Origin of the sequence: Microvirga sp. KLBC 81 (genome assembly GCF_003075415.1) — a bacterium.
Classification (GTDB): Bacteria; Pseudomonadota; Alphaproteobacteria; order Rhizobiales; family Beijerinckiaceae; genus Microvirga.
Window position 1 is genome coordinate 1 of the sequence record NZ_QDAH01000020.1, and the last position, 55,607, is coordinate 55,607.

Annotated in this window: 55 protein-coding genes and 3 pseudogenes (1 of these 58 running past the window's edge); 27 read left to right on the forward strand and 31 right to left on the reverse strand. The window is 61.7% G+C overall.

Features of this window, described 5'->3' with window-relative positions:
* Positions 1-171: 171 nt before the first annotated feature.
* Together DC522_RS14395 and DC522_RS14400 are read right to left on the reverse strand one after the other, a co-directional pair.
* Positions 172-684 carry a hypothetical protein gene (locus tag DC522_RS14395; RefSeq protein ID WP_116529378.1) on the reverse strand — a complete coding sequence of 171 codons (513 nt, stop codon included), beginning with the start codon at positions 682-684 and terminating at the stop codon, positions 172-174.
* A 46-nt stretch (positions 685-730) separates the two neighbouring features.
* Positions 731-1,717, reverse strand: a complete 987-nt coding sequence (locus tag DC522_RS14400; RefSeq protein WP_116529379.1) for a YwqG family protein — start codon at positions 1,715-1,717, stop codon at positions 731-733.
* 90 nt (positions 1,718-1,807) lie between these two features.
* On the opposite strand from DC522_RS14400, the pseudogene DC522_RS14405 reads away from it, so the two are divergent.
* A pseudogene (locus tag DC522_RS14405) lies at positions 1,808-1,979 on the forward strand (NADP-dependent isocitrate dehydrogenase); the annotation flags it as partial.
* A 63-nt stretch (positions 1,980-2,042) separates the two neighbouring features.
* Here the strand turns inward: DC522_RS14405 and DC522_RS14410 are convergent.
* On the reverse strand, positions 2,043-2,597 hold the full coding sequence (locus DC522_RS14410; RefSeq protein ID WP_116529380.1) for a hypothetical protein: 555 nt from the start codon (positions 2,595-2,597) through the stop codon (positions 2,043-2,045).
* Entirely contained in the window at positions 2,566-2,919 is a 354-nt protein-coding gene (locus tag DC522_RS14415; protein ID WP_116529381.1) for a hypothetical protein, read from the reverse strand. The genes DC522_RS14410 and DC522_RS14415 overlap by 32 nt, the downstream gene beginning before the upstream one ends.
* A gap of 166 nt (positions 2,920-3,085) precedes the next feature.
* On the opposite strand from DC522_RS14415, the gene DC522_RS14420 reads away from it, so the two are divergent.
* The 10 genes and pseudogenes from DC522_RS14420 (at position 3,086) to DC522_RS14455 (ending at position 11,236) form a co-directional block, all read left to right on the forward strand.
* Positions 3,086-3,946, forward strand: a complete 861-nt coding sequence (locus tag DC522_RS14420; protein ID WP_133239287.1) for a hypothetical protein — start codon at positions 3,086-3,088, stop codon at positions 3,944-3,946.
* 76 nt (positions 3,947-4,022) lie between these two features.
* Complete coding sequence (locus DC522_RS34290) at positions 4,023-4,208, forward strand: hypothetical protein (RefSeq protein WP_133239288.1); 186 nt, start codon at positions 4,023-4,025, stop codon at positions 4,206-4,208.
* A 25-nt stretch (positions 4,209-4,233) separates the two neighbouring features.
* Positions 4,234-4,347 (forward strand): annotated as a pseudogene (locus DC522_RS14425) (GFA family protein); the annotation flags it as partial.
* Between the two features lie 142 nt (positions 4,348-4,489).
* Entirely contained in the window at positions 4,490-5,689 is a 1,200-nt protein-coding gene (locus DC522_RS14430; RefSeq protein ID WP_116529383.1) for a site-specific integrase, read from the forward strand.
* Positions 5,686-6,609: a hypothetical protein gene (locus DC522_RS14435; protein ID WP_116529384.1), complete on the forward strand. Its 924-nt coding sequence runs from the start codon at positions 5,686-5,688 to the stop codon at positions 6,607-6,609. The genes DC522_RS14430 and DC522_RS14435 overlap by 4 nt, the downstream gene beginning before the upstream one ends.
* Before the next feature lie 148 nt (positions 6,610-6,757).
* Positions 6,758-6,985 (forward strand): AlpA family transcriptional regulator, encoded by a 228-nt coding sequence (locus DC522_RS14440; protein ID WP_116529385.1) that lies wholly within the window; start codon positions 6,758-6,760, stop codon positions 6,983-6,985.
* A gap of 63 nt (positions 6,986-7,048) precedes the next feature.
* A complete protein-coding gene (locus tag DC522_RS34295) occupies positions 7,049-7,231 on the forward strand; it encodes a hypothetical protein (protein WP_133239289.1) in 183 nt (60 codons plus the stop codon).
* A complete protein-coding gene (locus DC522_RS14445; protein ID WP_116529386.1) occupies positions 7,228-7,995 on the forward strand; it encodes a hypothetical protein in 768 nt (255 codons plus the stop codon). Before DC522_RS34295 ends, DC522_RS14445 begins: the two co-directional genes overlap by 4 nt.
* Positions 7,996-8,167: 172 nt before the next feature.
* A complete protein-coding gene (locus DC522_RS14450) occupies positions 8,168-9,073 on the forward strand; it encodes an AAA family ATPase (RefSeq protein WP_256369860.1) in 906 nt (301 codons plus the stop codon).
* A 375-nt stretch (positions 9,074-9,448) separates the two neighbouring features.
* The gene (locus DC522_RS14455) at positions 9,449-11,236 is read left to right on the forward strand and encodes a hypothetical protein (RefSeq protein WP_116529388.1); all 1,788 of its coding nucleotides are present in this window, start codon (positions 9,449-9,451) and stop codon (positions 11,234-11,236) included.
* A 390-nt stretch (positions 11,237-11,626) separates the two neighbouring features.
* On the opposite strand, the gene DC522_RS14460 is transcribed toward DC522_RS14455, so the two are convergent.
* The 3 genes from DC522_RS14460 to DC522_RS14470 all read right to left on the reverse strand — a co-directional run bounded on the left by DC522_RS14460 (position 11,627) and on the right by DC522_RS14470 (position 15,765).
* Entirely contained in the window at positions 11,627-13,021 is a 1,395-nt protein-coding gene (locus DC522_RS14460; protein ID WP_133239290.1) for a hypothetical protein, read from the reverse strand.
* A 1,710-nt stretch (positions 13,022-14,731) separates the two neighbouring features.
* A complete protein-coding gene (locus DC522_RS14465; protein WP_116529390.1) occupies positions 14,732-14,965 on the reverse strand; it encodes a hypothetical protein in 234 nt (77 codons plus the stop codon).
* A gap of 29 nt (positions 14,966-14,994) precedes the next feature.
* Positions 14,995-15,765 carry a Crp/Fnr family transcriptional regulator gene (locus DC522_RS14470; protein ID WP_116529391.1) on the reverse strand — a complete coding sequence of 257 codons (771 nt, stop codon included), beginning with the start codon at positions 15,763-15,765 and terminating at the stop codon, positions 14,995-14,997.
* Between the two features lie 117 nt (positions 15,766-15,882).
* On the opposite strand from DC522_RS14470, the pseudogene DC522_RS14475 reads away from it, so the two are divergent.
* Positions 15,883-16,002 (forward strand): annotated as a pseudogene (locus DC522_RS14475) (DNA-binding response regulator); the annotation flags it as partial.
* 179 nt (positions 16,003-16,181) lie between these two features.
* The gene (locus DC522_RS14480; protein ID WP_116529393.1) at positions 16,182-16,409 is read left to right on the forward strand and encodes a hypothetical protein; all 228 of its coding nucleotides are present in this window, start codon (positions 16,182-16,184) and stop codon (positions 16,407-16,409) included.
* On the opposite strand, the gene DC522_RS14485 is transcribed toward DC522_RS14480, so the two are convergent.
* Genes DC522_RS14485 through DC522_RS14495 form a run of 5 tightly spaced genes read right to left on the reverse strand, consistent with a single transcriptional unit; the run spans position 16,390 to position 17,813 of the window.
* Entirely contained in the window at positions 16,390-16,851 is a 462-nt protein-coding gene (locus DC522_RS14485; RefSeq protein WP_133239291.1) for a hypothetical protein, read from the reverse strand. The genes DC522_RS14480 and DC522_RS14485 overlap by 20 nt on opposite strands.
* 32 nt (positions 16,852-16,883) lie before the next feature.
* Positions 16,884-17,183 (reverse strand): hypothetical protein, encoded by a 300-nt coding sequence (locus DC522_RS14490; RefSeq protein WP_116529395.1) that lies wholly within the window; start codon positions 17,181-17,183, stop codon positions 16,884-16,886.
* 36 nt (positions 17,184-17,219) lie between these two features.
* Complete coding sequence (locus DC522_RS34800) at positions 17,220-17,381, reverse strand: hypothetical protein (RefSeq protein ID WP_165820159.1); 162 nt, start codon at positions 17,379-17,381, stop codon at positions 17,220-17,222.
* 17 nt (positions 17,382-17,398) lie between these two features.
* A complete protein-coding gene (locus DC522_RS34805; RefSeq protein WP_165820160.1) occupies positions 17,399-17,551 on the reverse strand; it encodes a hypothetical protein in 153 nt (50 codons plus the stop codon).
* Positions 17,538-17,813, reverse strand: a complete 276-nt coding sequence (locus DC522_RS14495; protein ID WP_116529396.1) for a hypothetical protein — start codon at positions 17,811-17,813, stop codon at positions 17,538-17,540. Before DC522_RS14495 ends, DC522_RS34805 begins: the two co-directional genes overlap by 14 nt.
* A gap of 110 nt (positions 17,814-17,923) precedes the next feature.
* On the opposite strand from DC522_RS14495, the gene DC522_RS36870 reads away from it, so the two are divergent.
* The 5 genes from DC522_RS36870 (at position 17,924) to DC522_RS34810 (ending at position 20,959) form a co-directional block, all read left to right on the forward strand.
* On the forward strand, positions 17,924-18,052 hold the full coding sequence (locus DC522_RS36870) for a hypothetical protein (protein WP_256369858.1): 129 nt from the start codon (positions 17,924-17,926) through the stop codon (positions 18,050-18,052).
* The gene (locus DC522_RS36875; protein WP_256369859.1) at positions 18,049-18,171 is read left to right on the forward strand and encodes a hypothetical protein; all 123 of its coding nucleotides are present in this window, start codon (positions 18,049-18,051) and stop codon (positions 18,169-18,171) included. Before DC522_RS36870 ends, DC522_RS36875 begins: the two co-directional genes overlap by 4 nt.
* Positions 18,172-19,028: 857 nt before the next feature.
* On the forward strand, positions 19,029-19,598 hold the full coding sequence (locus tag DC522_RS14500) for a hypothetical protein (RefSeq protein WP_116529397.1): 570 nt from the start codon (positions 19,029-19,031) through the stop codon (positions 19,596-19,598).
* A gap of 78 nt (positions 19,599-19,676) precedes the next feature.
* Positions 19,677-20,225, forward strand: coding sequence for a transglutaminase-like cysteine peptidase (locus DC522_RS14505; RefSeq protein ID WP_116529398.1), 549 nt, complete (start codon positions 19,677-19,679; stop codon positions 20,223-20,225).
* A 557-nt stretch (positions 20,226-20,782) separates the two neighbouring features.
* A complete protein-coding gene (locus DC522_RS34810; protein WP_165820161.1) occupies positions 20,783-20,959 on the forward strand; it encodes a hypothetical protein in 177 nt (58 codons plus the stop codon).
* Positions 20,960-21,500: 541 nt separating this feature from the next.
* Here the strand turns inward: DC522_RS34810 and DC522_RS14510 are convergent.
* Positions 21,501-21,980: a WGR domain-containing protein gene (locus DC522_RS14510; protein ID WP_371679596.1), complete on the reverse strand. Its 480-nt coding sequence runs from the start codon at positions 21,978-21,980 to the stop codon at positions 21,501-21,503.
* 199 nt (positions 21,981-22,179) lie between these two features.
* On the opposite strand from DC522_RS14510, the gene DC522_RS14515 reads away from it, so the two are divergent.
* Positions 22,180-22,956 carry a hypothetical protein gene (locus DC522_RS14515; RefSeq protein ID WP_116529399.1) on the forward strand — a complete coding sequence of 259 codons (777 nt, stop codon included), beginning with the start codon at positions 22,180-22,182 and terminating at the stop codon, positions 22,954-22,956.
* A gap of 94 nt (positions 22,957-23,050) precedes the next feature.
* Here DC522_RS14515 and DC522_RS14520 read toward each other — a convergent pair whose 3' ends face one another.
* The 5 genes from DC522_RS14520 to DC522_RS14540 form a co-directional block, all read right to left on the reverse strand.
* Positions 23,051-23,275 carry a hypothetical protein gene (locus tag DC522_RS14520; protein ID WP_116529400.1) on the reverse strand — a complete coding sequence of 75 codons (225 nt, stop codon included), beginning with the start codon at positions 23,273-23,275 and terminating at the stop codon, positions 23,051-23,053.
* 195 nt (positions 23,276-23,470) lie between these two features.
* Positions 23,471-23,701 carry a helix-hairpin-helix domain-containing protein gene (locus DC522_RS14525; protein ID WP_116529401.1) on the reverse strand — a complete coding sequence of 77 codons (231 nt, stop codon included), beginning with the start codon at positions 23,699-23,701 and terminating at the stop codon, positions 23,471-23,473.
* 86 nt (positions 23,702-23,787) lie between these two features.
* Positions 23,788-23,991: a hypothetical protein gene (locus tag DC522_RS34300; RefSeq protein ID WP_133239292.1), complete on the reverse strand. Its 204-nt coding sequence runs from the start codon at positions 23,989-23,991 to the stop codon at positions 23,788-23,790.
* A 580-nt stretch (positions 23,992-24,571) separates the two neighbouring features.
* Positions 24,572-24,895 carry a hypothetical protein gene (locus DC522_RS14535; RefSeq protein ID WP_116529403.1) on the reverse strand — a complete coding sequence of 108 codons (324 nt, stop codon included), beginning with the start codon at positions 24,893-24,895 and terminating at the stop codon, positions 24,572-24,574.
* Positions 24,896-24,904: 9 nt separating this feature from the next.
* Positions 24,905-25,210 (reverse strand): helix-turn-helix transcriptional regulator, encoded by a 306-nt coding sequence (locus DC522_RS14540; RefSeq protein ID WP_165820162.1) that lies wholly within the window; start codon positions 25,208-25,210, stop codon positions 24,905-24,907.
* Between the two features lie 743 nt (positions 25,211-25,953).
* On the opposite strand from DC522_RS14540, the gene DC522_RS14545 reads away from it, so the two are divergent.
* A complete protein-coding gene (locus DC522_RS14545) occupies positions 25,954-26,421 on the forward strand; it encodes a GFA family protein (protein ID WP_116529405.1) in 468 nt (155 codons plus the stop codon).
* Positions 26,422-26,566: 145 nt separating this feature from the next.
* On the opposite strand, the gene alaS is transcribed toward DC522_RS14545, so the two are convergent.
* Positions 26,567-29,215: an alanine--tRNA ligase gene (gene alaS, locus DC522_RS14550; RefSeq protein WP_116529406.1), complete on the reverse strand. Its 2,649-nt coding sequence runs from the start codon at positions 29,213-29,215 to the stop codon at positions 26,567-26,569.
* Between the two features lie 542 nt (positions 29,216-29,757).
* Between alaS and DC522_RS14560 the strand changes: the two genes are divergently transcribed.
* Complete coding sequence (locus tag DC522_RS14560; protein WP_116529408.1) at positions 29,758-30,390, forward strand: hypothetical protein; 633 nt, start codon at positions 29,758-29,760, stop codon at positions 30,388-30,390.
* Positions 30,391-30,920: 530 nt separating this feature from the next.
* Here the strand turns inward: DC522_RS14560 and recA are convergent.
* Entirely contained in the window at positions 30,921-32,015 is a 1,095-nt protein-coding gene (gene recA / locus DC522_RS14565) for a recombinase RecA (RefSeq protein ID WP_047191951.1), read from the reverse strand.
* A gap of 171 nt (positions 32,016-32,186) precedes the next feature.
* Positions 32,187-34,718 (reverse strand): cell cycle histidine kinase CckA, encoded by a 2,532-nt coding sequence (cckA, locus tag DC522_RS14570; protein ID WP_116529409.1) that lies wholly within the window; start codon positions 34,716-34,718, stop codon positions 32,187-32,189.
* A 386-nt stretch (positions 34,719-35,104) separates the two neighbouring features.
* On the opposite strand from cckA, the gene DC522_RS14575 reads away from it, so the two are divergent.
* Positions 35,105-36,325, forward strand: a complete 1,221-nt coding sequence (locus DC522_RS14575; RefSeq protein WP_245444162.1) for a flagellar biosynthetic protein FliO — start codon at positions 35,105-35,107, stop codon at positions 36,323-36,325.
* 187 nt (positions 36,326-36,512) lie between these two features.
* Here the strand turns inward: DC522_RS14575 and dksA are convergent, their stop codons facing one another.
* The 6 genes from dksA to DC522_RS14605 all read right to left on the reverse strand — a co-directional run bounded on the left by dksA (position 36,513) and on the right by DC522_RS14605 (position 42,055).
* Positions 36,513-36,932, reverse strand: a complete 420-nt coding sequence (gene dksA / locus DC522_RS14580; protein WP_116529411.1) for an RNA polymerase-binding protein DksA — start codon at positions 36,930-36,932, stop codon at positions 36,513-36,515.
* A gap of 164 nt (positions 36,933-37,096) precedes the next feature.
* Complete coding sequence (locus DC522_RS14585; RefSeq protein ID WP_116529412.1) at positions 37,097-38,083, reverse strand: YcjF family protein; 987 nt, start codon at positions 38,081-38,083, stop codon at positions 37,097-37,099.
* The gene (locus tag DC522_RS14590; RefSeq protein ID WP_116529413.1) at positions 38,080-39,528 is read right to left on the reverse strand and encodes a YcjX family protein; all 1,449 of its coding nucleotides are present in this window, start codon (positions 39,526-39,528) and stop codon (positions 38,080-38,082) included. Before DC522_RS14590 ends, DC522_RS14585 begins: the two co-directional genes overlap by 4 nt.
* Before the next feature lie 69 nt (positions 39,529-39,597).
* The gene (locus DC522_RS14595; protein ID WP_116529414.1) at positions 39,598-40,605 is read right to left on the reverse strand and encodes a hypothetical protein; all 1,008 of its coding nucleotides are present in this window, start codon (positions 40,603-40,605) and stop codon (positions 39,598-39,600) included.
* Positions 40,606-40,682: 77 nt separating this feature from the next.
* Positions 40,683-41,207, reverse strand: coding sequence for a histidine phosphatase family protein (locus DC522_RS14600; protein WP_116529415.1), 525 nt, complete (start codon positions 41,205-41,207; stop codon positions 40,683-40,685).
* The gene (locus tag DC522_RS14605) at positions 41,207-42,055 is read right to left on the reverse strand and encodes a MoxR family ATPase (protein ID WP_116529447.1); all 849 of its coding nucleotides are present in this window, start codon (positions 42,053-42,055) and stop codon (positions 41,207-41,209) included. The genes DC522_RS14600 and DC522_RS14605 overlap by 1 nt, the downstream gene beginning before the upstream one ends.
* A 214-nt stretch (positions 42,056-42,269) precedes the next feature.
* Between DC522_RS14605 and DC522_RS14610 the strand changes: the two genes are divergently transcribed.
* The 4 genes from DC522_RS14610 (at position 42,270) to DC522_RS14625 (ending at position 47,332) form a co-directional block, all read left to right on the forward strand.
* A complete protein-coding gene (locus DC522_RS14610; RefSeq protein WP_116529416.1) occupies positions 42,270-43,556 on the forward strand; it encodes a cystathionine gamma-synthase family protein in 1,287 nt (428 codons plus the stop codon).
* A gap of 223 nt (positions 43,557-43,779) precedes the next feature.
* A complete protein-coding gene (locus DC522_RS14615) occupies positions 43,780-45,570 on the forward strand; it encodes a cation:proton antiporter (protein ID WP_116529417.1) in 1,791 nt (596 codons plus the stop codon).
* Between the two features lie 11 nt (positions 45,571-45,581).
* Positions 45,582-46,757, forward strand: a complete 1,176-nt coding sequence (locus tag DC522_RS14620) for a VWA domain-containing protein (protein ID WP_116529418.1) — start codon at positions 45,582-45,584, stop codon at positions 46,755-46,757.
* Positions 46,758-46,762: 5 nt separating this feature from the next.
* A complete protein-coding gene (locus DC522_RS14625; protein WP_116529419.1) occupies positions 46,763-47,332 on the forward strand; it encodes a hypothetical protein in 570 nt (189 codons plus the stop codon).
* Positions 47,333-47,442: 110 nt separating this feature from the next.
* Here DC522_RS14625 and DC522_RS14630 read toward each other — a convergent pair whose 3' ends face one another.
* Both DC522_RS14630 and DC522_RS14635 read right to left on the reverse strand, forming a co-directional pair.
* Positions 47,443-47,868, reverse strand: coding sequence for a universal stress protein (locus DC522_RS14630; protein ID WP_116529420.1), 426 nt, complete (start codon positions 47,866-47,868; stop codon positions 47,443-47,445).
* Between the two features lie 15 nt (positions 47,869-47,883).
* Positions 47,884-48,204, reverse strand: coding sequence for a 2Fe-2S iron-sulfur cluster-binding protein (locus DC522_RS14635; RefSeq protein WP_047191964.1), 321 nt, complete (start codon positions 48,202-48,204; stop codon positions 47,884-47,886).
* 319 nt (positions 48,205-48,523) lie between these two features.
* Here DC522_RS14635 and DC522_RS14640 point away from each other — a divergent pair, with 319 nt between their 5' ends.
* Positions 48,524-53,302, forward strand: a complete 4,779-nt coding sequence (locus DC522_RS14640; RefSeq protein ID WP_116529421.1) for a hypothetical protein — start codon at positions 48,524-48,526, stop codon at positions 53,300-53,302.
* Positions 53,303-53,752: 450 nt separating this feature from the next.
* On the opposite strand, the gene DC522_RS14645 is transcribed toward DC522_RS14640, so the two are convergent.
* Complete coding sequence (locus tag DC522_RS14645) at positions 53,753-54,421, reverse strand: ABC-type transport auxiliary lipoprotein family protein (RefSeq protein WP_245444164.1); 669 nt, start codon at positions 54,419-54,421, stop codon at positions 53,753-53,755.
* 24 nt (positions 54,422-54,445) lie between these two features.
* On the reverse strand, positions 54,446-55,607 hold the 3' portion of the coding sequence (locus DC522_RS14650; protein ID WP_116529423.1) for an MlaD family protein. Its footprint extends 176 nt past the window's final position; 1,162 of the gene's 1,338 nt are visible here — the last part of the coding sequence; its start codon lies off the right edge, out of view; it ends in the stop codon at positions 54,446-54,448.

Here is a 55,607-nt window from a genome sequence, read left to right on the forward strand (position 1 = left end):
CGGCGCCGAGCAGAAGTGGCTCTCCACCACCGGCTTCCTCGACAAGATCGACGAGAACCTCAAGAAGGCAATGGCGGCTTAAGAGGGCTAGGCCGTTCCAGCAAAACAGAAAGCCCGGCAAAAGCCGGGCTTTTTATGCGACTAAAGCTGTGAATTTGATCTGCCGAGGCACTACGAAACAGGCGCTTTCTTAATCTTGATCAACCATGCCCCCGGTTCATCCTCGAAGACGCCGCTAATCCTGTAAAAGGTTTCGTTCTCGGTAAGAAGCTCAGCCACTGGAGCAGGAAACACCAGCTTATTTCGGTGGTCAGGCTCATGGCCTACGCTCAGCTCCTCTTCACCGGCAGTTATGCAGATATAAACATGAGGAGGCGGCGCTTTTGGCTCTGCCGCGAGCCATTCGTCATCTATGATCAAATAGGGCTCGGAAATTACGATCCCCTGATCGGCTAAAACAGCTCGTTGGCTTGACCATTTGCGGAGCAACGATAAGCCTGCGGCACAGGCTGAAAGAAGGAATGCGGGATCGACTATGACAGGTTCGGTCGGATCCAGCACATGCCGGTCGATATGCCAAACGGCGTCGGGAGTCTCTTGGAAGGCGCACACCATCTGTATAAGATCGTTGTCTGGATCTTGCAGCACTCGATCCACGAGCGTGTTTGGCGCGCCTGCTTTCATTTTCATCCTAGTGCTAGTGAATGATGGTCAAATTGCAAAGAGCCTTTCATCCGCATTGAAGAATAGGTCGAGCATTCTCGAAACGGCGCGCCTTCAGGTCGCAGCGGTGGATCCACAGGTAGAGCATCCCGGAATCGCCCCACATCATGCCATTGTTATCGTCAGACGCGATCTGGAACAGGAAGACCCAATTCTGACGTTCGGGTTCAAGCTCGATCTCGTCCAAAGGTTCGGGCGAGCTACCTAAATCAATCCCTTGGGACAGGAGCACACATTCACAGGCCATGTCGCCTTGTATTTGTGTGGGATAGCCGCCGACGCGATGCGTGCTGCCGAGAGGCTCCAAGTCGTCGCTCCACTGAAAGAGCATATCTTTGTCATCGAGATGATCAAAGGTCGGCGAAAAGGGACTCTCGCAAACGAGAGTGGCGGCTAAAGTGCATCGCAGCGGATCCATTCGCATTTCGGCCATATCCTCCGGAACAGGCATCCGTACGAGCGCCGGAACGGGCGTTTGATCGAAGATCAGACGGGCTCCAACGATGTCTCCTAACCTGAACCCCCAGGGCTGCTCCTTGACATCATAGAAGAGAAGAAAGCGACCTTCCTTTGGAAAATCTGCGTCCAGAGCAGCGACCGTCGCAACGGCCGCCAGATCGATCTGCGCGATGAAGGCAAGCGGCGCTTCGCGCATCGCAGCGTCGGCCAGTTCAAGCGCCTCACGCCGGTAGCGCTCACGCTCCTCTTCAGGCATCCAGCTAAACGCTGGATACTTCCCTGCCATCTTGAGATGCTCGTCCCGGATCTGCGCCCCGTTGGGGTACGGCGGGCGGACAGGCCAAGTCATGCCGGCGGGGAGATCCGGACAACCGCCAATCTTGGTTGCACCCAGGGGGATCTCCTCTTCGCTGCCGACTGCCTCCGTCGTGATGACGATTGCGGGTCTCGCGTGCTCAGCGACAGATCGCGCGCTTTCCAGCGACAGGCCTGCATTCAGGAGGCTCTCCTCGATCTCCTGGATTGTCTCGAACAATTCCGCCCCCCGCGCCCTTTGATATAGTGTAACTTATCCCTGCCTTTAGAACTCGTGCAATGCTGAGATTTTCACTTTCCCTCTACGAGGAACACAGAACTCGCCAAGTTCGCCGCGACGCTGGAGAAGGTCTGCGTCGACACGGTCGAGGCCGGCGCCATGACCAAGGACCTCGCTCTTCTGGTCGGGGCCGAGCAGAAGTGGCTCTCCGCCACCGGCTTCCTCGAAGATCGACGAGAACCAAAAAGCGATGGCCGCTTAGATAGCTAAAGCGAGTGGGGCCACCTAAGCCTCGCTCGCATGCTCTTTACCCATCCCGGCGTCCTCAGGCAGCAGCGTCGGGTGAAACATGACGGCGCACGACCAGATCGTCCTGAATCCTCAGCAATCCGCAAGCCTTGGCCTGCCCGAGGCCGCGCTTGAGAAAAGGATATGCGCGCGCCTCGGATGCTGCGAACAGAAGGGCGATGAGGCCTTTCTCAGGAACATGCTTGCGCAGTTCCTCGACAAGTTCCTCCGCGTTCTCGCCCCGGCAAACGGACGATACATATTCACAGACTGCAGCGACAACGGGGCTCAGTTCCACATACCGCTTCTCGACGATCGCGACGATCGATTCCGCCTTCACGCCGTCCGCGATGGCCATATCGATCATGAGCTGAGCGCAGGGGCCGCAATCCTCCTGGAGCACGGCGGACAACCTGGCGGCATGATATGCCTCCGGCGGGAGAACCGAGCGGGAAGGCTTGGGATGGTTCGAAAGCAAAAACCTCAGGGTGGCCGGCGGAGAGGCCACGGCGATATCCTTGAGGTAGCCAGCGTCATAGGACCAGCGCTTCTCGAACCGCTCAAGGCCAAACCTGAGAAGACGGTACAGCATCAGACATTTTCCTGGATATCACAAAGCCGCACAGAATGCCGACGAAGGCTGGCATCACGACGAATATCGTTTCGAGAGCGAGAGCGACTCCGGACGGCAAGCCCTCTACCGACCAGTGCAGCACATGAAACAACGCGTGCAGAAGCGGCCAGATGCTGCCGATCACGATGAATGAGCCGTTCTTCCTCAAGGAGCCGGTCAGAACGAGCCCACCGGACACAAGGTTCACAAGGCCGATATCGATTACGAAATGCGGATTGAATGGCCCGGTTTCACTCACACCAGGAGTGGACATAAACCATTCTTGCGGCATCGCCGTCATCCATAGGCCATTCACCAAAGCTCCTGCACCTATGAGGAAAGCAAGAATCCTCATCATGGATTTTTAATCTGCCCCAACCCAAATGAAACCCGGTCCAGACTTGATGACCTCTCATGCATGATATGTCAAAACTTTAGTAATAAGATATTATAACAGAGAAATGAGCATGATCAACGAGAGCACCATCACACTGAAGCACGCAAGTTGCCCTGTCTTGAGAGCTGCGGCTCTCTCCGCTCTCATCATGGCAGCATGCGGTATCGCTCAGGCACAGGAGCCCATCCAGGCCATTCGCCTGAGAGAGATCAAGAACCTCGACAAGCTCGATCCCAATTGGATCATGGGCCTGTGCAATCTCCCCGGTCTCGAGTGCAACAAGGTGGAGGAGCCGAAGCTCTACGAGCGCAAGACCGCAACGGGCGCCGAATACTACGCCGTGATGGTGAACAAGACGATTTCCCGTCTCGTCATGAGGGCTCCTGGACAGTGGGAGGCTCTGAACGTCTGGAATCTTGCGAAATTTCCCGCGCCTCCCAAGGCGGAGGGAGCGGGTGATCCCAGGTTGCTCGACATCCACCCAGCGCTTTATCCGGTTGCTCCTGATCTCTGGGCGGTTGCGGTCTTATCCAACACGTCAGAATCCTACTCGGGCGGTGGTGCCGCCTTCAAAACGGCAGACTTCGTGGTGCTCGATTCCAAAGCATCTGAAGTGACCGAAAAGCAGCGACTGTTCGCGGCCGTGCCCTTCAGTTGCACGAAGACCGTGCGCGCCTGTTTTTCGGAGAAAGAATACAAGAAATCACCGCACTGCCATGATGAAAGCACCGGCTTTCTGGCGCTGAAATTCGCACCCTCCTCCACAGGCGGCCTCCATGACTGGACAGCTACGTGGCACGAGACGGTCTGGCCGGGCGGCGTTCCGAAGACCGCGCAGACCACGACGCGGACCGTTGCTGTTCTCAAACCTGGTAAGCAGGCCGTTGCGCCCGGCATGTTCCCCTTCTGTGGAGGTCCTGTCGATCAGTAGATCCAGAGCATCCTTGCCCGGATGGAGGAGCGTTCCAGATACTCAAGCACTCCTCCAACCCAAAAGGTTCTCCGGAATGAGCGACGCACCTCCGAACGAAGGCCCACTGGAATATGCCGTAAGGGAATACCGGCGTCTGTTCGAGGAAGCGCGCCTTGGTCAGCGGCCATGGGATGAAGAGGCGACCTTGAGGGCGCTGGCCGAGAAAACACATGTGACTATAGAAGAGCTTCGCGCTGCTCTCTCTCGTTCATCAGGTTGATAAGAACACGTCCGCTGAACTCGCCATGCCAGATCAATCGCCACATCCGGTCATGACCGGCGGCTGCCAGTGCGGCGCGGTGCGCTATGCCCTGATGTCCGAGCCGACCCATGCGAGCATCTGCCATTGCCGCATGTGCTGCGAGTGATCACGGGTGATCGGGAAGCAGCAGAAAGTCCTTATTTTCAACGAATTCCAAGATCAGCATCTGTCCAATGTGATCGGAAAAGATCGCTGGGAAGCAGGAGATTGCTTCCCATCTGCTTCCCACGGAGGGTGCGATGCGCCTCACCAAGCCGAACGTCGCGAAGCTGGAACTGCCCGCCGGAAAGGCCGAAGCCATCGTCTTCGATGACGCCCTGCGCGGCTTTGGCGTCCGCATCAGAGCCGGAGGCAAGCGGACCTGGATCGTCCAATATCGCGTCGGCACCAAGCAGCGCAGGATCACCCTCGGAACCGTCGAGGCCCTCGATCCTGATCGGGCGCGGAAGGTTGCGAAGGATGTATTATCCCGAGCGCAACTCGGCAGCGATCCGCAAATCGAGAAGGCCGAGGCGCGAGCCCGCGCGTCGCTCACGACGGGCATGGTCGTTCAACGCTATCTCGAAGTGGCCGCCCAAAGACAGCGCGAGCGCAGCTTCTCAGCGACCCGGCGTTACCTGACACAACTTTGGGCTCCGCTCCACGAAATCCCGATCAGCCACGTCAAACGGGCCATGGTCGCCGTCCGTCTCACCGAGATTGCGCGCGATCATGGGCCTGTGACGGCGAACCGCGCCCGCCAGTCCCTGTCCACCTTCTTCGGCTGGGCCATGCGCGAGGGGCTCACCGAGGCGAATCCCGTCACCGCGACAAACCAGGCGGCGGAGGAGAAATCCCGCGAGCGCGTTCTTTCCGATGACGAGCTGGCGGCGATCTGGCGGGCCTGCCCTGACGACAATTTCGGGGCTATCGTGCGCCTGCTCATGCTGACTGGTCAGCGCCGCGACGAGGTCGGCGGCCTGCGCCGCAGCGAGATCGATCTGAACAGGGCGCTCTGGAGCCTGCCACCCCACCGGACGAAGAATGGCCGCCCCCACGAGGTCCCGCTGTCGGCTCCGGCGCTGGCGATCATCACGGCGGCCATGGCGGCCAGCAACCGCACGGTCCTGTTCGGCTACGAGGAGCGCCCGTTCTCCGGCTGGAGCAGTGCGAAGGCCGCTCTTGAGAAACGCCTGAAGGAGGCAGCCACTCCGATTGCGGAGTGGCGTCTCCATGACCTCAGGCGCACGGCAGCCACGCGCATGGCCGACATGGGCACTCTTCCGCATGTCATTGAGGCAATCCTCAATCATGCGTCGGGCCACAAGGCAGGCATTGCTGGGGTTTATAACCGCGCCGTGTATGCCAAGGAGAAGCGCGAAGCCCTGGATGTCTGGGCGGACCACGTCCTCGCCATCGTTTCCGATGCCCCGGCGGACAAGGCTGGAGCCGCACGATGAGCACGGTGAGCCTTGAAGCTGTCGATAAGATCATCGCCGAGTTGTGCCGAGGGTCAAGCAAGGACGATCTGGTGCCGACCGACTTGGACAAGATGGCTTTCGCCCGCGCCCTCGAAGACGTTCGCGAACGGTACGAGATGCACCGTGACTTAGACCATCTATCGACGAAGCCTCAGAAGAAAAACAGCATCAACACCCTGAACGCATCAGCAAAACAGTTCAGGGATCATCTGTCCGCGTTCCTGAAAGACGAGACGGCAGGCGTTGAGCTTATCAAGCACGCGGCTCGCCAGGACAGCAGGTTGGCAGCGCAGGAGATCGAGCCCCTGAAGCGACGCCAGGCCGAGATCAAGCGCCGTCTTAGGAACGAACAGCTGGAGGAAATGACACGGACGGCTCTCTTGGAAGAGCTTGACGCGGCCAAGGCCGCCGAAAGCAAACGCTCGGGTCCGTATCGGGACGAGCCGCATTCCCCCGCAGCAGCCCTCCACCGGCTTGAGCGCGACATCGATGCCGTGATCCGCTGGACCGAAATCCTGTTAAAGATAAACGAAAAGCCAGAGCCGGAAGAAGGTAGTCCTGAGGAACATGAAACCGGACACCTGAGATTTGAAGGCTGGCAGGAACTTCCTGGCGATAGGGCGACACGCTGGCTGGTGAACCGAGGCATCCCTGTCTTGATGCGAAAATTCTTTCGTCTGAGGAAGAAAACAAGTCGAGGCACGAAAGGCCCAGGCGGTCCGAGCATCCGTTTCACACTGGCGGTTCTCAATGAATTCGGTGCCGTCAGTCCAAAGACGAAAGAGCCACTGAGCGCGTCTGCCATCGAAGATTACTGGAAGAGACAGAAAAGAAGCAAAAAGGCTTCTGAAATCGTCTGCCTCAAGGATCACCAGAAAAATCCTCCACATAGGGGATAGCGCCCAAAAAAAGATGAGCATCCCCGACATGAACGCCTGATCTCTCAGAATTAGGCTCGCGCCCTCATGATCCTGGATGACTTCAGATCCTCCAGGCTCACGCCAGAAGGCCGGGCATGGTGCCCGGCTGCGGCCAAGGGCTCAGTCCATGACCAACACGCTCGATCACCTTCCGGCGGATCTCAACCGTCACCGTGTCCTGAGCGCCGCCGAAGCGGCGGCGTTTTTGAATTTATCGCTTCCGCATTTCAGGCGTCTCTACCGCAGTGGTGCCGTCCCGCCCCCGATCCGCCTTTCGGAGCGCCGCCTTGGCTGGCGCGTCGGCGATCTGATCGTATGGATCGAGGCGCGTCAGAGCCGCCCCGTCGCCGCGTGATTCCTCAACGGAAAGGCCCCGTCCGAGCTGCGAACTCGTGGACAGGGCCAGGAAGTCTTTTGCATGACAACTCTTACCACCTCCACCGAGCGGTGCAAGGCCGCGCATAACGACAAATCCCGTTCAACTCTCACCCACTCCCCCACAGAAGCTCATGCCATTCGTACCATCATGCGCAGGGCACGCGTGAGCCAAGCGCAGGCCACACTGGTCGCCGAGTTGCATCTTTTCGGGAGGGCGGCATGACTGAACACCCCCGCTCCTTCTCATCGGACGATCATGGGAAGTCCGAGCCCAACGCGGAGCGCGTCGAAGCCGCCTGGAAGCACTATCTCGCCGCGCGCGAGCGCGCTGAGACAAAGTCGCGACATCACGGATGGCATCGTCGCCGGACATGCTTGGCGCGATTTCTTCGATCTCTTCACTGGCAGGAGGGCGTCATGAACGCCCGCGATCCTTACGGCATCGAGGCTGCCTTCAGTGGCTGCACCATCCCGATTCCCTTTCACGTCGAAAAGTTAGAGCGGCTAGGAGTTCCGCCCGATGCACTTGCGGGGCCGACCCTCGTTCGGGTCAGCCACGTTCATTTCAACGGCGACATTTTCGATTTCGCCGACGATCACCCGATTGTCGAGGGAGAGCCAGTTTTCGTCTTCCTCGTCACTGATCTCTGGGGCGAGCCTATTGACCTGATCGCCTGGAATCCCGCTACCGGGAGGACGGCCACGTGGTTGCGCCGAGCGTTCGCGCTCGGCGAGGCGAAGATTCACGCTCCTCGGCTCTCTGAGCACGGCGAGCTGCGCGTGCACCGCACCGTGCTCGGCTGGCTCAGGGCTCGCCAGGAAGGCATCTGCATTATCCGCCCCGAAGTCGCGGCTATTCGCCTCGAATGCGCAGGCTCTCTCCTCGCCGAGGACGAAGCGCATGGCGAAGAGCTGGATCAGATCCTGACTCGTCCAAGGCCGCGCATCCTCGTGACCTCCTCGCGTTGTTACAAGAAAGCATCCTGATGGACATTCATCGCGATTACATCGATCTCGAAGAGCTGCGTGCCCAGCGGCGGCAACACGCGCATGGCGGCGCGCAGGGCGGCACGAAGCCGATGATCCGTTCAGCCCGTGAGCTGCGGCGCAGGCAGTTCGAGCCGATCCGGTACGTGGTGCCCGGCTATATCGCGGAAGGCTGCACCCTTCTCGCTGGACGGCCCAAGCTCGGAAAAGTTGGCTCGTACTGGAGATGGGCCTCGCCGTGGCCATGGGCGAGGCATGCCTGGGCGGCATCGAGTGCGAACAAGGCGATGTGCTTTATCTCGCCCTGGAGGACAACGAGCGCCGCCTTCAAAAGCGCATCGACAAGGTGCTCGGGCCGCTCAACGACTGGCCGCCGGATTTCGAGTACGCAACCGAGTGGCCCCGCGCCAACGAGGGCGGCCTCGACGAAATCCGCGCGTGGATCACGAATGCGAAGAATCCGCGCCTCATCATCGTGGATGTGCTGATGATGTTCAGGCCGAGAAGTGGGGCACACGATAACCAGTACGAGGCCGATTATCACGCGATCAAGGGCTTGCAGGCTCTCGCGTCTGAGTTTCAGGTTGCTATCGTCGTCGTCCACCACACGAGGAAGGGCGGCAGCAATGTGGACCCGTTCGAAAAGGTGAGCGGCACGCTCGGGCTCTCCGGCGCGGCGGACACGACTATCGTTCTCGACCGGAATAGCAGTGGCGCGACGATCTACGGGCGCGGACGCGACATCGAGGAAATCGAGAGTGCCGTGGAGTTCAACAAGGGTGATTGCCGCTGGTTCGTGATCGGCCAAGCACAAGAGGTGCGCCGCACCGACGAGCGGAGCCTGATCCTGTCTGCCCTCATGGAAGCGGACGACACCATGACCCCGGCGGACATCTCCGACGCTACTGGCATGTCGAACCAGAACGTTCGCCAATTGCTCGTGAGCATGACCAAGGCGGGAGAGGTGAGGAAAGTCTCACGGGGGCGGTACATTCATCCCGAGCGTTGTGATCTCGATCACAACGATCACAAGATCACAAAGTCCTACAGCGAAGCGAGGAACGGCAGCAATGAGTGATCCTTCCCGTTGTGATCTTGTGATCGTTGTGATCGCCCCTCGAAGTGATCGGAGCACAAGCCGGGTACAGGAGGCGAATGTCCCGGCAACCGTCTCCGACCTTATCTCGATGCCCACACCCCTCTACCCTGATAAGAAGATAAGAAGCGGCCGGATCTTCAGACGGCCAGAGGGCTTGCAGATGGCCCGCGCCGAGTCCGTTGGCGGGCATTCAGCGTTCGATGGGAGGTTGGTAGCCCCGGACATGAAATCCCGGCCCACGGGCTCGCCACGCGGCACGATTAATCAGACAGCCCGAGGTGCCAGGTCGGCTCGCCGAGTAGACGGGAGCGATGATCGGGCCGATATTGGAACAAACACAGAACGGAGCGGATCATGGATCTGACGATTGAACAGGAAAAGGCGTTGATCCTCGCGCGAGCGCGTGCCCGCAGGCAGGCTGCCGAGGCGCAGGCCGAAGGCAAGCCATGGGAGCGATTCCGGCAGCCGGAGGCTGCCGTGGCCCCCGACCAGGAAAGAGAGCGGTTGATGGCCCTTGCCAGGGCGCGCAAGCGCGCCGCCGAGGCGGGTTTGAAGCCATGGGAGATTGCCCGGCGACAGCAGGAGGAGGCTGGCCTCAAGCCCTGGCAACGCGACTGGAGCCAGCCCCAGGCGCCGGAGGCTCAGCCCGACCTGAAGCCGTGGGAACTTGCCAGAAAACAGGCGGAGGGCAGCCCCGATCCTGCCATCGCGGCCTATACCGCCGAAGTGATGTCGGGCGATCCCGCTCGCGCGCAGGCTGCGGTCGTCAAGGACGAGTTCGGGCGCATGCCTGCCTGGCAGTGGCCTCTCGTGGCCGCAGACGGTCTGACCTTCGGTCTCGCCGACACGCTGGGCGGCTATCTGTCGGAGGCAACCGGCATCGGCCCGACGCGCGAAGAGCGCCGCCGGAACACCGAGGACGCGCGCTCCCGTTCGGGTCTCGCCGGAACGGCGGCCGAGATGCTCGGCGGTGCCAAGACCCTTGGTGCGCTTCCCGGCACCTCGCCGACGCAGATGGTGCGCAACAAGCGGCTTGCCGCCCGTCTGGCGGCGGGCGGCGTGGAGGGTGCCGCCGTGTCGGCTCTGACCGAACTCGGCCATGAGCGCGAGGTAGACGGGACCGACCTTCTCACCGGGGCTGTCTCCGGTGCGGGCGGTCAGGCCGTGGCCTCCGGTGCATCCAAGCTGGCAGACGCGCTCGGCCAAGGCGCAAAGAGGCTCACCGGCCAGGTGCCGAAGGTGCCAAGCCAGGACGAGCTGCGCCGAGCGTCGGCTGCCGCCTTCAAGGAGGCCGACGAGGCAGGCGTGATGTTCACCCGGAAGGGCATGGACCGTCTAAAGGCTGAGGTGGTCGACGACCTCGGCACCGCCTACGACCCCGACATCTCGCCGAAGGTCGCCAAGATCCTCAAGCGGCTCGACAACGCCACGCCGACCCTGACCGAGCTGAAGAACATCCGCCAGCTCACGCGCGAGTGGTACGACCCCACGGGCAAGAAGGACATCACCAACCGGCTGCTCTTGAAGGTGCGCGGCCGGATCGACCGCTTCATCGAAGGCGCGGGCGAGGACGACCTGATCTCGGGCGACAACAAGGCGGCGGCAGCGGCCCTCGACAAGGCCCGCTCGCTGTGGGCCAGGGCCGAGAAGTCGGAGCGGGTCGAGGACATCATCGAAGAGGCGGCGAACCGCCAGGGGCCGGAGCGGGCGACGCGCACGATGATCGGCAAGCTGCCGGAGCGGATGCCGAACCTGACCCCGGACGAGCTGGCCTCCGCCAACGACGTGGCGCAGGGCACGCTCGGGCGCAACCTCGTCGCGTACACCGGCCGGGCGCTCGCGCCGCAGTCGGGCGCGCTCGGCACGGCGGCCTCGACCGCCGCAGCCGTCAGCGGTCTCCTGTCGGGCTATCCCTCGGCGGCTGCGGTTCCCGTTCTCGGCGCGGGTGCGAAGATGCTCTCCGACCGGATCACCAAGCGCAAGGCACAGCGCCTAGCCGAGCTGATGCGGGCGGGCGGCACGCGCGAAGCCCTACGAGGGCCAGATAACCTTCCGCAGCGCCTTGCCAAGACGAAACGCGACCTTCTCGCCCGCCTGCTGATGACCGGAGCCATCTCCTACGCTCCGGCGCTCGCGCAATAGCCAGAATAGGAACACCAGAAATATCCCGAGGATGACCCAGTCGCGGGTTGGCACCTGGGACAGGTCCGCCCGCGCGAGATGGGTGCCAAGCAGCGTCACCATTATCGCGAAGGTTTCCATGAGGACCTCCTGTCCTCACCCAAGGCGCGTGGGATTGGGGCAACCAGCGCGCGCCAGACCGCCATCATTCGTCTCATTCCCCAGCAGCCGTAGCTTCACCTTCGCTTTCTTACTTTTGATTTCTGAATCGAAATCTCTTGGCTAGCGCTACTTCATCAGCCACCCCCTGCTCGGCGTTTTCCCCGCATGGCCAAAAGCGCCTCTTGCCAGTGAGATCCCTTACGTCCTTCTGAGCGTTAGGTGGACAGGACGTCTCCACTGGATTCTCATCTAGTACAACGCCCAAAGCCCATCGACGGGCAGTAGGACTGCGGGCACATCCGGAGCGAGAGCCTCAGTGGCGGAATTCTCCCGAGCTGGTAAGCGAGGAGAACGCTTGAGCTTGACGACAGTGTTTCTGTCTGCCGCTTCACTTGGCTTAGGGCTTCCGGAAGGTGGCCTAGCCGATTTCTCGTCTTCGAATTTTATTGGGAGATTGCGGCGGCGGCTCTGCGTCGTTGCTTCATCGGACAATTTGCGCTCCGTCTCGACTTGGGGAGGGAGAGATCCCTGCCGAGCCTTGCGGTCGGAAACATCATCCTCCGTACCGGCTCCGCTGCTTGGCCTAGCGCCACCCTCGAATGTATGGCTTGAAGGCTTGAGCAGGACCGGAGTGCTTTGGAAAAGCAGTGCGGCGGGCACGAATTCCGTGTGGGCTTCTAAATTCGCGATTTGTCTCTTCAGAGCTTGTACGTCGCGGCGTGCCGCAGCGGTATTCTCTTTCTCTTGGCGGAGCGCTCCCTGAATTGTAGCAGCAAGCGCTGCTTGGGCTTTCAGAGCTAAAATTTCTCTCTGGGAAGCCAGCAACTGGCGAGTGACCGAAGCGTTGCGCGCGCTCTCTTGTTTTAACTCGCCCTGCATCTTGGCCTCGCTCTCCCGGAGAGCAGAGAGTTGCTCCTCCACAGCCTTCAACTGCTGGGATGCGGCATCTGCTCGCTCTTTCTCCTGGGCGGATGAGCTTACCACTTCGGTGGGACTGACGCCGACTGTCAGGAGCTTAACGACTTGACTTTTCAGAGACTCGATTTCGCGGGCAGCAAATCCTGCTGCAGCTCTTTCCCGCTCAAGAGCTGCTCGCAACTCGGCTGCCTCTGCGGCGCTCCCTTTGAGATGTGCAAGTTGCTCTTGCGCCTCCGTCAATTTCACAGTCAGTTCTGACAGTGCAGCGTTACCCTTTTCCACCTCTCTGGCATGCTTGTCTCTCGCTTCAGCGGCTCTTGTGGCGTTCTGCGTCATTGCCGCGAGCTGCCCTCGTACGAGGCTCAAGTCTTGGATGGCTGAATCAGCCCGTCCTTTTTCCTGCTCCAGTGCATGCTCAAGCTCTACTACTCTAGCCTCCTTTTCCCTTGAAGCTGCGAGTTGCCCTTGCATAACGTGCAGCTCTTGCAGCGCTGCTTCGGCACGCACCCTCTCTCTTTCCGCAGCATCGCCCGGTTCCCCTGCCTTGCCCTCTTTTTCTCCCGCGTCGCCGACTGAGACGCCCTGAGCAAAGGGTGTGTCTTTCCGCTCACGTGCCAGAGCTTGCAGCGCTCCCTGCACTTCCGGATCCTGAATACCATCAATGATGAGTATGGCGAATGCCCCTGCAGCTATAGCAGCCTCAAGCCTCCGCTGCGCTCCGGTCAAATCCCCCTGCCGCAGCAATTCTCCAACATCGGCAGCGAGCTCGGTTCTTTCAGGGCCCGACGAAAGCTGATGGATGAGTGAGGTCCAATAGCTCTGCGATGCATTTGGATGTGGAGATATTGCAGAGTCCTGTTTTGCCGAATGAGGTGTTGGTCGTGCACGGTCTAGCGCCTGGTCCTCTCGAATTTGAGGCAGGTGGGGAGTGGCTGGGCCAATCTCGTCACCTGCGAGACCGTGCGAAGAATACGCAAACACACCTAAAGCAACTACAGTGGGTACAAGGCTCCACCATCCGCGTCGCTCCTTGGGTACGTGCTTGCTGGAGGAGGTGCTTGAAAGCCAACTTCTCTGCGGCACCATGGGGGCCCTCCGAAAGGTTGTTGGTAGGTGTAATGCTTGCGGAGTACTGAAGTGACTTGCAAATCCCACCACGAAGAAACGACTGAAGCCATATGGCAGGCTCAGAAAATGCCGGGCAATTCTGGCAACTTTGGGCTTTGAATACTGCTGCCCGCCTAACCTTTTCGAAGTAATTCTTTTTTGTCCGCGGCCCAGCAGTTCAGGTCCGCTCGCGTTCCCAAGACTTTCTGTCACAGAAAGCTCAGAAAACGGGGGTATGCAACAGGACTCCGGACAGTAACCACTTCATCAACCGCGCCGCTGTCGCAGCTTAAGTCCTAAAATATCGCGACTATTCGGCCTGCTTGATCCAAACGGCACGTGATCCGTGCCTGCCGAAGCTGCACATGATTGCCTCGCTGGAACAAGATCCGTGCTTCAACGGGAGCTGAAAAGCCACCGCCCTTTAGACGGGCAGTACGTCCGGCACTGACAACGTCGACTTGCGTGGCCCCATAGCGCAAGGCGCCGGAGATAAGTGCGTTCCGGCAGGACTGAACAACGCTTAGCGGCGTACCGAGTTTGGCTCGCAGAGGTTGGAGCAGGTAGATGCTCCGGAACCATCCGCTATCGCCGCCCCCTTTCTCAATCGGCAACAGCACCTTTGGAACGGCGGGCCCTGCTAAGGATGACATTGCAAGGGCGGTGGGAGCAATGCTGGCGAGAAATCCTGAGGTGCGTGCCGCGTCGGGTGCACGTTGATCGGGATTGCCTCCGTTCATCGAGGCTGATGTTCCTGCACCGACGGAGCCTACTCCAGAAGTTCCGCTTCCGTTGCCTCCCAAGCCAGCTCCCGCCCCGCCACTGAAACCCAGCGACCCACCTCCGCCACCTGCGCCGCTCAGGCTGCCTCCGGCGCCAATGCCACTCGGGCCAACGCTGCCACCTACAGAAGCCCCGCTGTCTCCGCTGCGAATGCTTCCTCCCGCACTGAGTCCGTTGGATCCGATACCTGCATTAGCCGAGGCTCCCACCGCGCCCGCATTAGCTCCAGCCCCACCGCCAATGCCACTCGGGCCAAGGCCGCCGCCGATGGAGGCCCCGTTGCCTCCGCTGCTGAGGCCCGCTCCGGCGCTGATCCCGCCAGATCCAACGCCAGCGCTCACTCCTGCGCCCAGTCCAGCAGCACCTCCGCTCACGCCCACTTCGAGCGCTGCTACCCTCTCGACCTGCACGATTGTAAAGACGAATAATGACAGAGCGGCGATAGAGGGTTGTAGGGCCCGAGCCAAATGGGTTCGTTCACTCGTGAGACTGCAAGCCACTGTTGCCCTCCCGCATGCAAGATGGAGCTATGCCGCTGCCATCAGGTTATTGCCCCAACGAGCGTGGGCAAGACGGGCATAAGGCGATGAAGAATACCCCGTGCGAGTAGGCTGCTGGCTTGCGAAAGCGGGCTCGCTTCTGCTCGTCAGCAATTATTCCAATCTCGGCCGCCGAGCGGGCCGCCCCTTGTACCGCGGCTTCCAGACTGTCGAACTCGGAGCCCTCGTCATCACGCACAACCTGCGCCCCGTCATGAATGTCAAAGTAGTAGCGGGCCACGGCAATGTCCTCTTAGAAGTGAGGTCTCCTTACACAACGGTGCAGTTTGGTGGTTTCCCACGCGAGGGAGCTGCCGGGTAGGTACCGGGCAGCAGGCGCTGGTAGAGCTGCCGGATCCGGCCGTAGCATTCGCAGGCCGCCTCCTCGAGACCCGCCCGGTCGATCACCGTGATGCTCCCTCGGCTCTGCTGGATCAGCCCGGCACCTTGGAGCGTGCGGGTCACCACACTGACGGTGGAGCGTTGCACGCCCAGCATCTCGGCCAGGACCTCGTGCGTGAGCAGCAAGGTGTCCCTCCCCACCCGATCCTGGAGTCTCAGGATCCAGCGGCAGCAGCGCGCCTCCACCGGATGGACGGCATTGCAGGTGAGCATCTGGAACGTCTGCGCCAGCAGGGCCTCGCTATAGCGGGCAATCAACTGCCGAAGCTTGGGGTGCGCGTTCCGCACCTCATCAAGGCGCTCCACCGCGATGCGCGAGGCGGTGCCGGGCATCTGCACGCTGTAGCGCCCGAAAGCCTCCCGCGTGACCTGCGCACTCAGCAGGCCCAGCACGCCCTCGCGCCCGAACACCGCCACCTCGACGGTCCTGCCATCCTCCAGAACATTCACGAGCGACACGACCGTGTCATGCGGGAAGTACGCGTAGGACACGGTCGTGTCGCTCGTGTCATAGAGCACCAGCCCCAGTGTCAGCTCGACGAGTTCGAGATGAGGCTCCAGACCCGCAAACTCCTCCGGCTCCAGGGCCGCCAGGAGCCCGTTGGTGCGATGATCGGCTGAGGGAGCCTGGGGTGGCATTTCTTATCTTCGTGATTGCCTCGGCAACAGGTGAAGTTTGTGTAGACAGGTTCAGCCGCTCGTCGCCTATCGTATTCCTACGTCGGAATGTCCCGATAGGACGAACCAGATCTTGCCGGATTGGAGGCGAGTGTGGTCGAGGGGCACGTGAGCAAGTTGCGCAAGAAGTTGCGCCAGGGCCTCGGCTACGATCCAATTCAGGCGCAACGACACGCAGGATACAGCTTCCTCGGCTAAAGCCTGCCCCGCTCCCAGATGCATGCAAGAGCGCATCATGAAAGGGCACCCGTGACACACTGCGCATTGGCGAGTTTTCCAGAGCGGCATGGTCCGTTCAGGAGCGGTTTATCTCGAAACCGTATTGTATCCTCGCCTTAACGAGCGGCGCTCTGCTGCCTTACCGTCGGAGGGCACCGATGCACTGCTACTTTAATCTGGTGAACGGCAACGACGTCATCCCTGACGACACGGGAGTGGAGGTCTCCAGCCTGGAGATGGCACAGAGCCTCGCGCATCGAGCCATCCAGGAGATCCGGGCGGAGGCCGATCTGGTCAATGGGGACTGGCGCGGCTGGCGTCTGAATGTCGTCTGCCCGGAGGGAAGCGTCCTCGCGTCCATCTGCCTTAGCGCACCCGTTCAGTAAAGGCAGGCCGTGGCATCTCCTGGCAGTCGTCCGCCGTCGGCTCCTGCCCCTTCCTCGACGAGCGGATGTGCACCACGCCCATCACGGCCTTGCTGTCGATCTCGTGTTCCTGCGTGACACGTTCGCCATACTTCTTCGGAGCGCGTTTCGACATGATCCACTTTCGGGTGTCGATGCGCAGCCGGTCGGCCTGAACGCTCTCGCCATCAGCGGCATCGGCAATCTCCAGCAGCTCGTCTTCCATGCGGTAGAGCTGGAACTCCTTCGCGCGTGCGTATTGCTGGCGAAACTCTTCTTCGTCCTCGGCCGCCAGCGCCCGGTAGATCGTTCGGGCATCCGGCATATGCGCCTCTGCCGCAATTTGCCGGATCGTCTCGCCGTCAATGACACGGGCGCAGATTTCGTCCTTGAGCTCCTTCGTCAGCACTTTCGGTCGTCCCACGGGCCGCTTCTCGCTCATGCTCTTGTGACCCATCAGGACAGGGGTGCGGTCGGATAGGTCGGCAGCCGATGTTCTGGCTCGGGCCCATCGTCGGCTGTCCTCGACGAGCGCATGTTCACCACGAAGCTCGAACCCTCGGGCAGCTCGTGCTCCTCGACCCGCTTGTCACGCCACTTGCCGGGCTGGCGGTTTTTCAGCCAGAAGATGCAGGCCGTGGTATCGGGCGGGTAATAGGTCAGCGTCTCTGCGCGGATGACCTCGCCCTCGTGGCAGAACAGCTTCTCGGTCTGCATGGTGTAGCCGCACGCCTTGGTGTAGAGGCGCTCGGCCACAGTGGCGTCGGCAAAAGCCTTGCCCCTTTTTAGGGCCTAGCAAAATTCGGGATGAACCAGCTTCCAGCGGTAAAGCGTGGCCTCATCCACCTCGAAGTATTTCGCCAGCTCTTCATCGGTCGCGCCCCAGAGGAGGCACGCCTTGTACGCCATCTCGGCGTAGTCGGAATGGTACTTGGTCGGTCGTCCAGCGGTCATGAGCCCGCTCCTTCTGTTCATGTTTCGTTCACACAATATCGGCGCGCTTCGGTTGTTCGTCCATAGGGGCAAAGCCGAGCGGCCTGGACGAACTCACCGTCCTCGGCGACCTCGATGCCGGTCTCCAGGGCGCACATGGCGGCGTGCTTGGGCAGCTCACGCTTGGTCATGGCTCTCTCCTCCCTCGTGGCGGGACTGACCGCCCTGGAGACGGACGCCCGGTCGCCCGTGGTTCAGGAACTCAACACCGGCAGCCTCCAGGGCGAGCTGGACTTTCAGCACGATGTGGGCCGGGCTGGTGATCACCCCGGCGGCATGCGCCTCCATCTTGCGGATCGTGTTGACGTGGACGCCCGCAGCCGCCGCCAGCGCCTCTTGGGCCATGGCGACCAAGCCACGGGCCGCTCTCAGCTGGTTTCCGGTGGTGAGCATTCAGACCTTCCGCTCGAAGTCACGTTGTATTCCAATGTCTTCAGGTCTATTATACACATGATCGCCAAGATGAGCAACTTGACAGGTGTCCCTTTCACCTCATGGAGGAAATGATGACCCGTCGCGACCCGAACCTCATCATCCCGCAAGCCCTTCCCAATACCGCAATGAAACGCGCCCCGGCGACACGAAGCGTCGTCGCCAAGCCGCGTACCGCAGGGCTTGGAGCGACGCCATGAATCTCACGCGGTCGCATATCGAGAAACTGGCCCGATGCGGGCATCTCGGCGAGACCGCTTACCGCGACCTGAAGACCATCGTCGAGACGCCGCCGCCGGAGCTGGCCGCGAGGCCGTAGGCCATGGCTTCGGAGCAAACGGGATTTCAAGGCGGCTGTACGAGCTTGATTGCAGGGCTTGGCAGGCAAGGGGCTATGCGGCTGGGGCAGCTGAGCGGCCACACAGGAGGCGGCTACAGGCGCACTTGGTGTTCAGGTTGGATGGTGCGGCGCAACCTTTCGCTATGGTGCGCTGCAACCTTTCAACCCGAGCGGCGTTAGCATGGGCTTATTCGATCTGCCGGGCTCGGTCTTGCTGAAGCGTTTTCTGGATCTTGCTGCGGTGCCATGGACGCCGCTAGATGTCGGACTCGTCGCGACTGCGATCACCGCCGCCAGCGCGGCTGTGGTCCTGTGTTCGCAGTTGCCATAGTCGCGAGGTGGTGCGCTGCAACGCTGAGGGCAGGACACTGCCCTGCAAAAAAGCTCCCTCGTCATGAAGGATCTGGCTAGGGAGCTGATCTCAGAGGATGTCCACCAATGCGTGCCGTACCAAATCTTCCAAAGCAGATCTTGCTCCTCTGACGGCCTTGCGACTTGAGAAAACTCTTCGGCCTCCCAGAGGCTTGTAGGCAGTAAAAATCAAAGACCCGCCTGTGTCACCTCGTGTCAGCCGAGAAGCCGCAGGAAAGAGCGCCTTACTGGCAACCCGCCCCCGAGAATCACCGAGAGAAATGCGAGCCGATTTTTGCTCCAATACGTGAACATGAGCATTGTTTCACCGTGACCACAGAAAATATGCTTGGCCATAGGGAGAAAGAACTTTCGCCAAGAAAGTAGGCTTGCAATAGGAACTTAAATTCATCTGAGGGGTAATAGAAGGCACTCAGGGGCTGCTCCATCGGCCCTATGTCGGAACTTGGATCTTGGAGAGACTCATGCTTCGTTCGCTTTCTCTCGTTTCGCTCGGCTTCACTGCCCTGTTCGCCTCCACGCCCTCTCACGCGCAGACTGCCGCCCCCGGCGCGCAGTGTCGTCCCGCGGTCGAGAACCCGTCCCTGTATCACAGCTGCCGGCTCCGGATCGTCAATGGCTCCGAAATCTGCCGTTGCCGGATCACAGCGGGTGCGCTGAACCGCAATCTTAGCGCTCAACCCGATGGCGATACCTTGACAACCGGCTCTATTGGCCGCGCGGGCGGCCAGTTGAGTTCCGGGGCGGCTGGCCCTCTTCAAGGTGCACCATTCGGCAGCGGCAACGCAGCAGCCGGCGGCAATTCGCCGGCCCTCAGTAGCGGATCTGCTACCACGGAACAGGACAATGCCGGGCTTGGCAACGGCTGGGAATCCTCCGATGTGCGCGATTACGGTGGCGCGTCCGCGGTTGTCGCCAGCGGCATTGATACGAGCCGGGGAGACCCGGACAATCCAGGCCATAATCCCGATGTTTCTCCTGGGAACAGCGGCAGTGCCGGGAAAAGCGGTGAGGCGCCGGGGCACACAAGATAGAGCGAGCTGAGGAATCTCGCGACTTTGCACGAGCCCTGATCAACTGAACAACTCTACGGATGATCAAGGAGGCGGCCCATGGTCCTCGCGGGACGGCGCGGATTGGCGATAGCTGCGCTGCTGCTCGCCACGCTCGAGCATTCATGTTCGGCTCAGGCGATGGCAAAATCCGAGAAGGTGTCGCGATCCTCGCACGTCGTCTTGACGGCGCAGCGCCTGGCCGTGCTGCGGCAGGTCAATCAGCATGTGAACAGCACGATTACGGAAGTGTCCGATCTGGAGCAGTATGGCCGAGAGGACGTATGGACCCTTCCCGCGAGTGGCAAGGGGGACTGCGAGGATTTTGCTCTGCTCAAGCGCAAGCTGCTGGCAGAAAGTGGCTGGCCCGCCTCGACGCTTCTCGTGACGGCAGTGCAAACGGCAGCGGGAGAACCGCACGCGGTTCTCATCGCCCGAACAGACAAGGGCGATTACGCTCTGGACAACAAGACGAGCGCAATTCGCCCTCTTGCAGCAACAGGTTATGTGATCCTGTCGCAGCAGTCCCAGAAGTTCCCCGGCAAATGGATCTCGGCGGGCACAGGCGAGAAGACGGATGGGCCGGTGGCTGATTTGCCGGTGCGGTAGAGGGCGCTCCCCTCCGGGCAAGACGGCAGCGACACTGGGAGGCCCGCAAGCGTCATTGGCGCAGGTAGAGGCAATTGGCCGTCTACCCTCTGCTACACACAAGACAGGCTGAGTTGCGTATCATGCCTCCAAACAGAACCCCGTTCGGCTCTACCCCGAACGGGGTTTCTTCTTTCTTGGCTTCCATCTGGATACCCCGCTTGAGTGAAGGAGGGTCTGAAGGGGCGCTCTACATGGTTCGCATGGACATTCGCACAGCTCTCCTCCTTGCCCTCTGCCTCGCCCTGAGTCTGTTGACCTTTGTGAATCTCCCAAGCCCCGCTAAGGGCTTCGATGGACGCTAGGCCGTCACTATTGACGGGGACACGATAGCCAAAGGATCGGAGCGGGTGCATCTACGCCGGCATTGGTTCGGATGACTTCAGTACTAGCCTAAATCCTTCTTTTGCGAGAAGTGTTTGCCCCTTATACTACTTGGGAGTTCTATGTTCGGATCAATCGGCTTAATCATAAATCACCCTTGCTAGTCGCAATGAGACAGTCCCGGAGATTTTCCAATGGGAGAAGACGAAGATGATTCAGATGCTCGTGAAGCAAGAAAGCGCAGAATGGAGGAGGCACAGCGCGAGGTGAAAAATACGATAGATAAAATGAAGGCTGATACAGAGAGAATTCGCCGCATGATGGTAGAAGCTGAAGAAAAAAAGAGGAAGGAAGATTCACATAAGAAGTAAAGAGTTCATTTTTGCTGTCTGACATAAGTGATGAGGTGGATATACTCAAATTATATCATGCCCATACTGGCCATATTACGTCCAGGCTACCTTTGCGTAAAGCAACGGGTCGGCTATGTGTGACATCGTGAAATGACTTTGAGGCCATTTGAATCTATTTTGGTTCAAGGTAATCGCGGAGAGCCTCCATGCTATGGCCTCTGATCCTCGCCGCACTTCTCGCCTTATCGTCCGTTCCAGCCGAAGCTCGTTCCAAGGCTGCGGATTACCTAGTCCAGGAACAGATTGCGCAGGCATGCGAGGGGCAGAACGGGCGAATTGATCCCAGCGGAGCGATTGAGCGGGACATCACGGGCGACGGCAATGCCGACCTCGTTATTAGCCACGAAGGCATTAGCTGCTCTGGAAATGCACGTAGTAGCTACTGCGGAGCTCAGGTTTGCTCAGTCAACATCTATGTGCGCCGCGGAGCGCTGCTACAGCTAGAGCTTGAAACGCTTGGAACTGGCGTGAGCGTTGGCGGCGGACGGGTTCCGACTATTCAGATGCATGGCCATGGTGGAAGGCCGAGAACCCTCAAATGGGATGGGCGTGGATTTCGCTGAGCCATGCATGAAAGGATGTTGATAAAGGCTAATCCGCTGGACTGTATCTCTGGAGGCTCGGCGTGAAGAGCTGCATGTGCCTCCCCTTCCCCTCTGTGCTCGTCCAAGCGGGTCTTGCCTGCCGTTCCAACCCTCCCCCATCGCCTGACGAGAACCACGCGCCCGAATAGATCCCGCTCCACCTCGAGGGAGTAGAACCGAGCCATGTTCTGGGACGGATCGACTTTGCACAAGGTTACAGGCTGCACGGGTGCGGCAACGCGGGCGGGCAGCTCCGTGGCGTGACGTCTGGAGCGGAGGAAGGTGAAGGACAGTTGGCGCATGAGTGTGGCCTCTGTGATGGGCCTGACCAGCAGTGCAGAAAGCTTCCCTTCGTTGCATAGCTGCGTGACGCCGTGGACATCCAACTTTAGCATTCAGGCTTTTAGAGCATTACACCTAATATTCGTTGTTAATAGCTGAATTTCAGAGAAATTGAGGTGCGGCGCGAACGAATGCCGTTAAGGGGCCAGTTTGTACAGGATCGTTCCAGCTATTCAGCTCCTGACGTTAGATAAGCAAACATCGATAGCTCGCTTTCGAGTTAGCAGATAAGGTCTAAAGGAGGCGGTGATTATGGATCCGTTATCAACAGTCGTAGATCCTTTTCACATCATCTATGCTGAGCCAGCTATCGGTTGGGAGACATTTTCCCGCCAGTGGCTCGGGGTAGTGTTGGTCCCTCTTGCCACTCTGGTTGGGGCACTGCTCATCTTTCTCCAACTCAGACATACTTGGCGATCCTACGAGGAAGGACAGACTTGGAAGAAATCTGAGTTTCTCGCAAACCAAGTAAAGGATTTCTACCAAGATCCTATGGTAGAAAAAGTAATGAATTTACTAGATTACAAAGCAAGGGTTCTGAAAATTCCAAATAAAAAGGTGGATGTGCTCTTTATACAAGGTGAAGATGTATTAAACGTAGCTCGTAACGCAGTGGCCGGAAGGGATATATTCTTTGCAAAGGGTGACTTCGTGATTATTTCGACAAGCCTCAGGCCCGCTGAGTCCTCTCAGCAATTCAGCGAAAATGAGGTTTATGTCAGGGATTTATTTGATTGGTTTTTCTTTAGGTTGGGCGAATTCCAGCACATGATTGATAACAAGCTTTTCGAATATAAGGAGCTTGAGGTGCATATAGGTTATGTATTCAGGCTTGTGACAGGAAAACTGGATCATGTGTCGACAGATCTAGTTAAAGCTATGGGGGGTTATCGGGAGGAGTGGAAATTCAGTGGAGTTGATACGCTTTTAGAGCGTTGCGAATACCCAGATAAATTCCTGCCGCGGCCGAGCCTAATTCGCAGAGCAGGAGATCAGGTCGTGAGCCGTTTACGACATCTTGCAGGGTAATGGTCGTCAACTTACCAATCAGCATCCTAACCAATTTGCGCCGTCCTCATCATCGCGAAGCTGGATCGTCTCGCCCGCAACGTGGCCTTCATCTTCAACCTGATGGAATCGGGTGTTGTTCATTGGCATCCGGTCCATCGGGCATGATTAGCACGGAAACGGCGTATCCTTGAGAGGCCAGGGCATCTGCGGCATTGAAGGCCGAGGTTTCGGCTTCCTCACGCGTGGGGTACAAAATCTGAGTGCGATCCTTGTATGTAACCAACCACTCATTCTGAACCTGGAACACAACAAAACGCTCGGTATGGGTTGAGTGCATTGTTGCCTCCCCTTGAGGTGAGCAGCCGCAACGCTAGCATGCCAATCGCCAAAACGGCTGACTGAAAAGGAGAGCCTGTCGTCTACTCAGAGTAGGCATCCTCCGGAAGGATAGTGATCCTACGACAGCGGCAAATGCCTCCAAGATTGCTCCCGGTTCCATAGAGGGGCTTCTGCAAATGCCGCGGTACAGGTGCTACTCCTTACCCGAAGGCGGCTCTTTGGAAGGGGTGGCACGGGCGAGTTCTTCTCGGATCAGTTGTGCCGTCTTGGGGCCGATACCCGGGAGCGTGTGGATCTGGTCCGCCATAGCCCTGAGCCGATCCAAGCTCGTGATGCCCTCTTGGCGCAGAGCCTCCCAAGCCTGGAAAGGCAAACGCAGCCCCCTGATTGGTCCCCCGATACGCTCCCACTTGGGACTGGGCATGCGTCTCCCCTCTGAGCTTGGCCCCTTCAGGTACAGGGTACAACCAGGAGGCTTTGTGCCAACATTCCGAGCATCAGAATATCAGCCTATTCTACTTCTTTTCCCGGGCTGCCCCCCTGCGGGGAGCCTCCATCATTGGCAGAGGCAATGCGGGCCAGCTCGGCCCTGATGGCACGGGCCGTCTCAGGACCAATGTCGCGGAACTGTTCCAGCCGGTCGGCGACAGCTCTCAGCTTCTTCAACGTAGTGATGTTCTCGCGCCGCAGCACGTACCAAGCTCTTGGTGGCAACAGGAGACCTCCAATCAATCCTCGGCAGTTTCCGTTCTCATCAACACGCGGCATTGGCGTGCTCCCGGCACTTCTCCTGTCACGGCAAGCCTTGAGCTGGGACTCATGGCGGCTTTCACCTTATACGTCGGCGCGGCCGCTGTTGGCTGGCAAAGGGAGGTAGTGAAGCAGGGCTAATCCGGCGGACGACCGTTCCATAAATGCGCTTCTGCAAATCGCGGGATACTCAACCGTCATCCTTCACGCGCTGCCATCGGCGTTTGGAGCGGTAATCATCCCGGTCACGCTGGCGATAAACGCGCCGTTCATAGACGCTTCGTCCCCGTCCATCGTCAGTGATGACAGTGTCGATCCGGGTATGGACCCCATTTGAAGAGTTCGAACTTGAGTTTGAGGACGTGTTACCGGCTTGGCTCGGCGTTGCAAGAGCAAGGGTAGCCAGCATTGAGAACGTGAACAGGTGTTTCACCATGGATCTCCTGGTTCTATGCGGCTCGCGAAGATGCAACACTTGGCCTGATTGGGCGATGAAAAGCATTCCATAAAAGGGGTTCTGCGAATTTCGCACATCAGAACCGGCTCATTCTCCACCGTGGGTGGAGCAGTACTCTGACCTATGCCGCGCCTTCCACTCTTCGGCGCTGAGTTGGGAGCCACCCTTCAACGTGTTGCCGCACAGCTTGCCCGCTTTGGTTTTGGCACCGCATTTGGCTTCGCCGCCGCACTCGATCCATTCTTGGTATTCGTCGCGGGTCAGGCCGAAATGCTTTGCGGCGAACCCGTCAGGATCGCGTTTGTATTCTGCTACTTCCTGCTCCGTGAGACTGACATACTCGCCGCCGTAGACGTTTGTAAGGGTGGCGACGTATTCGATCTCGGCAGAATTGATCGTCTTCTTTGTCATGTTCCCTCCTCATCCCGCCGCTTGATCAGCGGCGTCATCATCCAAATCCTTAACCGATTCCGAAATTTCAGCCTCGCGCCGGGCAGCTTCTCTGATCGCGTCCCGGAGTTGCTGAGGAAATCGGCTCTCCTCCAGCGGGCCGCCCATGTAGAGCCAATGAAGGTCCACGTCGTAGATCCGGGCGAACTCGATTGCGGTATCAATAGGGATCCGCGAGCGGCCACGTTCGTATTGGTTCCAAGTCTGCGGCTTGATGCCGGTCTTTTTGCAGAGCGCCGCCTGAGTTCCTGCAACAGCAATCCGGACGAGCTTCATCCGCTGACCGATTGCCGGAAATGTTTCTTTCTTGACATAAGCCCGGGAATACCGTGGCGAAGTATCCATCCCTCCCCCGCAAAGAAGTCACCAGCTAATAGGCGCGCTCCTATCGAAAGCCGTCAAGGGGATGCAGGCTCATGCACTGACGACAGCAAGTTCCCGTACAATAGTATTGAACGCTTACGGAGAGATTTGCTTATTTCACAGCCCTTTGAAGTGCGGCCGCTGAACGACGCTGAATTTTCTATACAACGCCTTTTCTGTGGATGACTTCGATCCAGGAGACTTTCACAGATCCCGATATCCTCGCCGCCGCTTCTCCCGGGCGATGGCCTCGATCTCGTCAGCGTAGATCTCGGCCTTCTCCTGCCCGTTCGTGCCGGTCCGCCCCTTTGCTTTACTGGGCAGTGTCTCAGCATGAATTTAGCGGGGATTGACCCGCCTTTTGCGCCCGCCGCCCGCCGCAGCAGCTCTGGCTGCAGCCAAGCGCATCGTCGGCGAACTGTAGGCCAAGTTTGCGCGAGAAGGCCGGGAGAGCTATTGGCACTAATAGCAAAAACGGGGCAACATCTCGGAAGAGATTCCGGAATCGGAGATAGACAGGTTTCGTCTTGCCGAGTTGCACTACTTCGCTTCCCATATGCTTCCCAACCCTGGTTTCTGGGAAGCAGATGGAGCCGCAGGCAGGCACGATTGAGGGCGAAGAATGCCATCCAAGCAGAACGGGAGGAAGCAACTAAATGTTTGAAGCAAAAGCAAAACCCGTTATGACCGGCGGCTGCCAGTGCGGCGCGGTGCGCTACGCGCTGATGTCCGAGCCGACCCATGCGAGCATCTGCCATTGCCGCATGTGCCAGAAGGCGTTCGGCAATTACTTCGCCCCGCTGACCGGAGTACCGAGACGAGACCTGGTCTGGACGAAGGGCCGGCCCGGCATCTTCAGGAGTTCGGAGGCCGTGGAGCGCGGCTTCTGCCGGGATTGCGGTACGCCGCTGACCTATTCCTACCTTGAAGACGACCGCATCAGCGTCTCGATCGGCAGCCTCGACGAGCCGAGCCGGGTAGAGCCGGAAATCCAATACGGCATCGAGAGCAGACTTCCCGCATTCGAGACTCTGCATCTCCTGCCCGGTCAGAGAACGGAAGACTACGCGACGCCAGAGGAATTGGCGAGAATGGCCTCCCGCCAGCATCCGGATCACGATTGAGGCTTCTGAATAGCGACGCGCTGTTCTGTTTCGTCAATCATGTGGATACCCGCCTGCGCAGGAACGACCGTGACGAAGTAAGCGACCCCTTTCGCAGCGATCCCGGATCGGTTCTCGCCGTCCGGGATGAGATACTGTTTGGCCCTTAAGCCGCCGCCAGCGCCGCTTCAATGGCAGACAAAGCTGCCTCAGCCTGAGCTCCGTCGGGACCACCGGCCTGGGCCATGTCACGGCGCCCGCCGCCGCCCTTGCCACCGAGCTTCTCGGAGCCGATGCGTACGAGGGAGACCGCATCGTACTTCGCCGTCAGGTCATCCGTGACAGCGACCACGATGCCAGCCTTGCCGTCCTCGGCGACGCCCACGATGGCGACGACGCCGGAGCCGAGGCGCTTCTTGCCCTCGTCCGCGAGGCTCTTGAGGTCCTTCATCTCGACGCCAGTGACGGCACGCGCCATGAGCTTGGTGCCGGCCACATCCTTGATCGGCTCGCCGCCTGCGCCGCCGCCGCCCATGGCGAGCTTGCGGCGCGCTTCTGCCAGATCGCGCTCCAGCTTGCGGCGCTCTTCCAGAAGAGCCGAGAGGCGCGACGAGACCTCGTCCACCGGAGTCTTCAGGAGGCTCGCCACCTCCTGCAACTTGCGGCTTTCCCCGGAGAGATGATGGCGCGCGGCATCGCCCGTCATTGCTTCTAGACGGCGTACACCCGCGGCGACTGCGCTCTCGGACACGATGGTCACGAGGCCGATGTCGCCAGTGCGGTTCACATGCGTGCCACCGCAGAGTTCGACCGAGAAGGCCCTGTTGCCGTCGCCCTTGCCCATGGAGACCACTCGGACCTCATCGCCGTACTTCTCGCCGAAGAGCGCGCGCGCGCCGGATTCGATGGCTTCGTCCACCGCCATGAGCTTGGTGACAACCGGCTCGTTCTGGAGCAGCACCTTATTGGCGATCTCCTCGATCTTCACGAGTTCCGCCTCCTCGATAGGCTTCGGATGGCTGAAGTCGAAGCGCAGCCGGTCGGAGGCCACCAGAGAGCCCTTCTGGGCCACGTGGTCGCCAAGTACCTGACGCAACGCCTCATGCAGGAGGTGCGTCGCGGAATGGTTCGCGCGAATGGCCGAGCGGCGCTCGTGATCCACGATCAGCTCGAGCGACTGGCTGGGCTTCAGGGTGCCGTGCTCCACGGTGACGTGATGCACGAAGAGGTCTCCGAGCTTCTTCTCGGTATTGGTCACGAAGATCCGGGCACCGTCGCCCTGCATCACGCCGGTATCACCGACCTGGCCACCGGACTCGCCATAGAACGGCGTCTGGTTGAGAACCGCGAGGCCGGTCTCCCCCGGCTTCAGCTCCTGCACTTCCTGGCCGTCCTTGAGGAGTGCCAGAACAATGCCCTCGGCGGTCTCCGTGTCGTAGCCAAGGAACTCGGTGGCGCCGGTGCGCTCCTTCACGGAAAACCAGACGGTCTCCGTCGCCGCCTCGCCCGAGCCGGACCAGGCTGCGCGCGCCTTCTCGCGCTGGCGTTCCATGGCGGCGTTGAAGCCTTCCGTATCGACGCCAATGCCGCGCGGCTTCAGGGCATCCTGCGTGAGATCCAGCGGGAAGCCATAGGTGTCGTAGAGCGTGAAGGCCGTGTCGCCCGAGAGATTCTGGCCCTTGGTGAGATTGCGGGTCTCCTCGTCGAGGATGGTGAGGCCGCGCTCCAGGGTCTTGCGGAAGCGGGTCTCCTCCAGCTTCAGGGTCTCGGTGATCAGCGCCTCGGCGCGGATCAGCTCCGGATAGGCCTGTCCCATCTCGCGCACGAGAGCGGGCACGAGGCGGTACATGAGCGGCTCCTTCGCGCCGAGCAGCTGCGCATGACGCATGGCGCGGCGCATGATGCGGCGAAGCACGTAGCCGCGGCCTTCGTTCGAGGGCAGCACGCCGTCGGCCACGAGGAAGCAGGAGGTGCGCAGGTGGTCCGCGATCACGCGGTGCGAGGCCTTGCGGTCACCTTCCGGCGCAACGCCGGTGGCATGGGCCACGGCCTCGATGAGGGTGCGGAAGAGGTCCGTATCGTAATTCGAGTACACGCCCTGCAGGATCGCCGAGACGCGCTCCAGACCCATGCCGGTATCGATGGAGGGCTTCGGCAGGCCGATGCGGTTGCCGGGCTCGATCTGCTCGTATTGCATGAACACGAGGTTCCAGAACTCGAGGAAGCGGTCGCCATCCTCCTCCGGGCTGCCGGGAGGCCCGCCCCAGAGCTTGTCGCCCTGGTCGATGAAGATTTCCGAGCAGGGGCCGCAGGGGCCGGTATCGCCCATCTGCCAGAAATTGTCCGATGTCGGGATGCGGATGATCTTGGAATCGGAGAAACCCGCGATCTTCTTCCAGAGGTTCGCCGCCTCGTCGTCGTCATGGTAGACGGTGACGAGGAGTCTGTCCTTCGGCAGGTTGAATTCCTTGGTGATCAGCCCCCAGGCGAGCTCGATGGCACGCTCCTTGAAGTAATCGCCGAACGAGAAGTTGCCGAGCATCTCGAAGAAGGTGTGGTGGCGCGCCGTGTAGCCGACGTTATCGAGATCGTTGTGCTTGCCGCCCGCGCGCACGCATTTCTGCGCGGTCGCCGCCGTGCTGTAGGGGCGCTTCTCGGCACCCGTAAAGACGTTCTTGAACTGCACCATGCCGGCATTCGTGAACATCAGGGTCGGGTCGTTGCGCGGCACGAGGGGGCTCGATGCCACGACCTCATGACCGTTCTTGGCGAAGTAATCGAGGAAGGCCGACCGGATTTCGTTGACGCCGCTCATGGGTTCTCAAACTCGAAAAAGGGGGTTTTTAGGCCCGGAAAGGTAGTGTTGGTGGGCGGTTTTAGCCGCACCCGGCCCCTCTGTCGAGGCGGCGTTTCGGCTACGGAAGCGAATAGGCCCGCACTACAGCATCGGACCCAAAAGTGGATTTGCACTTTTGGGGTTCATCCGATGCTTTCTCCTTCAATGAGAGCATCGTTGAGAGCGGAAAACCGGATCCACTTTTCGCTGACGCGGACCTTCGGTTCCGCACGATGCTCTAGAAGCCTGGGGCCCAATTGGCGCATCCGGAAGGCGAGGAGCCTAAAGTTCCGGCCCTTCGGCAACCGGTTGCCCTCTCGGACGTCCGCTGAAATGGGACAAGCTGCCATCCCTGGCCAGTCCAGAAGACCCTGTTGGAGCAAGCCCCCAAGGATACGGTTTCCTTGCTTTCGAGGAGCCCGCACAATTATAGTTCCAAGACTTAAGAATGGTGGGGAGCGGCAACGCCAGTGTGGATCACGTCTTTTCCCGGACGTTCAGACAGCGCATCATGGAGAATCGTGAGATCGGGTTCCCTTGTTCTCGCGCTCCTTGGCGGGCCTGCAGCGGCGCAAGCTCCTGTTACACCGCCGCCGGAAGAGCGAGCTTGGCATCTTACGGTTTATGGCAGCCGATGGGTCAATGCCGATCTGCTGGAGATCCCGGAGCAGACACTCACGGGCGAGCTGACGGGCGAGGACGCCTATATTGTCGGAGCGGGCCTCTCGCGGGTCATCGTTCCCTCTTTCGCCATCCCGTTGCTTGGTACGGATTTCGCATTCCGCGGCAACCGGATTGAGCTCGAAGGCCAGGTGCTCCGCCACTTTGGCGACCAGACCCATTGGGAAGGGACGGTCGCCCTCATGTTCCGGACCGGGCAGATCCCGCTCTTCGGCGGATTGAGCGTGAATCTGGCTTTCGGCGAGGGCCTCTCCTATGCCTCGGAGCGTCCAAGGCTGGAAGGCAGCGGTAGCGTCGAGCCCACCCAGCTTCTCAACTATCTCGCCTTCGAAGCCGAATTCTCCCATTCCTCCCTGCCGGGCGTGTATTTCGTCCCCCGGATCCATCATCGTTCCGGAGTTTTCGGGCTCTTTGCCGACAAGGGGTCCGGCTCGAATTTCATCGGAGCCGGAATCAGGGTGGATCTGCGATAAGCGCTGAGGCCTTGAACCCCACCTATCGAGAATGTCGTCCCGGACGCAGCGAAGCGAGGATCGGGATCGTTTTCCGAATTGGGCACTGTCATTCCGGCGAAGGCCGGGATCCATAACCAGGCCCCTGCTCCAGCCTGCACCCGCGGTGTTCATGACTTCCCGCCTACGCGGGAATGACAGTGGAGGTTCAAGCGCCTTGCCCTGATGACGATCCCGGATCGGCTCACGCCGTCCGGGATGACGTTAATCATCGGGAAGAAACGAAAAAGACCGCCGCGATCTCTCGCGACGGCCCTTCCTTTGCCCTTGAAGGAGAGCAAAACCTTTATGGAGCTCAGTCTCAGCCGGACAGCCGGCTGATGCTTTCAGCCTTAGAGCCTCGGACGTGAAAAGTGGACTTGCACTTTTGGGATTGATCCTATGCTCCCTCTCTCGAGCAGCGCATCGTTGAAAGCGGAACCGGAGGTCCGCGTCAGCGACCCGAAGGGCCACGTCAGTGAAAACCGGGGCCACTTTTTAAGCACGAGGCGCTAGTCGGCGGAACCCTCATCCAGATCGTCGGCGGTCGGGGTCGCCTGCTCCAGGATGCGATCAGCCAAGAGGCCGGCATTCTGGCGGATGAGCGCCTCGATCTTGCCGGCAACCTCAGGGTTGTCGCGCAGGAACTGTTTGGCGTTCTCACGGCCCTGGCCGAGGCGCTGGCTGTCATAGGAGAACCAGGCGCCGGACTTCTCGACGATGCCGGCCTTGACGCCGAGATCGATGAGTTCGCCCACCTTCGAGACGCCCTCGCCGAACATGATGTCGAACTCGACCTGCTTGAAGGGCGGAGCGACCTTGTTCTTGACGACCTTGACGCGCACCGAGTTGCCGATCGGATCGTCGCGATCCTTCAGGGTCGAGACGCGGCGGATATCGAGTCGGACCGAAGCGTAGAACTTCAGCGCGTTGCCGCCCGTTGTCGTCTCCGGCGAGCCGTACATGACGCCGATCTTCATGCGGATCTGGTTAATGAAGATCACCATCGTGTTCGAGCGGGAGATCGAACCGGTGAGCTTGCGCAGGGCCTGGCTCATGAGACGGGCCTGGAGGCCTGGCTGGACCTCGCCCATCTCGCCGTCGAGTTCGGCCTTCGGCGTCAGAGCCGCCACCGAGTCGATGACGAGCACATCCACCGCGCCGGAGCGGACCAGCGTGTCGGCGATTTCGAGGGCCTGCTCGCCGGTGTCGGGCTGGGAGATCAGGAGATCGTCCAGGTTGACGCCGAGCTTGCGGGCATAAACGGGATCGAGCGCGTGTTCCGCGTCTACGAAGGCGCAGACGCCGCCCTTCTTCTGGGCTTCGGCGATGGTGTGCAGCGCGAGCGTGGTCTTACCGGACGATTCCGGCCCGTAGATCTCGATGATGCGGCCGCGGGGCAGACCACCCACGCCGAGCGCGATATCGAGGCCGAGCGAACCCGTCGAAACGGTTTCGATTTCCACCGGCTGCTGGCCCTTGCCGAGCCGCATGATCGAGCCCTTACCGAAGGCGCGCTCGATCTGAGAGAGCGCCGCGTCGAGAGCTTTCGATTTGTCTTTATCCATTGATGAACTTTCCACCAGTCTCAGAGAAGACTGCGACATGACCAGACATCCTTATGGCAGGAGGAGGAGTGAATCTCAACGCGGTGTTGAGGGAATATATGTACTCACTTTGTTCCTGCTTACAAGTTCTTTTTTTGTTCTCATTGGATTATTCACAGTCTCGTCGGGAGCCAAGTTGACGCAGGCAAAAACAACTGTTTTTACAGCTACTTAGCGCCCCATGACTTGCTTCACCGTCTCCACCAGCTGGCGCAGGCTGAAAGGCTTGGGCAAGAAGTTGAAGTCCTCGCCTTCGGGCAGGTTCTTGCGGAAGGCTTCCTCCGCATAGCCGGAGACGAAGATCACCTTGAGGTCGGGATAGAGCTTGCGCAGTTCGCCCAGCAGTGTAGGCCCGTCCATCTCCGGCATCACCACGTCCGAGACCACGAGGTCGACCGGCGCGCCCCGCTCCTGGATGATCTCCAAGGCCTCGACGCCGGAGGCAGCTTCCAACACCGTGTAGCCGCGCGCAGACAGCGCCCTGGCGTTCACGGCGCGGACAGGGTCCTCGTCCTCCACGAGGAGGATGGTTCCCTGCCCCGTCATGTCGGCGGCGGGCTTCTTGGGCGCATCGACCTTGGTTTCCTCGGGCGCTTCCTGAACGTCGGGGATGTGCCGCGGCAGGTAGATGCTGAAGGTCGTGCCCTGTCCGGGCTTCGAATCCACGTCGATATAGCCGCCGGACTGCTTCACGATGCCGAACACGGTGGAAAGGCCGAGGCCTGTGCCCTTGCCCACTTCCTTGGTGGTGAAGAAGGGCTCGAAGATCTTGTCGAGCACCTCCGGTGTCATGCCGGCGCCGGTATCGGAGACCTCCACCAGCACGTAATCGGCGGGCGGCATGGCGCTCACGCTGCGGCGCGCGGCCTCCTGGGCCGGGACATTGGCCGTGCGGATCGCGAGCTTGCCGCCGTTGGGCATGGCATCGCGCGCGTTCACGGCGAGGTTCACCACCACCTGCTCGAACTGGTTCACATCCGCCTTCACGAACCACAGGTCGCGGCCATGGCTGAGATCCAGTTCCACCCGCTCGCCGAGGAGGCGCTTGAGGAGCATGGAGAGATCGTAGAGCCGGTCGTTGAGGTTGAGCACCTCAGGCCGCAGGGTCTGGCGGCGGGAGAAAGCGAGCAGCTGACGCACCAGACTCGCGGCCCGGTTCGCGTTCTGCTTGATCTGCATGATGTCCTGGAAGGACGGATCGGTGGGCCGGTGGTTGGCGAGGAGCAGATCGCTATAGCCGATGATGGCCTGGAGCACGTTGTTGAAGTCGTGCGCCACGCCGCCGGCGAGCTGGCCGACCGCATTCATCTTCTGGGACTGGGCGAGCTGCTCCTCGACCTTGCGGAAATCCGTGGTGTCGAGGGCATAGATGATCGCCATCTCGCCATCGGCACCCGTATCGCCTGCAGGTGTGACCCAGACACGGACGGAGCTGCCGTTCTCGCCGGCCGTCTGCAGTTCGAGCGGCGCGATATCGCCCCGGTTCTCGACCACGACCTTGAGGGCGGCCTCCAGAGGACCGCTTTCGCGGAAGCTCTCGAAGATCGAAGGGCCTTCTCCCAGACCTTCGCCCGTGCGCGGGAGGGTTCCGAAAAGCTTGGAGAACGGCGCGTTCGCATGGACGATCCGGCCCGCCCGGTTCACGGTCGCGATGGCGATCGGCGTGTTGTTGAAGAAGCGGACGAAGCGCACCTCGGCGGCCCGCTGCCCCTCATCCACTTCGACCCCCGGCGAGCGATTGATGACAAGGGTACGGGAGGCCCCCATCCGGCCGTCCTGACCGAAGGCGATGCGGTGGTAGAGGCGCACCGGCAGAAATTGACCGTTGCGGCGGCGAAGATCGAGATCGAAGGTTTCCGTACGAACGGTCCCCGGATCGCCGGTAAACGAGGTCATCATTGCCACCACGTTGCGCGGCACGATATCGGCCAGGCTCAGACCGCCCGAGCCGACCTGGGCGAGATCGTAGTCGAGCCAAGTCGCCAGCGTGGCGTTGAGATAGATGATGGAGCCGTTAGGATCGATGGAGAGGAAACCCGCCGGCGCATGATCGAGGTAGTCGATGGCGTGCTGGAGCTCCTGGAAGACGTTTTCCTGGCGCTCCCGCTCATGAGTGATATCGGCGATGCTCCACAGTGCCGCCTTCCGGCTGCCGGAACGCGGCAAGGGCCAGACGCGGACCCGATACCAGCCAAATTCCTGGGCCCCGTCGAGCGACGGCGAGAGGCGGATCTCCTCGGTGCCGGTGCGGTGCTCGCGGGCAGCCTGGGCCAGGCGGTAGATTGCCTCGGAGACTTCCGGAGCGCCCATGAACAGACGCTCGACAGGGCGGACCTCGTTCCCGTCCGAGCGGGCAAAAGAGAGATAGGCCTCGTTGGCATAGATGATGCGGCCATCGTCATCGATCACAGCCAGCCCCTCGCCCGCCGTGTCGGCCATGAGCTTGGTGATGTCGTTGCGAACGGTCTGGCCGGCGAACTGGATGACACCGATGGCCCAAGCGAAGAGGAAGAACACGCCCGCCATGGCGAAGAAGGCGAGCAGCCCCAGGATCAGAGGCTGCGCCTGCTCGCTGCCGAGGTAGCGAAGGCTCAATACCGCGCCGGCCAGAACGGCAGCCAGCAGCAGGACCCATCCGAAATGGCCGGGACGGTCGGAGCGGTCGATGGTCGAGCCCTTTGGCATGTCGCCTTGGTGAGCCATGAACTTCACTATCCTTCAGGGAGGCGGATGTGCCGTGGCACCGGATGCGGAACCCTGCATCCAACCGCTTGAACTTCGGATCGTCCTACACGGAATTTATTGATTGACCTCTAAGGCTGCATCAAGAGACTGCACAAGAGGCCTGAAGCCAAACGTTTTTCAGGAAGAATTCTCGGCCTGCCCCGTGCTGGCCACATTTTGCGTGCTTGAGGGCTCCTTACCCTGCCCTACGGATTGCAGGGATTCCCGTGAACCCCATATGCCGCAAGGCATAAATTGCGCCGTTAACCATCTGTTAACCTTGCGGCTGGCTTTGACGGTCAATGTGGTACAACCAACACAGAACTGGCCTGTCAAAGGCCCCCCACAAGGCTTGAGAGTTCATCGTGTCATCTCTTTTTGGTATCGAAGCGTCGCGAGCAGTCCTCTTCGTGATCGCCTTCGCGATCATCTTGGCTCTGGTCGCCCTGTTCGGTCTGGTCCTGCGCAAGTTGACGGGCGCCCGTCTCATGATGCCGGGCAGCGACCGGTCCCGCAGCCGCCAGCCGCGGCTTGGCATCGTCGACGTTTACGACCTCGACCGGCAGCGGCAGCTCCTTCTGCTGCGCCGCGACAATGTCGAGCATCTCCTCCTCATCGGTGGTCCCAACGATGTGGTCATCGAGACCAACATCGTGCGCGTGGCTGGCGCCCGCCTTCCGGCTGCGGCCAATGAGGCGGGCCCCGAACGTTTCGAGCCCTCCCTGGATCAGGCTCAGCGCCCGGTACCGGTCGAGGCCAACGGACGTCCTTCCATCGAGGCTCAGCTCGCCGCTCAGCTCGGCGCTTTTGTGCGGCGTCCGTCCGAGGAATCCGACGTCGACCAGGAGCTTTCGGCGGTTGCCTCCGTCAGCGCCCCCGTTCCGGCGCATACCGAGCCCGTGCTGAAGCCCGACCTCGTGTCGGCTACGGCAGCCCCGGCTGTGCAGGGCCTGCGCGCTGAGGCCCGGACGGCGCCCTTCCCGAGCGCTCCGGTTGCTCCTGCGGCTCCCCCGCCGGCGGAGCGTCCTGAGCCGCGTCCGACCGTCACCCCGCCACCGTTCCAGTCGCGTCCGACACCGATGGCTCCGACGCCACCCGCACCTCCCCCGCAGGCAGAGCCCGTCCGCCCCTTCCAGGCCGCACCGGCCGAGAAGCCTGTGGCTCCCGCCGTCAAGGCTGTACCCGATGCTGCGGTTCTCTCCAATATGGCCAAGCAGCTTGAGGAGGCCCTGAAGCGTCCCGCCGCATCGGTGACTCCTGCTCCGGCCCCGGCTCATGAGCCGCTTGAAGAGGATGTGGCTGACGCGGACGACCTGCTTGAAACCGGGTACACCGAGGAAGCGCCCGTGGCCGACCGCGACGAGGACGACAAGGATCTCGTCGAGGAGCCAGCTCCCGCTCCGCAGCCCGAGCCGCTGCGTCCGACGGCCGAGCCGCCGCGCCCCGCTCCGTCGCCGCTGCCTCCGCAGCAGCCCGAATCCGCTCCGGCTCCGCAGAAGGCGTCCGATCCCTTCTCCGTAGAGGACATCGAGGCTGAATTCGCCCGCCTGCTCGGACGTCCCCTGGATACCGGCAAGAAGGGCTAGCGCATCGTGCGAAAAAGTGGATCCGGTTTTTCGCTCTAGACGATGCGCTCCTCTAGAAAGGAAGCATCGGATCGAACCCCAAAAGTGGACTCCACTTTTGGGTCCGATGCTTTAAGCACCTAAAACCCAACGAAAAAGGGCTCCGATACTGGAGCCCTTTTTGTTTGTGCAGCAATGAAGGAAAGGATCAGTCGTCCCGGTAGACCCGCTCGTTGCGCTCATGACGCTCCTGGGCCTCCAGCGAGAGGGTCGCGATGGGGCGAGCCTCGAGGCGCTTGAGAGAAATCGGATCGCCGGTTTCCTCGCAGTAACCATAGGAGCCGTCATCGATCCGGGCGAGAGCTGCATCGATCTTGGCGATCAGCTTGCGCTGCCGGTCGCGAGCACGAAGCTCGATAGCACGGTCCGTTTCAGAAGAGGCGCGGTCCGCCAGGTCAGGATGGTTCTCGTTCTCGCTCTGCAAGGTGGCGAGAGTTTCCTGAGCCTCTTTGAGGATATCGTTCTTCCAGCGGATCAGCTTGCGCCGGAAATACTCCCTCTGCCGTTCATTCATGAAGGGCTCGTCTTCTGTCGGTCGATAACCCTCATCAATAACGATGTCTGTCATGTTCGGCCATTGTTCCCCAATGAACTGTGGGGCCCCTATATAGGGAAGCAGGTTCCGCGACAACGCTCTTCAGCGTCATCGATTTGTCTAAATATTTCCATTGCACCCCTTGAAACGCCGAGAATACGGGCAAAGGCCTGAAACTGAACGATTTGCCGCACCATTTAAGAGGCAGCGGCCTCAGCGCGGCTGATCAGCTCTCCGGCCACGTCCCCGATCTTGGGGGGCTCCTCGCGGATGAAGGGCAACGGGCGGCAGACGGAGAGCGCGGCAAGCCCGAATCGAGCCGTCATGAGTCCGTTCAGAACGCCCTCCCCCAGCTTCGCCGAGATCCGAGCCGCCAAACCCAGCCCCAAGACCTGCTGCATGAGGCTATCGCCCACGGCCACGCCACCGGTGACGGCCAAGTGATTAAGGGCCGCCTTGGCGAGCCTCAGGAACCCGAACAGGCCCGGCCTGCCGCCGTAAATACGCGCCAGGGTCCGCAGCAGGCGCATCGCAGTGAAGATCACGAAAGCAACGTCCACGATGGCGCGCGGGCTCACAGCCGTCACCAGAGAGACCTGCTTGGCCGCGGCGGCAATCGCGCGCTTGGCCTGGATATCGAGCGGGGCCAGCAGCTCACGTTCGGCGATGGCGAGCCGGTCATCGGCGTCGATGATTTCATCTGTGAGGGCCTTGAGCCTGGCACTTCCCTGGGCAGCGCTGCTTCTGCCGCCGTAGAGGCTCAGGAGATCGGCCACGATGCCTTTGGCAGCCTTATGGTCCTTCACCGCCAAAGCATCGACAGCGGATTCACGGAGCTTCTCGATCTTCTGCTCCCGCCAGATCCCTAAAGCCTCCCGCCCGATGATGGCGAAAAAGGCCAAGGTCGCGATCACGGCGAGCGCCAGCGCCACCCAGCCGAGCCAGGGGGTAATGGCGTAAAGATCGACAATCAGATTTTCGAGGGCGAGGCCCAGCCCCAGCAGCAGGAGGCCCGAGAGCGCCGAGACCAGAATACTCACCCAAGGCGCCCGCCGCCGCTCGCCCATGGGCACAACAATGCCGTCCGCCGCTTCGATGGCATCGAAGGGCTCCTCCGTTACCTGGATCGAACCGCCGGTCACGTTGGGATCATTGAGGCGGAAAGCGCGAGGTTGGCGGCTCATGCGAAACGGTCCCCCAGCAGGAATTCAAGGGCGCGGTCGAGACGGATGTGAGGCATCTTGGCCATGCGGCCCGCCGCATCGATCGGCAGCTTGGGCGGCCTGAAGCGCGGGAAGCGGAAGGAACCGGGCTCGATGGCGCCGTGGAAGATGGCCTCTGCCGATTCCGGCAGCTCACCCGGAAAGATCGCAGCTTCCGTCTCGCCATCGAAAATCTCATTCCCCACCCGCTCGCCGACCTCGGGAATGCCGGCGACGGCGCGCAGAGTCTCGCGGCCCTCGCGGATCGTGGTCTCCCGCGTGGCGCGCATGGAAGCCAGCGCCACGGTGCCGACCCGCGCACCCGCGGCTTCCGTGCGGCGCGAGGCGCGGTTCACGAGATGGCGCAGAACCGCATCGAGACGGTCGTGATCCGTGTGGTGGATATGGTCGGCTTTCGTGGCAGCAAACAGCACCCGGTCGGCCCGGGGAGAGAACAGGCGGGAGAGGAGCGTGTTGCGCCCGGTCCGGAACGCCATGAGCACCTGATCGAGCGCCTCCTCCAGCTCGGCCAGAGCCGCAGGGCCCGCATCGATGGCGGCGAGCACATCCACCAGTACGATCTGCCTGTCGATGCGCTGGAAATGGTCGCGAAAGAAAGGCCGGACCACATGGGTCTTATAGGCCTCGAAGCGGCGCTCCATGAGAGCGGCGAAGCTGCCAGGGGCAATAGCCTGGCCGGGCGCCAGATCGAGCGGCGCGAAGGTGAGCGCCGGCGAGCCTGCGAGATCGCCGGGCATGAGGAAGCGCCCCGGCGGCGTCGTCGCCACGGCTTCGGCACCCGCCCGAAGCGCCATGAGGTAATCCTTGAAGACCTCGCTCGCCTTGGAGGCCAGCACCTCGTCGCCGGGGCCGGCCGGGTCGAGGGTCTTCAGGATCTCGTGCCAGCGGCCTGCGACCGCTGCCCGGTCGCGACGGCGGCTGGCTTCGATCGTCTGGCGGGACCATTCGGCATAGTCCGCATCGAGCAATGCCAGATCGAGCAGCCATTCGCCGGGATAATCAACGATGTCGAGGGCAAGCGACGCTGGTCCCGGGCGCCATCCGGCTTTACGTTCATATTCAATATCCACCCGCAACTCACTGATCCGACTCGTGGATTGCGGCCAGCGGCGATCCTGCGTGAGGGCCGCCATATGCTCCTCGAACGGGAAGCGCGGCACCGCATCGTCGGGCTGAGGGCTAAGGTGTGCGCGGCGAATACGTCCCTCGGCGGAGGCCCGGAAGGCGGGCAGGTTCGTGCCGCGCGTCAGATGATGGACCAGTGCGGTGGTGAACACGGTCTTGCCGGAGCGGGCGAGACCCGTAACGCCGAGACGGAGAGTGGGCTGGATCAGTTGGCCGGAGGCCTCCCAGAGCGATTGCGCAGCAGACCCGGCGCGGGAGGCAAGATCGGTAATGACGGACACGCAGATGAACCTAATTCTCTCAAGCCAAGCTGAAAGGTGGGGCCTGAAGTCCTATCGCGCAAGGCGGCTTCACTGTTCCCGAGGCCGGTCCGTCTTGATGCTGGCCTCGATCTTGGCGCTGGCCCGCTCGATGGCGGCCTCTACCAGATCGGGGCTCGCCCGCAGCGCTCCCAATTCGAAGGACGACATCGCCAGCATCACACGGGCGAGGTTCGGCAGGGGCCTGCCGTCAGATTCAAACAGCTTGAGGTCATCGTTGGGCCCAAGGCCCAGCCCCTCGACCATGCGGCTGGCATAGTTGCGCAGGCGCTGTTCGTCGGGAGCGCAAGCGCTAGCTACCCGCGTCTTGGGGGCCGTCGAGGCCGTGGCCACCGGCTCTCCTTTGGGCTTGGCCCGTTGGACAACGAGAGGTCGTGGATCAGGAGCCTTGGGCCTCTCGCCCATCCCCACTGCGATGCTGGGGACCCGGTATTGAGGTGTTTTCGGTGCCATCGGAATGACCATGGACACCCGGCCCGGCTTGCCGCCGGAACCGCCTTTCGCGGTATAGCGCACCACACGCCCCTTGCGACGGGAGGCGAGATATTGAGCGCGCACCGTGCCGCCGATTCCCCTGACCGCCAGCACCGCCATGCCACCGATGCCGGTGGCGATCCCGCATTCGGCAGGAGCCCAGCGCCGCACGATGTCGAGGGCGGATTTGCGTTTGAGATCGAGGTAATAGCGCTTGAGCAGCAGGGCCGCGGCATCAGCCCCGTGATCCGCGGAGGCAAAACCCACATGGCCTTCGTTGTCGGTGGCGAGTTCCCCGTTCCAGCGGGCGCTCTTGATGCACCAATAGTTATTGAGCTTCACGCAGCGGGTGACAAAGGGGCGCTCGGCCTTGAAGAGAGCAGCCAATGTGACAACCGTCTTCGGCTCGAGTGCATCCATGGCTTCCGAGCGCCAGTTCGTGACCTCCCGACTCTGAGGCTCATAGCGCGCCTGCAGCGCCTGCTCCCTCACGGGGAGATCGGACAGGTCGGGAAGCAAAGCGCGCCCAGCCAGACCAAGTGCAAGAAGCGTCTGAAGCAGCATGTGAAGATGGTCCCCGCGACCGCCTGAAGCTTTGAAGATCTTTCAGGAGAAACGATGGCGGGAGCGATAGGTTCACCTCAATCGTCTTCGTCGGCTCCGATGGATTTCGGCGTCACGAAGCGTTCCAGCCGACCGGACTTGCGCTTCACTTCCACCCAGCTCTCAACCGGGAAGTCGATGACGGCGAGGCCAGCTGTCGGGTATTTGCGCCCGAGGCGCAGGATGCCGTCCATGTCGCCCTCGCCGATCAGGAGACTCGCAAGATCCTCGAAGCCGGGATTGTGGCCGATCATCAGAACCGTGCGGGCCTCAGGTTCCACCCCGTGCAGGACAGTCAGAAGCCGTGAGACGGGAGCCTCGTAGATGCGTCCGTCGCTTCGGCTCTCCACATCGCCGATGATCGGGTGAATGAGCTCCCAGGTCTCCTGCGTGCGGCGCGCGGAGGAGACGAGCGCGAGATCCGGCGCCAGGCACTCGCTCCTGATGTAATTGCCCATCAGCACCGAAGCCTCCCGCCCGCGCTTGGCGAGAGGACGGTCGACATCGAGAACACCGGCGGGCCAGGCGGCCTTGGCGTGACGGAGAAGAAGCAGGCGGAGCATCAACGCCCTTCCCTCCTGGCGATGAAGGCCAGCTTCTCGAAGAGGCTCACATCCTGCTCGTTCTTGAGGAGCGCACCGTGCAACGGCGGGATGAGCTTGCGCGTATCGCGCTCGCGAAGTTGCTCGGGTCCGATATCCTCGGAAAGCAGGAGTTTAAGCCAGTCGAGCAGTTCCGATGTCGAAGGCTTCTTGCGCAGTCCCGGCACCTCGCGCACGTCGAAGAAGATCTTCAACGCTTCTTCCACGAGCCGGTGCTTGATGCCGGGGTAATGCACCCCGACAATGCGGGCCATGGTCTCGGCATCCGGGAACCTGATGTAGTGGAAGAAGCAGCGGCGCAGGAAGGCATCCGGCAGCTCCTTCTCATTATTTGACGTGATGATGACGATGGGGCGTTGCCTGGCCTTGATCGTCTCGCCCGTCTCGTAGACGAAGAACTCCATGCGATCGAGTTCGAGCAGGAGGTCGTTCGGGAACTCGATATCCGCCTTGTCGATCTCATCGATCAGCAGAACGGGACGGGTCTCGGAGCCAAAAGCCTCCCACAGCTTGCCGCGCTTGATGTAGTTGCGGATGTCCGACACCCGGCTCTCGCCGAGCTGGCTGTCGCGCAGGCGCGAAACCGCATCGTATTCATAGAGCCCCTGCTGGGCCTTGGTGGTGGACTTGATGTGCCAGGTCAGCAGCGGCGCGTTCAAGGAACGGGCAATCTCCTCTGCCAGAACCGACTTGCCGGTGCCGGGCTCTCCCTTCACGAGCAGTGGACGCTCCAGGGTGATCGCCGCATTGACGGCGACCGTCAGATCTTCGGTCGCCACATAGGTTTCGGTCCCGGTAAAACGCGCCATCCCCACCATTCCTTTTCACGATCAGACCCTAGAGCATCGGCCCCAAAAGTGGAAACCACTTTTGGAACAAGCCGATGCTCCCTTTTTAACGGCGCATCGCCGGGGGCGGAAAACCGGATCCACTTTTCCGCACGATGCGCTAAGTCGTGTCATCGGCTTTCGGCAACCGCTCTCATCATGTAAGCCCATAACAAACCAGGGAGGACAAGAGCCAATGGCTTATAACCGTTATCACAAGGACCGCATCGGCAATCACAAGCTCAAGCCCGAAACCCTCATGCTGGGCTACGGCTACGACCCGACACTGTCGGAAGGCGCCGTGAAGCCGCCGGTCTTCCTGACCTCGACCTTCGTGTTCACCAGCGCCGAGCACGGCAAGGAATTCTTCGATTACGTGGCCGGTCGCAAGGAGCCGCCGCAGGGCGAAGCCGCAGGCCTCGTTTATTCCCGCTTCAACCATCCGAATGCAGAGATCGTGGAAGACCGCCTTGCCATCTTCGAGGAGGCGGAATCAGGCCTTCTCTTCTCCTCCGGCATGTCGGCGATTGCCACCACGATCCTGGCCTTCGCTCGCCCCGGCGAGGTGATTCTCCACTCCCAGCCGCTCTATGGCGGTACGGAGACCCTGATCGCAAAGACCCTCGCGAATTTCGGCATCCAGGCCGTGGGCTTCGGCGACGGCGTCGATGAGGCCGGCATCCGCGCGGCGGCCAAGGAAGCGCAAGCCAAAGGCCGTGTGGCGATCATCATGATCGAGACACCCTCGAACCCGCTCAACACCCTGGTGGACGTGGCCCTTATCCGCACCATCGCGGACGAGATCGGCGGGGCTCAGGGCCAGCGCCCGATCATCGTGTGCGACAACACCCTGCTCGGCCCCCTCTTCCAGAAGCCGCTGAAGCACGGAGCCGACATCTCGGTCTATTCATTGACGAAATATGTGGGCGGACACTCGGACCTGATCGCCGGCGCGGCGCTGGGCTCCAAGGAGCACATGAAGAATGTGCGCCTGCTGCGCTCGGCTATCGGCACGCAGCTCGATCCGCATTCCTGCTGGATGATCGGCCGCTCGCTGGAAACCCTGGCGCTTCGCATGTCGGCGGCGAACCGCAATGCCGAGATCGTGGCCAAGTTCCTGCACGAGCATCCGGGCATCGTGAAAGTTCACCACCTCGCCTATCTGCCGGAAGGCTCGCGGGCCAAACAGGTTTATCAAGCGCAGAGCGACGCCCCCGGCTCCACCTTCTCCTTTGATGTGAAGGGCGGCGAGGCCGAGGCCTTCAAGGTGCTCAACGCCCTTCAGGTGTTCAAGCTCGCGGTCAGCCTGGGCGGCACGGAGTCGCTCATCTCGCACCCGGCCTCCACCACCCATTCCGGCGTGCCGAAGGAAACCCGCGATCGTCTCGGCGTCACCGACGCCACGATCCGCGTCTCCATCGGCATCGAGCATCCAGACGATCTGGTTGCCGACCTCGGGCAGGCCTTGGCCACGCTGGGGTAAGTGAGGGTGTCATCCCAGGATTGCGCCAGCGGACCCTGGGATCATGTGAGGAACAAGGCGCCATAGTCTGATAACGATCCCGGATCGGCTTACGCCGTCCGGGATGACGGACCGGTGCAGGGGTCTGCATCGCAAGTCATGTTTCGGCCCCACAGCTTGAGCGGAATTTGCCCTTGCGCTCCCGTTCCCCGTAGAACCACAATGCACGGAACGGAAGGAACAGATGACCGCCTCGATTGACCTGCACGCTTATCAGGAACCGATTCTCTTTCTGGCAACGGCAGGCGTCGTCGTCCCTCTCTTTCACCGACTGAAGGTCAGCCCGGTTCTGGGCTTCCTCGCTGTCGGCGCATTGTTGGGTCCTTACGGCCTTGGGCGTCTCATCCCTGAATATCCCTGGATCGACTGGCTCACCTTCACGGATCCCGAAGGAACGTCGCGGCTTGCCGAATTCGGCGTCGTGTTCCTGCTCTTCACCATCGGTATCGAACTGTCCTGGCAACGATTGCGCACCTTGCGCCGTCAGGTGTTCGGCTTCGGCACGCTCCAGGTTCTGCTCTGCGCCCTCGCTTTGGGACTCTTTGCCTTCAAGGCCGTGAACTCGATTACTGCTGCGGCGATCATCGGCATTGCACTGGCGCTCTCCTCAACCGCTATCGTGATTCCCGTGCTGGCCGAGCAGAAGCGCCTCAGCTCCGCAGCGGGGCGCGCGAGCTTTTCCGCCCTGCTCTTCCAGGATCTTGCGGTAGCCCCGATCCTGTTCACCATCGCAGCCCTCGATACGCGCCAGCCCGAAGTGACCCTGCTGTCCTTCTTGACCGCGCTCTTCCAGGCAGCGCTGGCACTCGCGATTATCGTAGGCGTCGGCCGCGTGGTGCTGAGGCCCTTCTTTCAGATGGTCTCCGCCACAAAAAGTCCTGAGATCTTCATGGCGGCCTGCCTGCTCGTGGTCATGGTAACGAGCCTGATCGCCGCCGTCAGCGGACTCTCGATGGCGCTCGGTGCCTTCATCGCAGGCATTCTCCTGTCCGAGACGGAATATCGCCGCGCCGTCGACACCACGATCCAGCCCTTCAAGGGCCTCTTGCTCGGCGTGTTCTTCGTGTCTGTCGGCATGAGCCTCGACATCTTCCGTTTCCTCGAAGCACCGGTGACGATCCTGGCCGTGGCGACCTTCCTCATCGCCATCAAGAGTGTGATCATCTTCTGGCTGAGCCGTCCCTTCGGCCTCACCGCCTCGGAAGCCGCTGATACCGCATTCCTGCTGGGTCCTGGCGGCGAGTTCGCACTGGTCATCCTCGGCGGAGCCTTGGCGGCAGGGCTCGTGCCGACGGAGGTCGGCCAGAACCTCCTGCTCGTGACCACGCTCACCATGGTGGCGATCCCCTTCCTCGCGCGTCTCGGGCGACGGTTGAGCCGTCAGCTTGAAAAAGCGCGCGCCATCGATCCGGAAGCTGCCGTCCCGCCTCCACCCGAGGAGCCGGGACGTGTCATCGTTGCCGGATATGGCCGCGTCGGCCAGCTCGTTGGGGACATGCTCCAACGCCACAAGGTGCCGTATCTCGCCATCGATGTTGATCCGGGTCTCGTGGCCGGCGAGCGCAAAGCCGGAAAGCCCGTCTTCTTCGGTGACGGCTCCTACCCTGCCTTCCTTCGCGCCTGCGGCATCGAGCAGGCACGCGCCCTCGTCATCACCCTCGATACGCCAAGTGCCATCGAGGCGGTGGTGGCGGCGGCCCGTCAGGAGCGGCCCGACATCACGATCGTGTCCCGCGCCCGCGACGCCAAACATGCGACGCAGCTCTATGATCTCGGCGTCGATGATGCGGTGCCGGAAACCATCGAAGCCTCGCTGCAACTGAGCGAGGCGGTGCTGTCCGATATCGGCGTGCCCATGGGCCTCGTGATCGCCTCGATCCACGAGCGGCGCGACGAGTTCCGTGCGGTCCTGAGGCAGAACAACAGGGGGCCGGATCGAACCGAGTTTCGGGCACGGCGCACTGTAGGCAAGTGAGGCCGGCGGCGATGTTCCTCACCTTCTTCGCAGAGCTGCGCGCGGCCAAGGTGCCCGTTTCCTTAAGAGAGTATCTCTCTCTACTGGAAGCGCTCGATCAGGACCTCGCCGACAAGAGCGTGGAGGAATTCTACTATCTGTCGCGCGTGTGCCTGGTGAAGGACGAGCGCCACTTCGACAAGTTCGACCAAGTCTTCGCCCATGTCTTCAAGGGCCTGGAGAGCATGAGCCAGGCCTTCGGACGAGAAGAGATCCCCAAGGAATGGCTGCGCAAGCTCGCCGAGCGCTACCTCACGGAGGAGGAAAAGCAGCAAATTGAGGCCATGGGCTGGGACAAGCTGTGGGAGAATTTGAAGAAGCGCTTGGAAGAGCAGAAAGGCCGTCACCAGGGCGGCAACAAATGGATCGGCACCGCCGGCACCTCGCCCTATGGCGCCTATGGCTACAACCCGGAAGGCATCCGCATCGGCCAGGACAAGAACCGCAACTTCCGCGCCGTGAAGGTGTGGGACAAGCGCGAGTTCAAGGATTTCGACGACAGCGTCGAGCTCGGCGTGCGCAACATGCGCATCGCTCTGCGGCGGCTCCGCCGCTTCGCCCGCACGGGCGCGCCCGAAGAACTCGACCTCGATGGCACGATCCACGAGACCGCGCATAAAGGCTATCTCGACGTGCGCTTGCGGCCTGAGCGCCGCAATGCGGTCAAGGTGCTGCTCTTCCTGGATGTCGGCGGCTCCATGGACTGGCACATCCAGGCGGCGGAAGAGCTGTTTTCGGCGGCTCGGCTCGAATTCAAGCACTTCGAGCATTTCTACTTCCACAACTGCGTCTATGAGCATCTGTGGAAAGAGAACCGCCGTCGCTTCGACGAGAAGATCCCGACCCTCGACGTGATCCGCACCTACCCTTCCGATTACCGCGTGGTCTTCGTGGGCGATGCCTCCATGAGTCCCTACGAGATTACGCATCCCGGCGGTTCGGTGGAGCATTGGAACGAAGAGGCGGGCGGGGTCTGGATCCGGCGCATCCTCGATCATTTCCCGAAGGCGGTCTGGCTGAACCCGGTGCCTGAGGGTCACTGGAAATACACCCAGTCCATCACCCTCATGCGGCGGCTCTTTTCCGAGCGCATGCATCCGCTGAACCTTGAGGGCATAGACCATGCCATGCGCGAGCTGATACGCTGAAGCTCATGACACAAACCTATACCCATAGCCCCCGCCCGGTGGGCGGGCCGATCAGTTTTGCCATCAAGGGCGATAGGCTGATTGTGGATTCCGGCCGCAAGGTGCACGAAGTCCGCCTCGGCGCGGTCGAGACCATGCGCATGACCTATGAGCCCGGACGCATTGGCCAGAAATCCTTCCGCACGAAGGTCACGATGAAGGACGGCAAAACCTTCGCCTTCAGCTCTCTCAACTGGCGGAGCCTCATCGAGGCGCAGGAGATGACGACGGAGTACCGGGCCTTCGCCCAAGCTCTGTGCGAGACCATTGCTAAGGCCAATCCGGAAGCCCGCTTCATCGCCGGCAAGCCGTGGTGGCTCTGGTTCTCGACGACGGCGATCGCGCTTCTATCGCTTCTCCTGATGGCCTACCTGATCTGGCAAGCCCTTCAGATGGGCTCGACGGGCGTAGCCCTGATCGGCGCCCTGCTCGCAATCGTCGGCGTCTGGCAGATCGAGCCGATGGTGCGACTCAACAAGCCGCGCGTCTTCAGCTCAGACACGCTTCCAGAAGAGCTTCTACCGAAAGCGCGCTGATAGCTCTGCCGTCATCACCGGCCTTGTGCCGGTGATCTCGATTGTCTGATGCAGAGCGCTCTTCGGAAACGAGATGGCCGGGACAAGCCCGGCCATGACGATGAGGGCTCTTAGGCCCGCACCACCAGCACCGAGCATTTGGCGTGGCGCACGATGGTCGCAGCGTTGGAGCCGAGAAGATAGGTGGCCATGCTGGGGCGATGCGAGCCGATGACGACGAGGTCCGCGCCGGTCTTCTCGGCCTCGTCCAGCACCTCGTTATAGACGGAACCCAGGCGCACCACAGCAGAGACGCGCTCGGCCGGGAGCTTGATGCTGGCCGCGAGCTTGGCGAGCTTCTTCTCGGCCGCGTCCTGCTGCTCCTGGTCGAAGGCCGGGGGCATGAACTCCATGTAGGTCACGGGCACGATGGCACGCACATAGATCAGGCGGATATCGCCCTCGGAGGCCTCGGCAAGCTCCACGGCCTTGGCGAGAGCAGGCTGCGCCGCCCCGATTTCACCGAGATCGACGGGAACAAGGATCGTCTTGAACATGGATGTGTCTCCGGCTCAGCCCTGTCGAGTGGGCGTGTGAACGACGAGGCCGTCCATCTCAGGGCGGACCCGGATCTGACACGACAGGCGCGAATTGGGACGGACATCGAAGGCGAAGTCCAGCATATCCTCTTCCATGGGCTGCGGTTGACCTGTCACAGCCTCCCATTCCTCATCGACATAAACATGGCAGGTCGCGCAGGAGCAGGCGCCGCCGCACTCGGCCTCGATACCGGGAATGCCGTTCCGCACGGCGGTCTCCATGACGGTGGAGCCCTCCTCGGCCTCCACAGTCCGGGCGGTGCCCTCGGCATCGATGAATGTAATATTGATCATTGCGGACCTCTTGGTGACGGCGCATATTTAAGACATGGTGCGCCGGATGACGAGAGACGGGCACGAGACTTGCCGTCTTTTCGCCGCATTTCCCCCGGTAGTGCAGGTTACTGAGCCGTTAACGACGTTCGCAAGTGGCAGGGGACATCGGGTTTCCTTGACCATGACCGGCCGCTAAACTCGCTTGGTAAATAGTAGATTACCGTACGGAAGGACTGTCATCGGCTCTTCCGGCCCGGCTGAGGCCACGCATTTTCCTTGTTGGTCAAGGGAACACAGAGGCTTCAGCCACCATTCAGTTGCGTCACGAGGGCGGATCATGGCGACCGAGAAGAAGAAGATGAAAGACCCGGCGGAGGCAGCCCTTTCGGCTGTTGAGCAGGCGCTCAACCTTGACGAGACGTTCGAGATTCCCTCGCCGGATCAGCCGGAGAGCAAGTCTTCTTCCGACGAGCCGCGGCTTCCAGATATCGAAGCCCATGACTTCACGAAGGGTCCTTTCTCCTTGAGCCCCGACCTTCCGGAGGAGCGAGAGGACCGTTTGGACGATCGCGATATCAGGCTCGACGACGCGCCCCGCTCCGGCTTCGTCGCGCCTGACCGCACTGCCGTCGCCAACGATGACCGCCAGAACGTCGGCGTGATGCTGCAGGCTCTTCAGGTTCGCCCCTCTCGCAGCGCTTATATTTTCGCGACGCTTGCTTCCCTCCTCTGGCTCGGTGGCATCGGCTTCTTCCTTTACTCCCAGGGCATTGCGACTCCCGAGCAGCTCACTGCCACCTTCTCAACCTCGCAGCTCGCCCTTGGCGCTGTGGCCCTGGTTGCCCCGATCTTCCTGTTCTTCATTGCCGCAATGCTCACCATCCGCTCGCAGGAAATGAAGATGGTGGCCCGGGCGGTCGGTGAAGTGGCCATGCGTCTTGCTCAGCCCGAGAACTTCTCCACCGACGCTGTTCTCTCGGTCTCCCAAGCCGTGCGCCGCGAAGTGGCTGCCGTGGGTGACGGCGTGGAGCGCGCGCTTGCCCGTGCTGGGGAACTGGAAACCCTCGTCCGCAGCGAGATCTCCACGCTCGAGCGCGCCTATTCCGACAACGAGATCCGCATCCGCTCCCTCATCGACGAGCTCGTCGCGCAGCGCGAGGCCATCGTCTCCAATGCGGAGCGCGTGCGCGGCGCCATCACCGGTGCTCACCAGAACCTGATCCAGGACCTCGACGTCGCCAGCGACCGCGTCGTCACCGCCGTCGGCGGCGCAGGCGATAAGGTCACCAGCTCCCTCGAACATCAGGGCGACCAGATCACCCAGGCTCTCGGCCGCGCCGGCGAGCGCGTCGTCGAGGAAATGGCGAGCCGCGGCGTCGAGCTCGTGGAGCGCCTCGCCGGTGCAAGCGAGGAGATCAAGACCGGTATCGCAGAAGTTGGCACCACCATCACGACTGCCCTTGAGAGCAAGGCGCAGGACATCACCGGCGCCTTCGAGCGTACAGGTGACGTCCTTACCCGTCACCTGCAGGACGGCGCGAGCCAGGTTACCCGCACGCTGGCAGAAACGGGCCGTGGCGTCATCGACGCTCTCGCCGAGCAGGGCAGCGACGTGCGCGAGGCCTTCGAGCAGACCGCTCGCAGCCTGGAAGAGAGCTTCGCCCAGCGTGGCAGCGAGATCACCGAGAAGCTGGCGGCCACCGGCGGCGTGATCGCCGACGACATCTCCGCTCGCACCACCGAGATGCGCGATCAGATCGCGGCAGCGGGCCTCTCCGTGAGCGAAGAGCTCATGGCGCGCGGCACGGCACTGCGCGAGCAGCTCGCCACCACCGGCTCGGATGTGGTCAACGACATCATCACCCGCGGCAACGAGTTCCGCGAGCATCTGGCCACCACGGCTTCCGAGGTCAGCAGTCAGATCACCCTTCGCGGCAGCGAGGTGCGCGAGCATCTCGAAGGCGCCGTGCGCATGGCCGACGAGTCCATCGGCAGCCGTGTCGAGGATCTCGCTGTGCGTCTCGAAACCGCGAGCCAGCGCGTCAGCGAATCCGTCACCGTTCAGGGTCAGGCTCTCGAGAACAACCTCGCCCAGGTCGGCGAGCGCATCTCCTACCTCATGGGCTCCAAGGTCGAGGAATTCCAGTCGGCCTTCGAAACCCGCGGCCAAGAGTTCACCGAAACCCTCACCCGCCACGCGGACGACGTGCAGACCCGTCTTGCCACCACCGGCAAGGACATCGTGCTCGCCATCGCGACGCAGGGCGCACGCGTCAACGAGGTGCTCAACCGTACCGCGGAAAACCTCACGACCACTGTCGACACCCGCACCCGCGAAGTGGAGGAGACCCTGGGCTCGCGCCTCGAAGCCTTCGAGGGCGTCATGGGCCGCGGCGGCGAACTCGCAGACCGCATCTCCCGCGATGTGGGCACCCTGACTGAAACGATCAGCGGCCGCTTCGAGGAGATGGACCGTCTCATCACCGTGCAGGGCCGCACTATGGCTGAGTCCTTCGCCGAGCGCGCTCGCGAGGCGACCTCCGTCATCGAGACCCAGCTCACCGCTCTCGAGGAGCACGCCTCCCGCCGCACTACGGAGATCACCGTCAACTTCGACACCATCGTCGAGCGCGTGGACAGCGTTCTCAGTGCCCGCTCCACGGCCCTCAACGAAGCGCTCGTCGTGCGCACCGGTGAGATGGCCCGCGTGATGGCCGAAGGCGGCCGCGATGTGACGAACGCTCTCCAGACCCGTGTCGACGAGATCAGCCAGGCGATCACCGCCAGGACCACCACCATCGCCGACACGCTCGCCTCCAAGGCCGAGCAGATCGGCGAGACGCTGGAGGCCCGTGCCAACAGCATCAACGAGATCCTCGGCAACCGCGCCGGCGAGATTACGCAGACGCTGGAAAACCGCATCTCCGCGATCAACCAGATCCTCGGCGACCGTGCCGACGAGATTGCCGAGACCCTCGGCGCTCGTGCCTTCGAGATCAACCAGACCCTCGGCGGCCGTGCGGAGGAAATCGCGCAGACCCTGAGCACACGCGCCACCGAGATCAATCAGACCCTTGGCGGTCGTGTGGAAGAGATTGCATCGACCCTCGGCAACCGCACCGAAGAGTTGGCAGCAACCCTCGATCAGCGCGTCAGCCAGTTTGAGGATCGCGTGGTCAACCGCCTCGGCGGCGTGGTGGAAGCCATCGACGAGCGCGGCTCGGCGGTCGTCTCCTCGCTCAACAGCCGCATCGGCGAGATCCGCTCTATCTTCGATACGCAGGGCAACTCGCTCATCGAGTCGCTCGGCAGCCGTAGCGAAGTGATCGGCCGCGAAGTCACCACTATCACCGAGAACACCCTGCGCGCCCTCGAGGATCGCAGCCAGACCATGCTGTCGTCGCTCCAGGAGCGCACGATGGAGCTCACCTCCTCCTACATGCAGTCGACGGAAGCCATACGGGTTGCCATCGATGCCGGTACGGAGCGCACGGTCGAGACCCTGCTCGGTACGAACGAGCGCCTGCGCGGCGAACTCAGCGACGTGCTCGGCCGCCTGCAGGATGCCAGCCGCGCTCTGCAGCAGGTGGCGGCCTCCGCCAGCAGCAATCTCGGCGCCGTCGAGGACGGGCTCGGCGGCCGCGTGCAGCAGATCGAGACGCTTCTGTCGGAAATCGCCTCCCAGGCGAACCGCGCGTCCGATCAGGTCGCCGATCAGGTCGATGCCCTGCGCAGCGTGTCCTCCGGCGCGATCCAGCAGGCCATGGACCTCGCTCATGCCCTCGAGGATCGCGGCCGCGCGCTCACCGAGACCACCTACGAGCAGATCAACACCCTCACCCAGGCAGCTTCCGCCCTGGAACGTGTTGAAAGCCGCATGACCGAGGCCCTGACCAGTCGTCAGAGCGCCCTGGACGAGCTGCTCGGTCGCATTGAGGAACGCTCGCAGGACCTCGAATCCGTCACCCGCGCCTTCACGAGTCTCGTGGAAGGCTCGCTCCAGAATGCCGAGAACAAGGCCCGCCAGATCGGCTCTGTCCTTGCGGGTGCCGCCGAGACGACCACCCATGCCATCGGCGAGCAGTTCGAGCGCATCCGCTCCACCACCAGTGTCGAGAGCGAGCGCACCGCTGCGACCCTGCGCACCACCTACGAGCAGGCTGCCGCCGAAATGGCGGAAGCTCTCAGCAACGCCACCTCGAAGTTCCGCGACACCATGGGCGAGCTGCGCGGCATGACCGGCCAGATTCAGCGGGAGCTGGAGGCCACCCGTGCCGAGCTGCGCCGCGGTGTCGTCGAGCTGCCACAGGAGACGCAGGAGACCACGGCCAATATGCGCCGCGTGGTCGCTGACCAGATCAAGGCTCTCAACGAGCTCTCCGCTCTGGTCTCGCGCTCCAACCGCGTGGTCGATGCGGCTCCCGCCGCTCAGCCGCGCCGCGCTGCGGTGAACGAGCCCCCGGTCGCTGCGACCATGGCTGCGGTTGCCGCCGCCGTCGAGCAGCGCATCGCTTCCCCTGCCCCCGCCCAGCCCCCTGCGCCGACGGTGGCCCGCCAGCCCGAGCCGCGTCCGGCTCCTGCTCCGGCCCCAGCTCCCGCGCCGGTCCGTCAGGCCGCGGCTCCGGTGGAACGTCCCGCTCCTCGCCGTGAAGAGGCTGCCCCCTCTCGCGACGCCGGCAATGCCCGTGGCGGTTGGCTCTCGGATCTTCTGACACGCGCCTCGCGCGATGAGGAGGAACCTGTTCGCGCCCCGGCACGCGGTGGCCGCACCAACGGCCTCGACTCGCTGGACTCGATCTCGGTCGACATCGCCCGCATGATCGACCACGACGCGGCCGTCGAGCTGTGGGACCGCTACCGTCGCGGTGAGACCAACGTGTTCAGCAGCCGTCTCTACACGGCGCAGGGTCAGCAGACCTTCGAGGAGATCCGCCGCAAGTACCGCCGCGACGAGGAGTTCCGTCAAACGGTCGACCGCTACGTGGACGAGTTCGAGCGCCTGCTCGCCGAAGTCTCCCGTGACGACCGCGACTCGACACTGACGAAGACCTATCTCACGTCGGAAACCGGCAAGGTCTACACCATGCTGGCCCACGCGAGCGGCCGCTTCGAGTAAGACCGGTCCAATTGAAGCAGAGATACGAAAACGCGGCCTTCGGGCCGCGTTTTTGTTTAGAGCATCGTGCGGAAAAGTGGATCCGGTTTTCGCTGACGCGGACCTCCGGTTCCGCTCTCAACGATGCTCTCATTCAAGGAGAAAGCATCGGATGGGTCCCAAAAGTGCAAATCCACTTTTCGGTCCGATGCTGTAGTGTTTCTCCATCCCTGCAACACACCCTCATCCTGAGGAGCGCAGCGTCTCGAAGGGCGAAGCGTCTCCAGCACGCACTCGACCCTCCTTCGAGACGCAGACTGCTTCTGCTCCTCAGGATGAGGGTGGCGGTTCCCAACACGGGGATGGCCACAACAGGCCCGGTCATGACGAAGGACAACTGAGCGACGACGAGCAAAAGGCCCCGCTTTGCTCGGAGCCTTGAACGATCTTTCCAGATAACAACGAAAGCGCTTAGGTCGGCGCCTGTTCCTTGACTGGAGACTGACTGCTTATGTCGCCCGGTTCGTCGCGTCGTGGGAGCGAGCTGCCGCTGACCCAGCGCACGATGTCGAGCATCACGGCCGAGAGTGCTTCATCGAGGGCGCGGGCGGCATTGGCGGCATCGACCGAGGCGACCGGCGTGCGGGCGCGGAAGATGCGGCCATTCACGATGCGGCCGCTCTGGTCGCTCACGATCTTCATCGAGATCTCGACCACTCCCTCGTTGGAGGGAGTGGCGATCTCGAAGCTGCGTAGCTCCGAGATGAGCTGGACGTCGGCCACTGCGCCGCTGCTGGGCCGGGAGACCCCGCGCAGCTGGGAGGCGTTCTCGAAGGTGTTGATCAGGCGCGTCTGGATAAGGCGTGGCAGATTATCGGCCCACTGCCCTCCTCCGATGAAGGAAACCGAGCCGCTCGCATCCTTCACCAGGATCTGCTGGGTGGAGAGCGTCTGCAGCGCCGCCGGCTCGTTCACAAGCACCTGGACACCGGCAGCGCCCCTGATACGGGACGTCGGCGCGGAGAGATCATACGTGGCCGGAGCCGGGCCCGACGAGCAGGCACCGGCGAGCGCAGCCAGAAGCACGACGGGCATCAGGCGCCGAGGCGGCCGGGGCAGAGCGGTCGGGGGGAAAGACACGGATGATCCACGCATACGGGTTACTTAACGGCGTCCATTGTATTCGGGGAGATTGGGACGGCTACCGAAAAGAAACTGCTGTGGATTACGTTCGATGCTCCGCACTGCACGGCTGATGTCGCCAAGCGTCTTGCGGCCCTCGGCGGCCAGCGCCTCGTATTCCCTCAAGCCTGAATCCGTGAAGCGACCGACCCCGCTCACCACCCCCTCGATGCCCCTGGTCCGCTCATTCAGATCATTGGCCAAGTCGCGCACGGAGACAGCAGCGGCCCGTATCTCGTCAAAGGCTCCCTTGCCCGCCTCGCCGGAGGCCGAACCGAGGAACTTCTCGGCGCCTGCCAGAACACCATCGATCCGATCTGCAGACTTGTTGAGCTTCTCGGTGATCGAACGCGCTTCCTGGATTGCCTTGTCGATGTCCGGTCTGCGGCTGTTCATGGTATCCATGAAGGCTTGAACATTATCGACCGTGCTTCTCACCTTGTTCGGATCGACGGCCTTGGTCAGCGTCGAGATCTCGGTGATCGCGGAATCAAGCTTCGGGGCCGTTTCGTTGAGGCGATCGATCAGGCTTGCCGCGTCACGCAGGGCCTCGCTCACCACCTGCCGGTTCTCGCCCAGCGCCTGGGTGAAGTTGTCCACGTTCTCGACGATCCGCGTCACACGCTGCGGCTCGACCGCGCGAACCACCTGATCGACGTTGGTGGCAAGCGTATCGAGTTTCTCGGCCAGAGGACCGATCTTCTCGGCCGCCTGCCCAACCTGGGCCAGGAAACGGTCGATGCCCTCCGCGTTCTCCCCCAGAGCCTGGGAGAAGCGCTCCACGTTCTGAACCGTGCGGTTGATGGAACCCTCGTTGTCAGCAACCACACGGCCAACGCGCTCAAGCACGTCATCGGCGCGGCGAGCGATGTTACGGGCGGTTTCGATCAGATCCTGGAAGTCGGAACGGTCGGCGAAGATCGTGGGCATCGGCTGACCAGGTCCTGCCACAAGCGGAGGAGCGCCGGGCTCGCCGCCGGAAAGGCCGATATTCGCAACACCCGTCAGGCCCTGATATTCGAGGCGGGCGCGGGTGTCAGCGCGGATGGGAATATCGCGGCCCACCTGGACGATCGCCACCACGCGGCGCGGATCCTCAGGGAGAAGGCTGATTTCCGTCACCTCGCCTACGCGAAGGCCATTG

What these genes read in the sequence shown, in the direction of transcription:
- DC522_RS14395 (WP_116529378.1), bottom strand. Translation starts at nt 684, where the DNA reads ATGAAAGCAGGCGCGCCAAACACGCTCGTGGATCGAGTGCTGCAAGAT.
- DC522_RS14410 (WP_116529380.1), bottom strand. Translation starts at nt 2,597, where the DNA reads ATGCTGTACCGTCTTCTCAGGTTTGGCCTTGAGCGGTTCGAGAAGCGC.
- DC522_RS14415 (WP_116529381.1), bottom strand. Translation starts at nt 2,919, where the DNA reads ATGACGGCGATGCCGCAAGAATGGTTTATGTCCACTCCTGGTGTGAGT.
- DC522_RS14420 (WP_133239287.1), top strand. Translation starts at nt 3,086, where the DNA reads ATGATCAACGAGAGCACCATCACACTGAAGCACGCAAGTTGCCCTGTC.
- DC522_RS34290 (WP_133239288.1), top strand. Translation starts at nt 4,023, where the DNA reads ATGAGCGACGCACCTCCGAACGAAGGCCCACTGGAATATGCCGTAAGG.
- DC522_RS14430 (WP_116529383.1), top strand. Translation starts at nt 4,490, where the DNA reads ATGCGCCTCACCAAGCCGAACGTCGCGAAGCTGGAACTGCCCGCCGGA.
- DC522_RS14435 (WP_116529384.1), top strand. Translation starts at nt 5,686, where the DNA reads ATGAGCACGGTGAGCCTTGAAGCTGTCGATAAGATCATCGCCGAGTTG.
- DC522_RS14440 (WP_116529385.1), top strand. Translation starts at nt 6,758, where the DNA reads ATGACCAACACGCTCGATCACCTTCCGGCGGATCTCAACCGTCACCGT.
- DC522_RS34295 (WP_133239289.1), top strand. Translation starts at nt 7,049, where the DNA reads ATGACAACTCTTACCACCTCCACCGAGCGGTGCAAGGCCGCGCATAAC.
- DC522_RS14445 (WP_116529386.1), top strand. Translation starts at nt 7,228, where the DNA reads ATGACTGAACACCCCCGCTCCTTCTCATCGGACGATCATGGGAAGTCC.
- DC522_RS14455 (WP_116529388.1), top strand. Translation starts at nt 9,449, where the DNA reads ATGGATCTGACGATTGAACAGGAAAAGGCGTTGATCCTCGCGCGAGCG.
- DC522_RS14470 (WP_116529391.1), bottom strand. Translation starts at nt 15,765, where the DNA reads ATGCCACCCCAGGCTCCCTCAGCCGATCATCGCACCAACGGGCTCCTG.
- DC522_RS14480 (WP_116529393.1), top strand. Translation starts at nt 16,182, where the DNA reads ATGCACTGCTACTTTAATCTGGTGAACGGCAACGACGTCATCCCTGAC.
- DC522_RS34800 (WP_165820159.1), bottom strand. Translation starts at nt 17,381, where the DNA reads ATGACCGCTGGACGACCGACCAAGTACCATTCCGACTACGCCGAGATG.
- DC522_RS34805 (WP_165820160.1), bottom strand. Translation starts at nt 17,551, where the DNA reads ATGACCAAGCGTGAGCTGCCCAAGCACGCCGCCATGTGCGCCCTGGAG.
- DC522_RS14495 (WP_116529396.1), bottom strand. Translation starts at nt 17,813, where the DNA reads ATGCTCACCACCGGAAACCAGCTGAGAGCGGCCCGTGGCTTGGTCGCC.
- DC522_RS36870 (WP_256369858.1), top strand. Translation starts at nt 17,924, where the DNA reads ATGATGACCCGTCGCGACCCGAACCTCATCATCCCGCAAGCCCTTCCC.
- DC522_RS36875 (WP_256369859.1), top strand. Translation starts at nt 18,049, where the DNA reads ATGAATCTCACGCGGTCGCATATCGAGAAACTGGCCCGATGCGGGCAT.
- DC522_RS14500 (WP_116529397.1), top strand. Translation starts at nt 19,029, where the DNA reads ATGCTTCGTTCGCTTTCTCTCGTTTCGCTCGGCTTCACTGCCCTGTTC.
- DC522_RS14505 (WP_116529398.1), top strand. Translation starts at nt 19,677, where the DNA reads ATGGTCCTCGCGGGACGGCGCGGATTGGCGATAGCTGCGCTGCTGCTC.
- DC522_RS34810 (WP_165820161.1), top strand. Translation starts at nt 20,783, where the DNA reads ATGGGAGAAGACGAAGATGATTCAGATGCTCGTGAAGCAAGAAAGCGC.
- DC522_RS14510 (WP_371679596.1), bottom strand. Translation starts at nt 21,980, where the DNA reads ATGCTAAAGTTGGATGTCCACGGCGTCACGCAGCTATGCAACGAAGGG.
- DC522_RS14515 (WP_116529399.1), top strand. Translation starts at nt 22,180, where the DNA reads ATGGATCCGTTATCAACAGTCGTAGATCCTTTTCACATCATCTATGCT.
- DC522_RS14520 (WP_116529400.1), bottom strand. Translation starts at nt 23,275, where the DNA reads ATGCACTCAACCCATACCGAGCGTTTTGTTGTGTTCCAGGTTCAGAAT.
- DC522_RS14525 (WP_116529401.1), bottom strand. Translation starts at nt 23,701, where the DNA reads ATGCCCAGTCCCAAGTGGGAGCGTATCGGGGGACCAATCAGGGGGCTG.
- DC522_RS14535 (WP_116529403.1), bottom strand. Translation starts at nt 24,895, where the DNA reads ATGACAAAGAAGACGATCAATTCTGCCGAGATCGAATACGTCGCCACC.
- DC522_RS14540 (WP_165820162.1), bottom strand. Translation starts at nt 25,210, where the DNA reads ATGAAGCTCGTCCGGATTGCTGTTGCAGGAACTCAGGCGGCGCTCTGC.
- DC522_RS14545 (WP_116529405.1), top strand. Translation starts at nt 25,954, where the DNA reads ATGTTTGAAGCAAAAGCAAAACCCGTTATGACCGGCGGCTGCCAGTGC.
- alaS (WP_116529406.1), bottom strand. Translation starts at nt 29,215, where the DNA reads ATGAGCGGCGTCAACGAAATCCGGTCGGCCTTCCTCGATTACTTCGCC.
- recA (WP_047191951.1), bottom strand. Translation starts at nt 32,015, where the DNA reads ATGTCGCAGTCTTCTCTGAGACTGGTGGAAAGTTCATCAATGGATAAA.
- cckA (WP_116529409.1), bottom strand. Translation starts at nt 34,718, where the DNA reads ATGGCTCACCAAGGCGACATGCCAAAGGGCTCGACCATCGACCGCTCC.
- dksA (WP_116529411.1), bottom strand. Translation starts at nt 36,932, where the DNA reads ATGACAGACATCGTTATTGATGAGGGTTATCGACCGACAGAAGACGAG.
- DC522_RS14585 (WP_116529412.1), bottom strand. Translation starts at nt 38,083, where the DNA reads ATGAGCCGCCAACCTCGCGCTTTCCGCCTCAATGATCCCAACGTGACC.
- DC522_RS14595 (WP_116529414.1), bottom strand. Translation starts at nt 40,605, where the DNA reads ATGCTGCTTCAGACGCTTCTTGCACTTGGTCTGGCTGGGCGCGCTTTG.
- DC522_RS14600 (WP_116529415.1), bottom strand. Translation starts at nt 41,207, where the DNA reads ATGCTCCGCCTGCTTCTTCTCCGTCACGCCAAGGCCGCCTGGCCCGCC.
- DC522_RS14605 (WP_116529447.1), bottom strand. Translation starts at nt 42,055, where the DNA reads ATGGCGCGTTTTACCGGGACCGAAACCTATGTGGCGACCGAAGATCTG.
- DC522_RS14610 (WP_116529416.1), top strand. Translation starts at nt 42,270, where the DNA reads ATGGCTTATAACCGTTATCACAAGGACCGCATCGGCAATCACAAGCTC.
- DC522_RS14615 (WP_116529417.1), top strand. Translation starts at nt 43,780, where the DNA reads ATGACCGCCTCGATTGACCTGCACGCTTATCAGGAACCGATTCTCTTT.
- DC522_RS14620 (WP_116529418.1), top strand. Translation starts at nt 45,582, where the DNA reads ATGTTCCTCACCTTCTTCGCAGAGCTGCGCGCGGCCAAGGTGCCCGTT.
- DC522_RS14625 (WP_116529419.1), top strand. Translation starts at nt 46,763, where the DNA reads ATGACACAAACCTATACCCATAGCCCCCGCCCGGTGGGCGGGCCGATC.
- DC522_RS14630 (WP_116529420.1), bottom strand. Translation starts at nt 47,868, where the DNA reads ATGTTCAAGACGATCCTTGTTCCCGTCGATCTCGGTGAAATCGGGGCG.
- DC522_RS14635 (WP_047191964.1), bottom strand. Translation starts at nt 48,204, where the DNA reads ATGATCAATATTACATTCATCGATGCCGAGGGCACCGCCCGGACTGTG.
- DC522_RS14640 (WP_116529421.1), top strand. Translation starts at nt 48,524, where the DNA reads ATGGCGACCGAGAAGAAGAAGATGAAAGACCCGGCGGAGGCAGCCCTT.